A 53,735-nucleotide genomic window follows, 5' to 3' on the forward strand; every position below is an offset into this window, starting at 1 on the left:
TCTTTTTTTACACCTTTTTTTACAAAATGCAAGAAAAAAAGATACCGATTAACATGACGACGTCATGTCTATCAGTACCAAAAAGTGTAGACCCATTAAATAAAGCTATTAAAAAAGTTCTAGGTAAAAACCTAGAACTTTTTTTGTGGTTGATAAGTGAGCTTATACATGTAGTTGAGTTTGGTCACCGACGACGCTAAGTATTTAAAACATACTTATTTTAATAAAATGTTTTTTGAATTAGTTTCTTAGCTACTTTTTTCTTTGCAATTATGAATGCTTTTTTATACAATATTCTTACTGTTCATGTTAGAACCCAAAATACTTTAACTATATATGAAAAGGAATGAAGCGGAATGAAGCAACCAATTATTGAGTTTAAAAATGTTGTTAAGAGTTACGGTGAAACGCAGGTCTTAAAAGGGGTTGATTTAGAAATTGAGGCTGGTAAATTTTATACGTTATTAGGCCCTTCAGGAAGTGGAAAGACCACAATTTTAAGATTAGTTGCCGGATTTTCAAGTGCAACTTCGGGAGATATATTATTTGAAGGAAAACGAATTAATGATGTGCCGGCCAATAAGCGGCGTGTTAATACTGTTTTTCAAAATTATGCGTTGTTTCCTAATATGAATGTATTTGAAAATGTGGCATTTGGAATGAATTTAAAAGGTACTAGTAAGGCGAAAATCAAGACTAAAGTAACGCAACTATTAGCAATGGTTCGGTTAGCTGGTTATGAAAATCGAAATATTGATGAATTATCAGGCGGTCAGCAACAACGAGTAGCGATTGCCCGCGCGTTGGCTAATGATCCAGAAATTTTATTACTTGATGAACCACTGTCAGCTTTGGATTACAAATTACGAAAAGAAATGCAATATGAATTACGTGAATTACAAAAGAATTTAGGAATTACATTTATTTTTGTGACGCACGATCAAGAAGAAGCGTTAGCGATGTCTGATTGGATCTTTGTAATGAATGAAGGCAAAATTTTGCAAAATGGGACACCAGTTGATATTTATGATGAACCAATTAATCGCTTTGTAGCGGAATTTATTGGTGAAAGTAATATTGTTAATGGAGTCATGCTAGAAGACTATCTAGTTTCGTTTGCGGGCAGTACATTTGAAAACGTTGATGCTGGTATGCGCCCTAATGAGCAAGTTGACGTTGTGTTACGGCCGGAAGATCTTGATTTAACAACACCAGAAAATGGCAAGTTAGTGGTTACGATTGATGCCCAATTATTTAGAGGCGATTACTATGAAATAAGTGCTCATGATGATAACGGAAACGAATGGCGAATTCAAGCGACTAATTCAGCACAAATTAATACACGGCAAGGATTGACGTTTGATCCAGAAGATATTCATATTATGCGCTTTAATGAATCAGAAGATGATTTTGATGCACGGCTGGATAATTATGAAGAGGTAGGTGAAATGGATGAATAAAAAATTATTTTATTTTATACCGTATACTTTGTGGTTAGTTTTATTTGTAGGTGCTCCAATTATCTTGATGTTATTACAATCATTTATGTCAATTGATGGGCAAGCAACATTAGCTAATTATCAAATATTTTTTGGTTCAGGCACCTACTTAAGAATGATGTTTAATTCGGTATGGTATGCCTTCTTAATAACGGTAATTACGCTAGTTATTAGTTTTCCAACAGCATTATTTTTGAACACATTACGCCATAAAGATTTATGGTTGTTACTAATTATTTTACCTACGTGGATTAATTTATTATTAAAAACATACGCCTTTATTGGTATTTTAGGTCATAATGGTTCAATTAACAGTTTTTTGCAGTTTATGGGTTTTGCCCCACAACAGTTATTATTTTCAAATGCAAGTTTCTTGCTTGTAGCAGCGTATATTGAAATACCATTCATGATTTTGCCGATTTTTAATGCGTTAGCTGAAATTGACAATTCATTAATTAATGCCAGTTATGATTTAGGTGCATCTAAGTGGCAGACGTTGCGGCATGTTATCTTACCCCTTTCAGCTGATGGAATAAGAGCCGGAATTCAAGCAGTGTTTATCCCATCATTATCATTATTTATGATTACACGTTTAATAGGTGGTAATCGAGTAATTACGTTAGGGACAGCGATTGAGGAACATTTTTTGGTTACACAAAACTGGGGGATGGGTTCGACGATTGGGGTAGTCTTGATTATTGCGATGATTATTACGATGTTCGTAACACGGGAACGTAAGAAAGGTGGAAATAAATATTAATGAATATTAATAAAACACGCTTTTGGCCAACCATCTACTTAATAGTAGTGTTTATCTTATTATATGCTCCAATATTTTATTTAATTTTTTATTCATTTAATGCAGGGAAGTATATGCATGATTTTGCGGGCTTTTCATTGCGACATTATCGGCAGTTATTTAATGATGCGCGGATGATGGAAATTGTTTTTAATACGTTTATTGTTGCATTATTATCATCGCTAATTGCTACAATAATTGGGACTTTGGGAGCGATTGGCATCTATGGTACAAAAAACAGAGTAATGCGCAATGTTATTTTGTCGTTAAATAATGTTTTAATGGTTTCACCGGATGTTATCATTGGTGCCAGCTTTTTGATCTTTTTTACCATGCTAGGAATTGGGTTAGGATTTGGGTCGGTTTTAATGAGTCATATTGCTTTTTCAATTCCAATCGTTGTCTTAATGGTTCTTCCCAAGTTGAATGAAATGAATTATTCGTTATTAGACGCAGCACAGGATTTAGGCGCTAATTCATGGCAAGTTTTAACAAGAGTGGTTTTGCCATACATTACTTCAGGTATTTTTGCGGGCTTTTTTATGGCGTTTACTTATTCGTTAGATGATTTTGCGGTCACTTTTTTTGTTACAGGCAATGGCTTTTCGACGTTATCCGTTGAAATTTATTCACGAGCGCGCCAAGGTGTTAGTTTGGAAATTAATGCGTTATCAACATTAATGTTTTTGATTTCGCTAATATTAGTAGTCGGTTATTTCATGATTGATAGTTATAATAGTGGACGTAAGGCTAAGAAAGGTAAGTTGAGTGCATGAAGAAATTAATTTATGCGGCGTTAGCAATCATATTGGCAACGAGTTTGCTTTGGGTAGGGTCAATACATTTTGAAAGGGCACAAAATGCGGAAACCGGTACTAATGGTAACAAAGTTTTAAATTTATATAATTGGGGAGACTATATTGATCCCGCACTTATTACAAAGTTTGAAAAGCAAACAGGTATTAAGGTTAATTATGAAACCTTTGATAGTAATGAAGCGATGGTTACTAAAATTAAGCAAGGCGGCACTAGTTATGATTTAACAGTACCATCAGATTATATGATTCAAAAAATGAAAAAAGAGAATTTGTTATTACCGATTCATAAAAGTAAGATAACTACGCTAAAATATATTGATAAAAGATTTTTGAATTTGGCATTTGATCGGCATAATAAATACTCAATCCCTTATTTTTGGGGGACGCTAGGAATTGTTTATAATGATAAATATGTTAAACGACATGAAATTAGTCAGTGGAATGATCTGTGGAATAGTAAATATCGCGACAAAATCATGTTGATTGATAGTGCGCGTGATATCTTGGGCTTATCACTAATATCACAGGGCAATTCATTAAATGATAAAAGTAGCGCTGACTTGCAAGCTGCTAAGGGGAAATTAGATGCATTAATGCCAAATGTTAAGGCAATTGTTGCAGATGAAATTAAAATGTATATGGTACAAGAAGAAGCACCGATTGCAGTAACTTATTCAGGTGAAGCAGCAGAAATGATTGCGCAAAATAAACATCTACATTATATAGTCCCAACTAAGGGGTCAAATGAATGGTTTGATAACCTAGTTATTCCAAAAACAGCGAAACATATTGCAGCCGCCTATCAGTTTATTAATTTTATCAACCAACCAGAAAACGCAAAGCAAAATGCTGAATATATCGGTTATGCGACACCAAATGCTAAGGCAAAGCAATTATTACCGAAATCGATTAGAACGGATCAACAGTTCTATCCATCAGCTAAGACGTTATCAAAATTACAAGTCTATCAAGATTTAGGGCAAAAGAAAACGCAAGAGTATAATGATCTATTTTTAGAATTTAAAATGACTAATCGTTAATTTAAAAAAGACATATATAATAGAAGAAATAGTAAAATAGCTAGGATGATTATTACGATGGTGACAATTATCCTAGCTATTTTATTTTACGATTAGTAAATTGAATACTTAATCTGAGTTAACAACATTGAAACCAAGTACAGTTTTAAAGTGGTTTAAGGCCCAAGCATGTCCAGCAGTATCAAATGAGGCTACACCGTTTTCGTAAATAGTTACCTTATAATTAAGATTGTAAGCATCAATTGCAGTATGTAAAACACAAATATCAGTTACCACACCAACTAAATGAATTTCAGTGATTTGGCGCTCACGTAAATAATTATCAAGATTAGTGTTGGTAAAACTACTGTAGCGGTTTTTAGCAAATTGCCAAACATGATTGCTAGTTTGATTGTTTTGAAACCACGGATCTAATTTACCAAAAAGCGTGCGACCCCACGTTTGTGGTAAATTATGGGCGGGGAATAATTTATTTTCTGGATTAAAAGTGTCATTTGGAGAATGTAAGTCAGTAGGCAAAATAACATAGTCATTGTTATTTAAAAATTTGTCAGCTAACGTAACAATGGTGTTTTCTAATGCAATTGCAGGTTCTTTTGCAGATAAGGCACCATTTAAGGCAACAAAGTCATTTGTATAATCGATAATTAATAAAGCTTTGGGCATATAAGGGTTCCTCCGAAATAATAAAGAATTACCAATATTATAACGATAAATAGCGTAAAAAAGAATAAAAAAATTAATTAAAATGCTTGAATTTGTGTGCTAGATAAGGTATTATATTTTAGTACGCCAATGGTATGCGTTATTGCATACTGTCATGTTGTATAATTTTAATCAGCTACGATGTGGAAGATTGCGACACACGCGGCCACGTTGCCATGGTTCAAACCTGTCGGTAACTCCCACGGAGCTAGTCTTATTAGAAAATAGACGAAGGAGGAAACAAAAATGGCAAACAAAAAGATTCGTATTCGCTTGAAAGCTTACGAACACCGGATTCTTGATCAATCTGCTGAAAAGATTGTGGAAACTGCAAAACGGACAGGTGCTGAAATTTCAGGACCAATTCCATTGCCAACAGAACGTACATTGTACACAGTGTTACGTTCACCACACAAACACAAGGATTCACGTGAACAATTCGAAATGCGTACTCACAAGCGTTTAATCGATATTGTTAACCCAACTGCTAAAACTGTTGATGCATTGACTAAGCTTGAATTACCAAGTGGTGTTGATATCGAAATTAAACTTTAATTTCAATAGATTTAGCTTTAAAAAATAATTTTAACAAAAAACATGGAGGTTAGTCATGACTACCAAAGGAATCTTAGGCCGTAAGGTCGGTATGACTCAGGTTTTCACTGAAAATGGCGAACTTATCCCTGTAACTGTTGTTGAAGCAACTTCAAACGTTGTTCTCCAAGTTAAAACTATGGAAAACGATGGCTATGAAGCAATTCAACTTGGTTACCAAGATAAGCGCGCTGTTCTTTCAAACAAACCTGAACAAGGTCACGTAGCGAAAGCAAACACGGCCCCTAAGCGCTTCATTCGTGAAATTCGCGGCGCAGAAGGGGAATTCAATGTTGGAGATGAAATCAAGGTTGATATCTTTGAAGCAGGCGAAGCAGTTGATGTAACTGGAATTACGAAGGGTCATGGTTACCAAGGTAACATTAAAAAGGATGGCCAATCTCGCGGTCCTATGGCTCACGGTTCTCGTTACCACCGTCGTCCTGGTTCACTTGGTGCCATTATCAACCGTGTGTTCAAGGGCAAGCTTTTACCAGGTCGGATGGGTAACAACAAACGAACTGTACAAAACTTGACAATTGTCCGCACTGATGTTGAAAACAACGTTATCTTAATCAAAGGTAATGTCCCAGGTGCTAACAAGTCACTAGTAACTATTAAAAGCTCAGTAAAGAGCAAGTAATTCAGAGAGGAGGAAATAGTTAATGACAAAAGTAGCTTTATTCAAGCAAGACGGTTCAAAAGCTGGTGAAGTTGAATTGAACGAAGCCGTATTCGGTATCGAACCAAACAACAACACTGTTGTCGATGCAGTTCTTATGCAACGTGCTTCACTCCGTCAAGGAACACACGCCGTCAAGAACCGTTCAGCGGTTCGTGGTGGTGGTAAGAAGCCATGGCGTCAAAAGGGTACTGGTCGTGCCCGCCAAGGTTCAATCCGTTCACCACAATGGCGTGGCGGTGGTATTGTCTTCGGACCTACCCCCCGTTCATACGCTTACAAATTGCCAAAGAAGGTTTACCGTTTGGCAATGAAGTCAGTCCTCTCTCAAAAGGTAATGGACGACAAATTGGTTGTTGTTGATGCTTTAAGCTTTGACACACCAAAGACACAAGCATTCAAAGCTGTTTTAAACAACTTGAATGTAAACGAAAAAACACTTGTAGTGCTTGACGATGAAAACGTAAACGCAGCTTTATCAGCTCGTAACCTTACTAACGTAACTGTTATGACTGCTAAAGGTGTTAACGTCTTGGACGTAGTTAACAACGATAAGTTGATCATCGTTCAATCAGCACTCACTCAAGTTGAGGAGGTGCTTGCATAATGGATGCACGCGACATCATTTTACGCCCAGTTATCACAGAAGCATCTATGGCTGGTTTAGATAACAAGCGTTATACGTTTGACGTTGACACTCGCGCCACTAAAACGCAAGTTAAGGCTGCTATCGAAGAAATCTTCGAAGTTAAAGTCGCTAAAATCAACGTAGCAAATGTTAAGGGTAAATTAAAGCGTCAAGGTCGTTTCTCAGGTTACACTAAGAAACGTAAGAAGGCTATCGTTACTCTTTCTGCAGATTCAAAAGAAATTCAATTATTCACTGAAGAATAAAATCTATTATAGGAGGAATCGATAGTGGCTATTATTAAGTACAAACCAACAACCAACGGTCGTCGTAACATGACCACTTCTGACTTTAGCGAAATTACAAAAACTAAACCAGAAAAAAGCTTGTTGGAATCACAATCAAAATCAGGTGGTCGTAATGCTTACGGTCATATGACTGTTCGTCACCGTGGTGGTGGACACAAACGTGCTTACCGTATCATTGACTTCAAACGTATTAAAGATGAAGTTAAAGCTACAGTTAAAGCAATTGAATATGATCCAAACCGTACTGCTAACATCGCTTTAGTTGTTTATGAAGATGGTGTTAAATCATACATCTTGGCCCCAAAAGGTCTTAAAGTTGGAATGACAATCGAATCAGGAGTTGATGCTGATATTAAGGTAGGTAATACTTTACCATTAGCTAACATTCCTGAAGGTACATTGGTACACAATATTGAATTAAAACCAGGTAAGGGTGGCCAATTGGCTCGTTCAGCTGGAACATCAGCTCAATTACTTGGTAAAGAAGGTAAATACGTACTTTTACGTCTTGCTTCAGGTGAAGTTAGAATGGTCCTTGCTACTAACCGTGCCACAATTGGTGAAGTTGGTAATGCAGAACATTCATTGATCAACTGGGGTAAAGCTGGTCGTAACCGTTGGAAGGGTCAACGTCCACACGTTCGTGGATCTGTAATGAACCCTAACGATCACCCACATGGTGGTGGTGAAGGTAAGGCGCCTGTTGGTCGTCCATCACCAATGTCTCCATGGGGTAAGAAAACTGCCGGTAAGAAGACTCGAAATGTTAAGGCTCGCTCAAGCAAGCTTATTGTTCGTGGTCGTAAAGGTAAATAATTAGCACATCATTGGCTAATTGTTAAATAAAAGTAAAAACCAGAAGAGGAGGACATACGATGGCTCGTAGTCTTAAAAAGGGACCATTCGCCGATGCTCATTTATTGAAGAAGATTGAAGCTCAAGTCGATTCTGAGAAAAAATCAGTAATCAAAACTTGGTCACGTCGTTCAACAATTTTCCCAAGCTTTATTGGATTTACCATCGCAGTATACGATGGTCGCAAGCACGTCCCAGTCTTTGTTCAAGAAGACATGGTTGGTCACAAATTAGGTGAATTTGTTCCAACTCGGACATTTAAAGGTCACGCCGGTGACGATAAAAAAACAGGTCGTAAGTAATTAAAGGAGGACAATCAACATGGCTGAACAAATCACATCAGCAAAGGCAACTGCCAAAACTGTACGTGTCGCAGCTCGTAAGGTCCGCCTAGTGCTCGACCTTGTTCGCGGCAAGAGTGTTGCGGAAGCATTTGCAATTTTGAAATTCTCACCACGTGGTGCATCAGAAGATGTCTACAAAGTGTTGAAATCAGCAGTTGCTAATGCAGAAAACAACTTCTCATTAGATCAAGAAGACTTATATGTATCAGAAGCATTCGCAAATGAAGGTGCTACTTTAAAACGGTTCCGTCCACGTGCGAAGGGTTCTGCATCACCAATTAACAAACGTACTAGCCACATCACAATCGTGGTATCAGAAAAGTAGGGAGGTATTAGCACAATGGGTCAAAAGATTAACCCAACCGGTTTCCGTGTCGGTGTTATCCGTGATTGGGATGCTAAGTGGTACGCAAATAACCAAGATTTTGCCAACTACTTACATGAAGATTTGCGGATTCGTAAGTTTATCGAACAAAAGCTCGCTGATGCTTCTGTCTCACGTATTGAAATTGAACGTGCTGCAAAGCGTGTAAACATTTCAATCCACACCGCCAAACCAGGAATGGTTATTGGTAAAGGTGGTTCAGAAGTTGAAACTCTACGTCAAGCTTTAAATAACTTGACTGGTAAGCGAGTACACATTAATATTGTTGAAATCAAGAAGCCAGATTTAGATGCCCACTTAGTTGGACAACAAATCGCTTCTGACTTGGAACGTCGGGTTGCTTTCCGTCGTGCAATGCGTGGTGCAATTCAACGTGCTATGCGTGCCGGCGCTAAGGGAATTAAGACACAAGTTGCAGGTCGTTTAAACGGTGCTGATATTGCTCGTATTGAACAATATACTGAAGGTACTGTGCCATTGCACACTTTACGTGCAGATATTGATTATTCATGGGATGAGGCTGCTACTACATATGGTAAGTTAGGTATCAAGACTTGGATTTACCGTGGTGAAGTTCTCCCTACTAAAAACAAAGGAGGGAAATAAGATGCTTGTACCAAAACGTGTAAAATTCCGTCGTGAACACCGTGGTCACATGCGTGGTGAAGCCAAGGGTGGTAAAACTGTCGCTTTTGGTGACTTCGGATTGCAAGCTACAACTTCAAGTTGGGTTACTAACCGTCAAATTGAAGCAGCTCGTATTGCCATGACTCGTTATATGAAGCGTGGTGGTAAGGTTTGGATCAAGATCTTCCCTCACAAATCATACACATCTAAGGGTGTTGGTGTCCGGATGGGTAACGGTAAAGGTGCTCCTGAAGGATGGGTTGCCCCAGTTAAGCGTGGTAAGGTTATGTTTGAAGTTGGCGGTGTTTCTGAAGAAATCGCTCGCGAAGCCTTACGTCTCGCTTCACACAAGTTGCCAGTTAAAACCAAAGTTTTAACCCGCGAAGTGGAGGGTGAATAGAATGAAAGTAAGTGAAATTAAAGATTTAACCGCTGCAGAATTGGTAGCAAAGGAAAAGAGTTATAAAGAAGAACTTTTTAACTTGCGTTTCCAATTGGCAACAGGCCAACTTGAAAACACTGCCCGTTTAGCTCAAGTTCGTAAGAACATTGCGCGTATTAAGACGGTCCTTCGTCAACAAGAATTGAACAAGTAGAATACGAAAAAGGAGGCCAAAAAACATGAGTGAAGATCGTAACGCACGTAAAGTTTATCAAGGACGCGTGGTTTCAGATAAAATGGATAAAACAATTACTGTTGCCATTGAAACATACAAAAACCACCCAATCTATGGTAAGCGCGTTAAGTACACTAAAAAGTACAAAGCTCACGATGAAAACAACCAAGCAAAGACTGGCGATATCGTAAAGATTATGGAAACTCGTCCATTGTCTGCCACTAAACGCTTCCGCTTAGTTGAAATTGTTGAAGAAGCTGTGATTATCTAAATATATATAATTTATATTTCGTATTCTAATCTTTGTATGGAAGGAGGACACAAGCTGTGATCCAACAAGAAAGTCGTTTACGAGTTGCTGATAACTCAGGTGCACGTGAAATTTTGACTATCAAGGTGCTTGGTGGTTCAGGTCGTAAGTTTGCCAATATTGGTGACATGATCGTTGCAACTGTTAAACAAGCTATTCCTGGTGGTACTGTAAAGAAGGGTGACGTTGTTAAAGCCGTTATTGTTCGTACAGTTTCAGGTGTACACCGTGCAGATGGCTCATACATCAAATTTGATGAAAATGCCGCTGTTATTGTAAAGGAAGACAAGAGCCCAGTAGGTACTCGTATCTTTGGACCTGTTGCCCGTGAATTGCGTGAAAATGACTACATGCGTATCGTTTCTCTCGCACCAGAAGTTCTATAAAAACCATCATTAAAAAAAGGAGGTGCGCTACAAAATGTTTGTTAAGACTGGTGATAAAGTTCGTATTATCGCAGGCAAGGACAAGGGTAAAGAAGGCGTGATTGTAAAGATCAATGCTGATGCAAACCGTGTTGTTGTTGAAGGTATCAACATCGTTAAAAAGCACCAAAAACCAAGCAATGCATACCCACAAGGCGGTATCATTGATGTTGAAGCACCAATTCATGTATCAAACGTAATGTTGCTTGACCCTTCTACTAACGAACCAACTCGTGTTGGCTTTAAGGAAGAAGATGGCAAGAAAGTACGTTTTGCAAAAAAATCTGGTAATGTACTAGATTAATAATAAATTTTTTGAAAGGAGGAAATCATTTTCATGGCTAATCGTTTAAAAGAAAAATATGTTAATGAAGTTCAACCTTCATTAATTGAAAAGTTTAACTATACTTCATCAATGCAAGCTCCTAAGATTGATAAAATCGTTCTTAACATGGGTGTCGGTGATGCAGTATCAAACTCTAAGAACTTGGATGAAGCTGTTGCTGAATTGGAATTGATCTCAGGTCAAAAACCATTAGTAACACGTGCTAAGAAATCAATTGCCGGCTTCCGTTTACGTGAAGGAATGGCTATTGGTGCTAAGGTTACACTACGTGGTGAACGTATGTATGACTTCTTAGACAAGTTAGTTTCAGTTTCACTTCCTCGTGTGCGTGACTTCCGTGGGGTATCAAACAAAGCGTTTGATGGCCGTGGTAACTATACACTTGGGGTACGTGAACAATTGATCTTCCCTGAAATTGATTTCGATAACGTTAATCGGGTACGCGGTTTAGATATCGTTATCGTTACTACAGCAAACACTGATGAAGAATCACGTGAAATGCTTGCTCAATTGGGAATGCCTTTCGCTAAGTAATTGAGGAGATAATAAAATGGCAAAGAAATCAATGGTAGCCAAGAACAAGCGTCCAGCTAAGTTTGCGGTTCAAGAATACACTCGTTGCGAACGTTGCGGACGTCCACACAGTGTTTACCGTAAATTCCGTTTATGCCGTATTTGCCTACGTGACTTAGCTCACAAGGGACAAATTCCTGGTATGAAAAAAGCTTCTTGGTAAAATTAAATTAATTAAAGAAAAGATTATTATATAGAAGGAGGGTAAACTTCGATGTCTATGACTGACCCAATCGCAGATTTTTTGACTCGTATTCGTAACGCCAACATGGTAAAACATGAAGTTGTTGAAGTACCTGCATCAAAGATCAAAAAGGACATTGCCGAAATCTTGAAAAATGAAGGTTTCGTTCGCGACGTTGAATACATTGAAGATGATAAACAAGGTATCATCCGTGTATTTCTTAAGTATGGTGCTGATAAGCAACGCGTTATCACTGGTTTAAAGCGTATTTCAAAACCAGGTTTACGCTCATACGTTAAATCAGATGCTGTTCCTAAAGTTTTAAATGGTTTAGGAATTGCAATCATTTCAACATCAGAAGGTGTTGTAACTGATAAAGATGCTCGTGCCAAGAAAATTGGTGGCGAAGTACTCGCTTACGTTTGGTAATATAAAAAATTTAAAAGAAGGAGGTACCTACTCGTGAGTCGTATTGGTAATAAGACTGTTGCAATCCCAGCAGGGGTTGAAGTTAAGCAAGATGGTTTTAATGTAACTGTTAAAGGACCAAAAGGTGAATTAAGCCGCTCTCTTAACGAAAACATTGCAATGAACGTTGAAGGTAGTGAAGTTTCATTCACTCGTCCATCAGATGATAGTCGGATGAAAGCTCTTCATGGTACTACTCGTGCAATTTTTGCTAACATGATTGAAGGTGTTAACGAAGGTTTCGCTAAGACTTTAAAACTAGTTGGGGTTGGTTACCGTGCCCAAATGCAAGGTACTAAACTCGTATTGAACGTGGGTTACTCACACCCAGTTGAATTCGAAACTCCAGCAGGATTAAAAATTGAAACTCCAGACACAACTACTGTGATTATTTCTGGTATTTCAAAGCAAAATGTCGGTGATTTAGCCGCTGAAATCCGCTCAGTTCGTGCACCTGAACCTTATAAAGGTAAAGGGATCCGTTATGTGGATGAATATGTTCGTCGTAAGGAAGGTAAGACTGGTAAGTAAGCTGTTTAGCTTGTCTTTACTCAGTATATCTTTCGCTAGATTATAGAAGAGGTTACTACAAAATGATATCAAAACCAGATAAGAACAAAACTCGCCAACGTCGCCACGGCCGCGTTCGCGCTAAAATCTCTGGTACTGCTGAACGCCCACGCTTGAACATTTACCGTTCTAACTCAAACATCTACGCGCAAGTAATTGATGACGTAGCGGGTGTGACGTTAGCAAGTGCCTCAACACTTGAAAAAGATGTTACCGGTACAACTAAGTCTGAAAAGGCTCAGTTTGTCGGTGAACAAGTTGCTAAGCGCGCAGTTGCAGCTGGAATTGAAGATGTTGTCTTTGATCGTGGTGGATACTTATACCATGGTCGTGTCCAAGTTTTAGCTGAAGCTGCCCGTGAAAACGGTCTTAAGTTCTAAGGAAAGGAGGAATAAAAAAATGGCATATATTGATCCAAAAACTCTTGGTGAACTCGAAGAAAACGTTGTTGCTATTAATCGTGTTACCAAAGTTGTTAAGGGTGGTCGTCGCCTTCGTTTCGCAGCACTTGTTGTTGTGGGTGATAAAGATGGACACGTTGGCTTTGGTACAGGTAAAGCGCAGGAAGTTCCTGAAGCGATCCGTAAAGCGATTGAAGATGCAAAGCGTAACTTGATGGAAGTTCCTACAGTTGCTACTACTATTCCTCACGAAGCATTAGGAATCTGGGGTGGTGGCCGCATTATGCTTAAACCAGCCGTTGAAGGTTCTGGGGTTGCTGCTGGTGGTGCCGTGCGTGCCGTTATGGAACTTGCCGGTGTTGCCGACGTTACTTCAAAATCTCTTGGTTCAAGCACTCCCGTAAACGTTGTTCGCGCAACTTTCGAAGCCTTGAAGTCACTTAAGAGAGCTGAAGAAGTAGCAGCTTCTCGTGGTGTTTCTTTGGAACACCTTGCTAAATAATTAGGAGGAAAGCGAAATGGCTAAAGATGTAAAAATCACTCTTGTTAAGAGTGCTGCTCACCGTTCTCCTAAACAACGTGCAATTGTTAAAGCACTCGGTTTAAACCGTATTAACAGTTCTGTTGTTAAGCCTAATAATGAAGCAACGCGTGGTGCTGTATTCTTAATTGCGCACTTAGTTTCTGTTGAAGAAGTTAAGTAATAAGAAAATAAAATTAATTGTAAATAACTAAAAATTTAAGGAGGTGCCTACCTAATGAAGTTGAACGAATTAAAACCTGCTGAAGGTTCACGTCAAACACGTAACCGTGTTGGTCGTGGTACTTCTTCTGGTAACGGTAAAACCGCTGGACGTGGTCAAAAGGGTCAAAAAGCTCGTGGCAAAGTTCGTGTAGGTTTTGAAGGGGGCCAAATGCCTCTATACCGTCGTATTCCTAAGCGCGGTTTTACTAACATTAACCGTAAAGAATACGCAATCGTTAACCTTGATGCTTTGAATAAGTTCGAAGACGGTGCAGAGGTAACACCTGCATTATTGGTTGAAGCTGGAATCGTAAAAAACGAAAAAGCTGGAATCAAAGTGCTAGGTAACGGCGAATTGACTAAGAAGTTGACTGTTAAAGCAAACAAGTTCTCTAGTTCAGCCGTTGTAGCTATTGAAGCTGCTGGTGGATCTGTAGAGGTACTCTAATGCTAACAACAATCATTAATGCCTTTAAAGTCAAAGACATCCGGAACAAGATGCTCTTCACACTAGGTATTTTGATTATTTACCGGATTGGTGCCTATATCACCGTTCCGGGTATCAATGCCCATGCGATGCAAAACGTTGCAAATTCGGGCTTGGTTAGCATGTTGAATATTTTCAGTGGTGGTGGCTTAACAAATTACTCATTGTTTGCAATGGGTGTTTCGCCTTATGTTACTGCACAAATCGTGGTTCAATTACTCCAAATGGACATTGTGCCACGCTTTGTGGAATGGTCAAAACAAGGTGAAGTTGGGCGCCGTAAACTCAATCAAGCAACACGATGGTTAACTATCGTGTTTGCGTTTTTCCAATCAATTGGTGTAACGGCTGGATTTAATACATTGAGCTCAATGGGACTTGTCTCAACACCAAATGTTCAAACGTATATTATGATTGCTGTTTTGTTAACTGCTGGTACAATGCTTGCTACTTGGCTTGGTGAAATGATTACTGAGCGAGGCCTTGGAAACGGCGTTTCAATGTTAATTTTTGCTGGGATTATTGCGCGCTTACCTTCTGGTGCATACCAGATTTATAAGGACGAAGTGTTGCAAACAACTAGTTCTGAAAGATGGCAAGGATGGCTATTTATTTTAGTTTTACTTGTTGCAGTGATTGTTGTGGTTATCTTTGTTACTTGGGTTCAACAAGCAATTCGTAAGATACCAATGCAATATACAAGACGTTCAACGGGATCAGGTGATTCAGCTTACTTGCCGTTGAAGGTTAATGTATCTGGTGTTATTCCCGTAATTTTTGCTTCATCATTCATTTCAACCCCACAAACTATTTTGATGTTGTTTCAAAGTAGTCATGGTAATGAAGCATGGTTTAAAACGTTACAAGACGTATTTAGTATGCAAACTGTCACAGGATCAATTCTTTATACGGCATTGATTATCTTATTTACATTCTTTTACGCATTTGTTCAAGTTAATCCTGAAAAACTTTCAGAAAACTTGCAAAAGCAAGGGGCATATATCGTTGGTATCTGGCCTGGTAAAGAAACGCAAAAATGGGTTTCAGGATTGTTAATCAGATTATCTGTGGTCGGTTCACTATTTCTAGGGTTTATTGCATTACTACCACTAGTTGCAACTAATGTTTGGAATTTAAATGAATCAATTGGATTAGGTGGTACTAGTTTATTAATCGTTGTGGGTGTTGCGATTGAATTGATTCGACAATTAGACGGTTTAATGATGAAACGGCAATACGTTGGTTTCATCAGAGAAGGAGAGTAAATCATGGCATTGAATTTAGTTCTTATGGGTTTACCTGGTGCAGGTAAAGGTACGCAAGCGGATAAGATTATTGAAGAATTTAAAATTCCTCATATCTCAACAGGTGATATCTTCCGTGAAGCAATGGCAAATGAAACTGAAATGGGAATCGCTGCAAAGCAATTCATCGATAAGGGTGAATTAGTTCCTGATGATGTGACAGTTGGGATTGTGAAAGACCGCCTTGCACAACCAGACACAAAAGATGGGTTCATGTTAGATGGTTTTCCACGAACGCTTGTCCAAGCACAAGCATTAGATAAAATGTTAGCGGAGTTAGATAAACCACTATCAGCAGTTATCAACTTTGATGTTGATGCTAAGTTGTTAGTTGATCGTTTACTTGCTCGTGGACGAGCTGATGATACACTTGAAACGATTAATAATCGGCTAGATGTTAATATTAAAATGAATACTCCGTTGATTGATTTTTATGCAAGTAAGAACTTACTACATACAGTCGATGGAGCACGTGATATTGAGGTAGTTTATCAGGATACACGTGAAATTTTAAAATCATTGTAATTTTGGCTCGCTCAAAATCTGGTTGTAAGGATATCATTTGTTGTCGTCGATAATTTATGATAAAATTGCTAAGGTTAAGCTTAAAAACTAGGTTATTATTAAATAATTTGATTAAGATCGACCAAAGGAGGATAAGTGCGTGGCCAGTGATGTAATTGAAATCGAAGGTGTCGTTAGAGAAACTTTGCCTAATGCCATGTTTAAAGTTGAACTTGAAAATGGGCATGTTATTCTAGCGCACGTTTCTGGTAAAATTCGGAAGAACTTCATTCGAATTTTACCTGGAGACAAGGTGACTGTTGAAATGTCACCATATGACCTCACCAAAGGTCGTATTACCTATCGCTTCAAATAATCAGTTAACCGAATAGGAGGAATAGATTAATGAAGGTACGTCCATCAGTTAAGCCAATGTGCGAACACTGCAAAGTGATCAAACGTAACGGCCGTGTTATGGTAATTTGCGCAGCAAACCCGAAACATAAACAACGTCAAGGTAAGTAATTATCTGACTATTAGTATATAAAGTATTGTAAACTTTTTTGGAGGTGAAAATTTATGGCCCGTATTGCAGGTATTGACTTGCCACGTGACAAGCGTATTGTTATTGGCTTGACTTACATTTACGGAATCGGTAACACAACTGCTAAGAAAATCTTGGCTGAAGCCAACGTTTCAGAAGAAGTTCGTGTACGCGATTTGACTGCAGATCAAGAAGATGCTATCCGTGCAGTTGTTGATAGTGTTAAGGTTGAAGGTGACTTACGTCGTGAAGTTGCATTAAACATTAAGAAGTTGCAAGAAATTGCATCTTACCGCGGTATTCGTCACCGCAAAGGTCTTCCAGTTCGTGGACAACACACTAAGAATAACGCCCGTACTCGGAAGGGACCAGCTAAAGCAATTGCTGGTAAGAAGAAGTAATTAATTTAAAAGATAAGGAGGATTAAATCTCATGGCAGGTCGTATTAACCGCAAACGTCGTGTTAAGAAGAATATTGAAGCCGGTGTTGCTCATATTCATGCTACATTTAACAACACGATTGTTATGATTACTGATGTTCAAGGGAATGCTGTTGCTTGGTCTTCAGCTGGTTCACTTGGATTTAAAGGTAGCCGTAAGTCAACACCTTTTGCTGCTCAAATGGCATCAGAAGCTGCTGCTAAAGGCGCAATGGAACACGGTATGAAAACTGTTGAAGTAACTGTTAAGGGACCTGGTTCAGGTCGTGAAGCAGCTATCCGTGCTCTTGCAGCTGCTGGTCTTGAAGTAACAGCAATTAAAGATGTTACACCAGTTCCTCACAATGGATCTCGTCCACCAAAGCGTCGTCGTGTCTAGTCGAGGAAGTTCTCATTTTGAGAATTAGCTCAATTCTCTCGAGAAATCGAATCAATTATACAGCGTACGCGTTTTGAAAGGGGTTACTAAAAGCATGATCGAATTTGAAAAGCCTAACATTTACAAGATTGAAGAAAATGACAAATATGGTAAATTTGTTGTTGAACCGCTCGAACGTGGTTACGGTACTACACTAGGTAACTCACTTCGACGTATCTTGTTGTCATCATTGCCTGGTGCTGCAGTCAACTCAGTTCAGATTGACGGTGTTTTGCATGAATTCACAACCGTTGAAGGTGTTGTGGAGGATGTTACGCAAATCATTCTTAATTTGAAGAAAGTTTCATTGCGGATCGATAGCGATGAAGACAAAACATTAGAAGTCAACGTGCAAGGACCAGCAACTATTACAGCTGCTGATATTCTTGGAGACGCTGATGTTTCTATTTTGAATCCAGATTTATATATTGCAACAGTTGCCGATGGTGCTAGTTTGCATATGACTCTGACTGCTAACCGTGGTCGTGGTTACTTGTCAGCCGATGACAGTAAAGCACTTCGCGATGATTTACCAATTGGTGTGTTAGCAATTGATTCAATTTATACCCCAATCGAACGAGTGAACTATCAAGTTGAAAACACTCGTGTTGGTCAACGTGATGACTATGATAAATTAACACTGGATGTTTGGACAGATGGTTCAATCACTCCTAGTGAAGCCATTAGCTTGGCAGCTAAAATCTTAACAGAACACTTAGCAATGTTTGTTGAAATGACAGATACAGCTAAGAATGCTGAGATTATGGTTGAAAAGGAAGAAACGCACAAAGAAAAAATGTTAGAAATGACGATTGAAGAACTTGATTTATCAGTTCGCTCATACAATTGTTTGAAACGTGCTGGAATCAACACGGTTCAAGAATTGACTGATAAATCTGATGCTGACATGATGAAGGTGCGCAACTTAGGTCGTAAATCATTAGAAGAAATTCAACACAAGCTTTCAGAATTAGGTTTAGGATTCCGGAAGGAAGACTAGTAAATTTAAGTAAAAGGAGGGTATCCATTCATGAGTTACCGTAAATTAGGTCGTACTAGCTCACAACGTAAAGCTCTTTTACGTGATTTGACTACTAACTTGCTTGTTAATGGTCGTATTGTAACTACTGAAGCAAAAGCTAAGGAAGTTCGTAAGACTGCTGACAAGATGATTACACTTGGTAAGCATGGTGATTTGGCTTCTCGTCGTAAAGCTGCTGCATTCGTTCGTAATGTTGTTGCTGATGTGAAAGAAGACGGCGATAACATCAAGGTTCAAACTGCTTTGCAAAAGTTATTTGATGAATTGGCACCACGTTACGCTGAACGTAATGGTGGTTACACTCGAATTCTTAAGACAGTACAACGTCGTGGTGATGCTGCGCAAATGGTTGTCTTGGAACTCGTTGATTAATCAATAACTCCATATAATTAATCTACTTGTAGATCAAATCAATCTCCATGATGGATAGTATAAAGCGTTATGATGGTGGATGGGCATTTCCGTCCGTCTAAGTCTAGCTTGAATGGCAATGATTTTTAAAAATCATAGTCGCGCTACCATCATGTGAGATTTTTTTGTACATAAATTTATTTTTAGATATACCTATAACTATCAATTGGGTAGGAGAGACGGATGAATGATTTAATTGCGTTACGTATGATTCAACTATTATTAATATGTGGTTTGGTTGGATTTGCAATAATGTTACTTGTTGCCAGTAAAAAAAGAAATATTAATTTATTTAATAAATTTGGAACAGGGGCATTAATTGGTTTTTTAACTGACCTCGGTGATACCCTAGGTGTGGGTTCATTTGCAACTACAACTGCATTATTTAAAGTAACTAAACTTTCTAATGATGATCGGCTTTTACCAGGAACATTAAATGCAGTACATGCAATTCCGGTTATGTGTGAAGCTTTATTGTTTATTACAGCAGTTAAAATTGAATTGACAACACTAATACCAATGACACTGGCGGCGGCACTAGGGGCATTTATGGGGCCCATGATAACTAGAAAATGGAATGTCAAGTTTATTAGACTCGCTTTAGCACTGGCCCTAATAATTGCAGCTTTTATTGTTATTTTAAAAATTTTTTTATTAGGACAAATTGCTTCAGCAGCAGAAACAACACACGGTTTACATGGTTTACTCTTACCATTGGGACTAATTTTTAATTTTATCTTGGGTAATTTAATGACTTTAGGGCTCGGAAATTATGCACCAGAATTAATATTTTTTACTTTGGTCGGGGTTAATCCCAGTATTGCTTTTCCGGTTATGATGCTTGATGCTGCGATGATTATGACTATCTCAGGTGTTCAATTTGTTAAGATGGGTCGCGTAAACTGGAATGGGTTTGCGGGAATTATACTAGGTGGTATTTTAGGAGTTATTGTGGCAGTAACGTTAGTTAAACAGTTACCATTAATCGTTTTAAATGTATTGATCATCTTAATAGCAATTTCAACCGCAATTAGTCTATTAAGAACCAATTATCGTGAATTAAAAGTAGCTGAATAAAACACATATTTATTAAAATAAAAATTAGTATAATTAAAAAGCCGCAAGTTGACACGTGCGGCTTTTTGACATTGCAAAGTTAATGTTTGCTAGCATATTAATGATGGGTAATTCGACTTAATTGTTCGAGGTTATTGCTAATTGTTTGATAGTTACTAGCTTTATTATCAATAGTATTAATCAACGTTTGTAAACTAGCATGTTCATCTTTAGAACGTTTGACAAGGCGATCAATATGATTACTAATTTCATCAAGGGTACTGCTATTAACACTTTGAATTGTGAGTACTTCTTTCATTTTGGTACCGACAACAGTTTCAGCCGTAGAAATTTCAGATAAATCATTTTTTGATTTTTCAACCATACTAGTTGTCTGATCAATAGTACTTGTACTTTGAGCGACTTGATTTTCTAGGACCATAACTAAATTATTTAAGTTATCCATTGAATTTAAAATTTCTTTTGAAAAAAATTTGGTATCTTCAGATAAACTAGTAGTTTCTTTAGCCACTACAGCAAAACCACGACCCGCTTCGCCAGCTTTGCTAGCTTCAATTGAAGCATTGAGCGCCAATAGAGAGGTATTTTCAGCTATTTCATTGATGGTGGTTACTTTGTTAGCTATTTGATTAAATTCGAGCCGTAGCGCACTCATAGTATCAGAAAAATTTTTTAGTGTCGTTGTAAGTTCATTTATACTTTGAGTGGTATTCGCAAATGTTGAAGTAGAATCAACAATATGATGATTTGTAACTTGTAATTGTTTAGCCATCTGCTCAATTTCAATAGCTAAGTTTTCATTTTGGGTACTAAGATCAGTTATATTCGTTGATATGTTTTCAATGCCAGTGACTGTATCAAGATTACCAGTATTAAGCTCTTTTAAGCCATAGGTCATAGTACCTTCTTGCTTAAGTAAACTATTAAAATGTTTTTTAACTTGCATACTAAGGCGATAAACTGCACTATGGGTTGCTTTATTTATTTTAGCTTGATTTTCAACAGTAGAAGCTTCGAGGTCAATTGTTGGTTGTGTTACAATAGGTGTATTTTTTTTGATAATGTTAAACATAAGTAGGTCCTTTTTTGATTGTTATTCCACTACTAAAAGTGTCATTGTCTGGTTTAAGTGTAAGTTAAAAAGTTGTTCACCATAACTTACAAAACCTGTCTGATGGGGGCTAATTTGATTAAGATTATTAATTATTAACGGCCATTGATTAGTTTGATTTAGATAAGTATCGCGCAAAATACAGTGAATTGAAAAAATAAAGCTTGGTTGTTTTTTGACGGTTGTTTGAGTAGTTTGAATAATTTCTTTGAGGGCGGATAATTCAAGAATATCAACAAAAGTATTTGGGACAATCTGTGAATAAAAAGTAATCGACATATCTTTATTGATGTTACGTGGTGAGGCGATATAAAAATTGCCATTAATGTTTTTACCAAGCGGATTTGATAAAAATAAGTTGGCTAATTCTTGAACAGAAACATTGAGTTGGCGTGCATATTCAATAGCTGCAGGTTGATTGTTAAATGTATAAACAGTACGGCTAATCATATCGGCATGAGTTACTAATAATTGTTTATTCGTCGGTTGGTATAGATTTTCTTTGATAAGCTTAGTCGGTCTTTGAATATTTAAAAAAATTGCAAGGTTATCAACCTTAGTTTGGCCAAAAAAAATGGTTGTTTCACCAGCTTGAGCATCAGCAGCGCTACCACCAATAATTTTAAAAGCATCATCAATAAAATATAGAGAGTTTAAAAATATTTCTTCAGTTTGTTTAGTGCCATCACATAATAAAAATAAACACGCATTTTTATTTTTTTTGACTTGCTGATAAGCATCTTCTAGTTGTTGGGCCTGTAACATTGGCAAACTGGAAACAGGGATGACTTGCGCGAGCATAAGCGAGATACTAAAGCCACTTAAGCCAGTAGTAGTGCGACCACTGGCAGAAATGTTAGCATCACTAGATGTAATAATTAGATTATCTGGAAAATTGGAAACTGCATCCAAAAACGTAGCATGTTTGGCAAATAGTAAGACAAGCTGATCTGGATGTTTTTGACAAAATAAAATTGCATCATGGATAGATGCAAAAAATAAATTATTCATATGAAATTCCTCTATATGTAGTAAGAATTAATACCTTCTTGTAGAAGTTATCGGTTAATTTTAAAAAAATTAAATATCAAATATGATATTTATTCATTAAGTTAATGATAAAAATGACACCTTACTGCTCAGAATTGTATTTTGTTCTTTTTTTGAAGAAATGCATATTTTATGTTAAAAAAACAACTACTTCAAATCATGAAGTAGTTGTTTTTTAATTTAAGCTGTTATTTAGTTTAACGGAACTAGCTTATTTTATTCCCACTCAATTGTTGCAGGTGGCTTACTAGTAATGTCGTACACTACGCGGTTAATATGATCAACCTCATTGACAATCCGAATTGAAATATCTTCTAAGACTTCCCATGGAATCTTAGCAAAAGAAGCAGTCATGCCGTCAATAGATGTTACCGCACGAATTGCAAGCGTGTAGTCATAAGTTCGGCCATCTCCCATAACACCAACTGAACGGACCCCAGTTAATACAGTGAAATATTGCCAAATATCTTCTTCAAGCCCATGATTAGCAATTTCTGCGCGTAAAATTGCATCTGTTTCGCGGACAATGTGTAACTTATCTTCAGTGATATCACCTAAAATTCGAATTCCCAAACCAGGCCCTGGGAAAGGTTGGCGCCAAACCAAATTATGTGGAATACCTAGTTTTTCACCAATTGCCCGGACTTCATCCTTGAAGAGAGTGTTCATGGGTTCAATAAGTTTAAATGTCATTTCAGCTGGTAAACCACCAACGTTATGATGAGATTTAATTGTTTGCGCTGTATCAGTACCAGATTCGATAACGTCAGTATAGAGTGTTCCTTGCGCTAAGAAGTCAACATCCTTTAATTTAAAAGCTTCATCATTGAAGACTTCAATAAATTCTTTACCAATAATTTTACGTTTCGTTTCAGGATCAGTAACCCCAGCTAATTTATCAAGGAAGCGCTTTTGGGCATCAACCTTAATGATGTTTAAGCCAAAACCAGTGCCTAAACTCGCCATTACTTGCTCAGCTTCATCTTTCCGTAAAAGGCCATGATCAACAAAGATACAAGTTAATTGATCACCAATTGCTTTTTGAAGTAAAACACCGACAACTGAGGAGTCAACGCCACCAGAAAGGCCAAGTAACACTTTACGATCGCCAACGGTTTCTTTGATTTTAGCAATACTATCAATAATAAAGTCATCCATTGACCAATTAGCAGTGGCTTTAGCAATGTTAAAGACAAAGTTTTTCAAAATGTCATTACCATATTCCGAATGGCGCACTTCTGGGTGGAATTGAATACCAAAGAAGTTCTTATCTAAATTTTGAATGGCGGCAAAGGGGGTATTTTTAGAAACCGCAACAGCTTCAAAGCCATTGGGGAGTTGGGTTACTTTATCACCGTGACTCATTAGGACTACTTGGTTAACCGGCGTATTTGTAAAAAGCGGTGAAGTTTTTAGTTTAACATCAATATCCGTAATGCCATATTCTTGATCTGCGGCCCCCAGTACTTCACCACCGGGCAGTTCATTGGCCATTAATTGCATTCCATAGCAAATACCAAGAATGGGTAAGCCTAAGTCCCAAATGGCTGGATCAACTTTAAAAGCATCATCAGCATAAACTGAATTGGGACCACCAGAGAAGATAATTCCTTTTGGATTAATTTCTTTAATCTCATTAGCGGTAAGTTTATGCGATTTGAGTTCTGAAAAGACACCAAATTCGCGAATACGACGAGTAATTAATTGATTGTATTGACTACCAAAGTCAAGCACAAGAATTTTATCGAACTCTTTGTTCGTCATGGGAAACTCCTTAATAATTATTTTGAGTAGTTAGGGGCAGATTTAGTAATTTGAACATCATGAGGGTGTGATTCAATCAGACCTGCTACAGTAATTTGAACAAATTCAGCTTTGTTGATTAATGCAACAGGAGTCCCAGCTCCAGTATAACCCATTCCAGAACGTAAACCACCTAACATTTGAAAAATAACATCAGCCGCAGAGCCAGTATACGTAGTATGTTCTTCATAGCCAGCAAGAACATGTTCTGTCCCAGTAGCAATAACATCACCTTGACGTGCTTCATCAGTCCCAGCTAACATTGAATCAAGCATGACCGCATTAGCACCAGCAGACAATGCTTTAACGATATCACCAGAATATTTAATGGCACCATGGGCAATAACTGTTTTAGCAGTTTTGGCAGCTCGTTTAGCAATATCGGCAATTAATAATAGGTTTGAAGCAGCACCATCATTACTGGTAACTGTCACAATATCAACACCGACATTAAACAGTTCCTCAGCGAGGGTAGCTGATTCAATCTCACTAGCAATGATTGGTAAATCAGGATATGTTGTTTTAATTGTTTTAGCAATTGATACAGTTAAGCCTTTTAGGGCAATTGTATCAACATCTACAGCGCGTAAAGTGGCAATATCAGTGATAGTTGAAGTACTTACAATTAATTCAGCACCAACTACGAGATGACCATGTTGATCAGTAACGGCATTTGGAGTTGCTTCTTTAGCAATTTCAAATGATTTAACTAAACTGATTTCTTTTGCTTGTTGATCGACTGATAAGGCACTAGTAATGATTCCAAGTCCGCCTTGTTGTGCCATGACCCCCGCTAATGATGCATCCGTAACAGCACTAGCAGCAATAATTGGAATGTTTAAGGTAAGACTATCAGCAAGTTTAGTTTTGAGGCTCACGCTATTTGGTAAGACATCTGAGGCTGCTGGTTGTAATAGTACATTTTCAAAACCAATTGTTGAGATATTGTCATTAAAAGGGTGCGTAATCTTAATATCAGTAGTATCGTCAATAAGCTGATTTAAGGTTAGTTTATTAAGGTTTTGCATATTGTCTTTTAAGCCAGTCATCATATTAGCGATAACACTTGTAGCAGCCCCTTTATAAGCAGTTCGACCTTCAATTCCTTCAGGAACTAATTTATTGGCCTCATTAACGCCACCTTGGAAATAACGATCTGAGGAACCACGTTGCATTGCACCAATTGATCCCATGCCACGATAGGTTTTGTATTTTTGGCCATCTTCACCAGTAAAGACTTGGCCAGGCGCTTCATCGGTACCAGCCAACATAGAGCCAACCATAATTGCATTACCACCAGCCATTATTGCCTTAGTAATATCATCAGCATTCTTTAGGCCACCATCAGCAATGATTGTCTTACCAAATTCTTTGGCAATTTTAGCAGCATCATTAATGGCAGTATATTGTGGAACACCCACACCAGCCACAACACGAGTTGTACAAATTGAACCTGGGCCAATACCTACTTTTACGATATCAACACCAGCATCGAATAAAGCACGGGCCCCACTAGCAGTAGCAACGTTACCGGCAATTAAGGTATTATTGGGAAAATCAGCGCGAATTTCGGCAATTTTGCGGAGAACACCAGCTGAGTGTCCATGCGCTGTATCAATTACTAAAGCATCTGCTCCTGCTTGGAAGAGAGCAGTTGCCCGATCAAAAGTATCAGAGGTAACCCCCACTGCGGCCGCAACTAAAAGGTGACCAGTAGCATCAACTGCAGCAAGTGGGTTTGTTTTCTTATCAACTGGGACAGCTTTGACTTTAGCAACCTCTGCAGCTTGATCAGCAATACTCATATTTTTATGAATAACACCAAGACCACCTTGATTAGCTAAAGTTGTCGCCATGTTAGCTTCGGTAACAGTATCCATACTGGCACTAAGAACCGGAATGTTTAAATGAAGATTTGGTGCAAGAGTAGTCTTTAAATCAACGCTTGTTGGCTTATTGGTAGGTGCCACCTTATTAAGCACAACATCATCAAAGGTATAACCTTTTTTAGCGAATTTTGTGTCCCAATTTGACATGAAATTTTAACCTCTTTTCAAAATTTATTGTTCTTAATTTACCAGTGAATTCCTTAAAAGTCAAACAAATATCGATTTTTATTAGAAAAATACGAACTATAAATTCATTGAAGATAATTTATATTTAAGATTGCTATGTAAAAATAGCTAAAATATTGGTTTAAAAAGAGGTAATACTTTAAAAAAGAGCATATTTTAAGTTAAAATACTATGATAGGCTTTTAAAATTGAATGTAATAATGAATATAGAGAAGAGGAAAAGTAAAATGACGATGGGAACTAAAATTTTAGCCGCCCAACATTATGTACCAAACACCGTAGTTACTAATAATCAACTAGCTGAGGTAATGGAGACAAATGATGAATGGATTGTTGCCCATACGGGAATTAAGACGCGTCATTTTTCAATGAATGGTGAAAATACATCAGACCTAGCAACAAAGGCAGCTCAAAAGACGTTAGCGCAGGCTAACTATGCGGCTAAGGACGTTGATTTAATTATCATTAGTACCATTACCCCAGATGCCCAAACACCAGCTACAGCAGCAATCGTTCAAGCCAAATTGGGGGCTACTAATGCATGGGCGTATGATATTAGTACTGCCTGTGCGGGGTTTGTCTTCGCTCTAAGTACAGCAGATAAATTTATTAAATCAGGTATGTATAAAAGTGCGTTGGTCATTAGTGCTGAAGTTAATACTAAAATGATGGATTTTACTGACCGCACAGCTGCCGTTTTTTTTGGAGATGGGGCAGGGGCAGCATTATTAGTTGCTGATGAGCAAGTAAACAACATTTATGCCGAAAGTTTGCATACTATGGGTGATGGCGAAACAATTCATTCTGGGCGAACTTATCCAATAACTGAAATTAAGACTAGTAATTATCCCAAAACAGATGCCTTTTTCCAAGAAGGCCGAAGTGTATTTGAATTTGCTACCACTACGGTACCTACCCATATTCAAGAATTTTTAACGAACGCTAAATTAAAAGCAGAGGATATTGATTACTTTATAACTCATCAGGCCAATTTACGAATTATTGAAAAAATTGCTATTGAGTTAGAGCAGCCGATGACAAAATTTTGTCATAATGTTGAATATTACGGAAATACTTCGTCAGCAGGAATAGCAATGGCATTTGCCGAATTATGGAACCAAAATGTTGATTTGAAGGGCAAAAAATTGGTACTAACGGGCTTTGGTGCCGGTCTTAGCTATGGGAGTATTTTACTTGAATTTTAAGTGAAGGATTAAATAATGGATACGCAAGAACAAAGATTGACGGCTTGGCAACGCATTGATTTAGTAAGTGATAAATTTGAACCATTTACGTTTAATCAACATGATCATGATAATTTAAAATTTCCCAATTACAAAGATAAGTTAACTAAGGCGCAAGAACAAACTGGTTTGGATGAAGCAATTGTGGTTGGCAAAGCATGGATTGATAAATACGTAGTTGTTTTGGCAGTAATGGATAGTCACTTTATGATGGGCACGCTTAATACTGGCCTAGGGCAACGCTTAAGATTTGCAATGCAAGAAGCACGATTACAGCAATTACCGTTTATTTTATTTACGGCTAGTGGTGGTGCACGAATGCAAGAGGGAATATATGCTTTATTACAAATGAATAGTCTTTTATATGAATTTGAAAAGTTGAATGCGGCCGAAATTTTAACTATTAATATCTTGACTGACCCAACAATGGGGGGAACTTCTGCGAGTATTGCTTTTAAAAGTGATTATGTTTTTGGTGAAGCCGGGGCAACAATTGGTTTTGTTGGCCGACGAGTGATTGAACAGGCAATTCGCGAGCCATTACCTAGTGATTTTCAAAAAGCGCATCATTTATTAACACAAGGATTAATTGATGATGTGATTGAGCGTAATCAATTAAGAAGAAAACTAGTACAAGTATTAAAGTTGCATGATTTGGGAGTTAATAATGGATTTAAAAGCAAAAATTAAAATTGTTCGGGCAAATAATCGGATTGATAGTCAAACGGTTATTAAGACATTGTTTACGGATTTTTTGGAAATACATGGTGATCGCATATTGGGGGATGATCCTAGCTTAACTGCAGGGGTAGCATTGTTTGGAAATACACCAGTAACCGTATTAGCGGTCAATCGTGGACATACGATTAAAGAACGAATACAGATGAATTTTGGTGCGGTACGTGTTACGGGATATCGCAAGGCCTTACGAGCACTGAATCAGGCTGAAAAATTTAAGCGACCAGTAATTACTTTTATTAATATGCCTGGCGCTGATGTTTCATTGGCATCAGAAGACCATGGGCAAAGTTTAGCATTAGCGAACATGATAGGAAAAATGGGACAGTTAACGGTTCCAAATATTGCGGTAATTATTGGTGAAGGTTATAGTGGTGGAGCACTTGCATTAGCCAATAGCAATAAAATTGTTATGTTTGAGCATGCCTTATTCAGTGTAGCAAGTCCAGAAGTGGTGGGAGCAATTTTAAAAAAAGTTAATGATAGTGTGTCTTTAAATGAAGTATTGCCAATGACTGCACAAAAATTAAGTGCATTGGGTTTAGTCGACGAGGTTATTGCTGAAAATAATGATTTATTAATTAATTTAGAAAGTAGCTTAACAAGATTATTAGCAGAACTAAATTCGTTATCAGCAGTGGAGTTGCAAGCTAAGCGTGAAGCAAAATATCAAAACTTTTTAGCAACTTGGGAATAATATAGCTAAGTAAAGAGGTAAGGAAATGGCAAGTGAATTGATAATTATGCGGCATGGACAGAGTGTTGCTAATCGGGATAATATTTTTACAGGTTGGTCGGATGTAGCATTAACCGAATTAGGTATTAAGCAAGCAATGGCAGCGGGGCAAAAGATAAAAACTTGTCAAATTAAATTTAGCCAGGTCCATACATCATATTTAAAACGGGCGATTCAAACAACAAATATTGTCATGGAACAAATCGATCAACTGTGGGTACCACTAAATAAGTCGTGGCGCTTAAACGAACGCCATTATGGAGCATTACGAGGGTTAAATAAGGAAATAGCAAAAAAAGATTATGGTGCTGAACAAGTCCAAAAATGGCGCCGTAGTTATACAGCAATTCCACCATTATTAGCGAAACTGGCCACGCTACGTCAGTATCCAGCTGGAATCGAGCCCCGTGGTGAAAGCTTGGCGATGGCATATCAGAGACTATTACCGTATTGGCAAGATCAAATTGCCCCCCAATTGTTGCAAGGGAAGCCACAACTAGTGGTTGCTCATGGAAGTACGTTGCGGGCACTAATTAAATATTTGGATCAAGTGAGCGATGAAGATATTAAAAGTATTGAGGTCGGCAATGGGGAACCAATTTATTATCAGTTTGATGAGCACTTGAATGTGATTAAAAAGGTGTTTCTTTAGGTAAAAGTGCATAAAAACAGACCAAAAACAAGGCTATTGTTAAAGTAACTGTGTTTTTGGTCTATTATCTGCAGAACACTTCTGTTTAAAGAACACGTGAAAATTAGCTTGGCTAGTTTTTACACTTTACGCTTTAACAACTGAGCCGTTAGTTTAAGTAGTGTTTGCTTTGCTGGATGCGCTGGTAATTTTTGAATATCGTTTAAGGCAGCGCGCGTATAATCATCGGCTAATTTTTTAGCTTTTGGGACTCCATACTGACGAACAAGCTTATCAATTATTAGGGCTTCATCGTTGGTAATGGCTGTTTGCTTTTTTAAAACCGGAATAATATCACTAGCATGACTATTCATAGCATAAATTAAAGGGGCAGAGTAAACCCCTTGTTTCAGATCTTCTAAGGTTGGTTTACCAATTTGTTGACTACTTTCATCATAATCTAAAATATCATCTAAGATTTGAAAAGCCATACCAATGTTATGACCAATATCTTGGGCCAATTTAATGAAGGCCTGAGATGCACCTTCATCATTAGCACCAATCGTAGCTGCTAAAATAAATAATTCAGCTGTTTTACCCTCTATTTGTTGCAAATAAGTTGTAATGTCCATATCATAATTATAGCGAGAAGCTTTTTGTTGTAACTCACCACGTAGAATATTGTTTAAATAACCAATATTGTTCTTTACGTTATCAAGATCGTTATGATAGTGACTTAAAAGTTGGAAGACAATAACAAATAAGTAGTCACCCGCATAAACGGCAGTATCCTTACCAAATTGATGTTGTAGTGATACTTGATGACGGCGTGTTTGTGCATTATCAATGATGTCGTCATGAATTAATGATGCTGTATGAAGGGTTTCAATTGCAGCAGCTAAACCAATCATTTTTTCACGATTGTCAGTGTAAAATGATGACATTAATAATGTATAAGCAGGACGGAGCATCTTGCCACCATTTTCAACCATACCTATAATGGCTTTTTTGACATCTGAGTCTTCTAAGTTAATACTGTCTTCAATTAATGAAATAACGGAACCTAGTTCATGTTTAATAGCAGGATACCGGTTCCATAAGGTGTGGAGCTTTGTTTTAGCCATAAAAAATCCCTTTCCAACTTTAAGAAGTTATTGGCAGTAACTTCTTTAAAAAAATTTGTGTATAATATATGCTTAGTATTAATAGATTAGTAACCTAACTTTTACGTAGATGCTAAAAATTATTCTAACAAAAAGCTTCCCTAACATCATACCAAAAAATTAGTAAACTACTCAAAAAATATCAACTACTTTAATATTTTAATGTTAAAGCGGGCTAATTGATAGAATAAATATTAGTAAATTGAGGATCAGCAATGAGTAACATAATCGAAGTTAAAAATTTAACTTTTAAATATCCACAAAGTAACCGGCAGGCTTTGAATGATATTTCATTCGATGTAAAACAAGGTGCATGGGTGGCAATCATTGGCCATAATGGTTCAGGAAAATCAACATTAGCTAAATTGCTGAATTATTTATTGATAGCTAATGAAGGCACTATTAAAGTGGCTGATATGCTTGTAAATGAAGTAAATATGTGGCAAATCAGAGAAAAAATAGGAATGGTATTTCAAAATCCTGAAAATCAATTTGTAGGGGCAACTGTTGAAGACGATGTGGCCTTTGGTATGGAAAATCGGAATATTAAACGAGAGGAAATGCAGGTAAGAGTACAGCAAGCATTAATGGCAGTTAACATGCAAACATTTGCTCAACATGAACCTAGTAGCTTATCAGGTGGACAAAAACAACGGGTGGCAATTGCTGGGGTGTTAGCGATTGAACCACAAGTATTAATTTTAGATGAAGCTACATCAATGTTAGATCCGCAAGGCCGTCAAGAAATTATTGAATTAGTCCAAAAATTAAAAAAAGAACGTGGGGATGATTTAACGGTTATTTCAATTACCCATGACATTGATGAAGCAGCATTAGCAGATAAAATTATCATTATTAATGACGGCCAATTAATCGAAACTGGTCAACCAACGGAAATTTTTGCCCATGGTGATAGGTTACTTAATCTAGGTTTGGATGTGCCCTTCGCCCAACAGGTCAAAGGGGCGTTACAAAAAGCGGGCATAAAGACGCCAACACATTATTTGGATGAGAAAGGATTACTTGATTGGCTATGGGAATTAAATTCGAATCAGTAAGTTTTACATATCAGCCGCAAACCCCATTTGCATATCAAGCATTAGAAAATGTTAGTTTAGAAATACCAACCAATTCTTACACGGCTTTAATTGGCCATACTGGATCGGGAAAATCAACGATTTTACAACTATTAGACGGGTTATTAATTCCAACAGAAGGTCTTATTACCGTTAATGATTGTAGAATTACACCCCAAACCAAGCAAAAAACACTAGCTACAGTTCGTTCACAAGTGGGGATGGTTTTTCAATTTCCTGAAAATCAATTATTTGAACAAACGGTTTTGGCAGATGTCATGTTTGGCCCGCTTAATTTTGGTAAAAGTAAGGAAGCAGCTAGCAGATTAGCTAAAGAGGCGTTGCGACTAGTGGGATTGCCAGATGACTTATGGCAACAATCACCATTTGAATTATCTGGGGGACAAATGCGGCGAGTGGCAATTGCTGGGGTCTTAGCCTTGGAACCTAAAATTTTGGTATTAGATGAGCCGACAGCAGGCTTAGATCCTAAGGGCCGGTTGGAAATTATGCAGATGTTTGCACAGTTATACCAAGCAAAAAAACTAACCGTAATTTTAGTGACACATCAAATGGAAGATGTATTGCGGTATGCTAATAACGTTATTGTAATGGATACTGGAAAAGTGGTTAAAACGACAACACCATTAACATTATTTGCGGATGAAAAATGGTTAAAGCAGCACCAATTAGCCACACCTAAAGTAATCCAATTTGTACAAAAAATGAAGCAAAATGGTATTGAGCTAACTGCACTACCAACTAATGTTACGGAATTAGCCGATTTATTAATGCAAAAAATAAAAATTGAAGGAGACCGACAAAATGATGAATAAGTTAATTGTTGGTCGCTTCGTCCCCAAAGACTCATTTGTTCATCGTATGGATGCACGCGCCAAGGTATTATTAAGTATTGCCTACATATTTATTATTTTTGAAGTAACTAACTGGCTAGGGTACCTTATAATGGGGTTATTTACAATTGCAGTGACAAGCTTAACTAAAGTTAGCTTAAAAACTTATATTCAGGGGATTAAACCATTAATTTGGTTAATCACGTTTACGGTTTTTATTCAAATGTTTTTTGCCCCCAGTGGCCATGTTTTATGGAACTATTGGATTTTTAAAGTTACTGATATAGGATTGCTGAATGCTGTATATGTCTTAGTTAGATTTATTTTAATCATTATGATGTCAACCGTGTTAACGCTAACCACGTCACCACTAGCAATAGCCGATGCTTTAGAGTATTTAATGAAGCCCCTATTAAAAATAAAGTTTCCGGTATATGAGGTTTCATTAATGTTATCAATTGCTTTACGCTTTGTCCCCACATTGATGGATGAAACAGAACGAATCATGAATGCCCAGCGGGCCCGTGGTGTTGATTTTGCTAATGGTGGCATTATTAAACGTGTCAAAGCTTTAGTTCCAATTTTAATTCCATTGTTTACTAATGCGATGAAACGAGCCATTGAATTAGGAGATGCGATGGAGGCTAGAGGATATCAAATTGATAAACCCCGTAGTCGTTATCGTATATTGGTGTGGCATCGGCGAGATACAATGGCTTGCTTAGTATTTGGTTTACTATTAATTATTTTAATAATAATTAAGCATTTTATATGAGTTACAGAATAATTGTAATTTTTTTAAATTATTAATCGAGGATTTAGTTACTATGCAACGTTATAAAGTTACAATTTCATATGATGGTACTGATTTTGCTGGATTTCAACGACAGCCAAAGCAACGAACTGTTGAATCAGTACTAACCTTAGCCGTAAATAAAATGGCTAAAAACCCAACACCAGCATTAAAAGTCCACGGTTCTGGACGAACAGATTCAGGAGTTCATGCGTATGGCCAAGTCGTACATTTTGATTTACCGTTTGATATTCCAGCTCAAGGAGTTCGACGAGGCTTAAATGCACTATTACCACTTGATATCGTTGTAACAGAGGTCGAACAGGTGACTGCCGACTTTCATGCACGTTTTAGTAATGTGGGTAAAGAATACGTCTATAAAATTTCGCGAAGTGATTTTGTTGATCCTTTTAAAAGACGCTACATGTATAATTTTAAATATGCACTAGATTTAGAATTAATCCGGGAGGCCATGCCGGACTTAGTTGGTATTCATGATTTTTCCAGCTTTGTTGCTTCCGGTACACAAGCGACTAATTTTGTCCGTGAAATCTTTGATGTGCAGCTAATTGAACATGCTACAACCAATGAGATAGAATTTGTATTTCAAGGTAAAGGCTTTTTATATAATCAGGTGCGTATCATGACGGCTGTCTTATTAGAAATCGGTACCAAAAAGCGCCCAGTGCACGATATTTTAAGACTGTACACCGTTAAGGATCGCCAAGCAGCACCATTAACTGCACCAGCGCATGGATTATATCTAGCTAAAGTTTTTTACTAAGGCTAATCAGGGTAAAAGTAAAGTTTTTCATTGACTTATTGGTCAATTAACAGTATAGTTAAGGACGGTATTGTTTACCATCCACATTAAAAAGTCCCGGTAAGATTGATTAATTGATTGTAAACAAACAAAAACGGAGGAATTTTCCATGCGCACTACATTTATGGCAAAACCAGGCGAAATTGAACGCAAGTGGTACATTGTTGACGCTACTGACGTTCCATTGGGACGTTTAGCATCAGTCGTTGCTTCAGTTTTACGTGGTAAAAACAAGCCTACATTCACACCTAACGTTGATACAGGTGACAACGTGATCGTTATCAACGCTGCTGACGTTAAGTTGACTGGTAAAAAGGCTACTGACAAGATTTACTATCACCACTCAAATCACCCAGGTGGTTTGAAGTCACGTCAAGCAGGTGAATTACGTTCAAACAACCCAGAACGTTTGATTGAATTATCAGTTAAGGGTATGTTACCAAAGGGTTCTTTGGGTCGTAAACAAGGTATGAAGCTTCACGTTTTTGCTGATGCTAACCACAAGCATGAAGCACAACAACCAGAAGTTTTAGATATTACTAACTTAATCTAAGGAGGAGAGTGGAAATGGCTACAGTTCAATACAGCGGCACAGGTCGTCGTAAAAACTCTGTTGCTCGTGTACGTTTAGTACCCGGTAACGGTAAGGTTACTATGAATGGTAAAGATATTACTGAATACGTTCCATTCGCTAACTTACGTGAAGTAGTTATGCAACCATTTGCAGTAACTGAAACTTCAGGTAACTATGACGTTCTTGTTAACGTTAATGGTGGTGGCTTCTCAGGTCAAGCTGGAGCAACTCGTCACGGAATCGCCCGTGCATTGCTTACAGTTGATCCAGACTTCCGCGGTCCATTGAAGAGTGCAGGTCTATTGACTCGTGATGCACGTATCAAGGAACGTAAGAAGCCCGGTCTTAAAAAGGCTCGTAAAGCTTCACAATTCTCAAAACGTTAATATACAGCTTGTATGGCAATGTTTCAAACGTTTCACAATGCATATTGTGGAACGTTTTTTTGTTTTAGTGAAGATATTTTTTACTTAATTTTAACAAGTGAGGTAGTAGAAATTTAACTTTAAATTCTATAAAATGAATATTAGCGCAATAAAGGAGAATGAAAATGCAACGAAAAGTATTAATGGACTTAATTGAAATTAAGTCAGCAATTGCGAGTGTGTTACCATTTATAATCGGGGTGCTATACACGAGCTATCATCACATTACCCTTGATTGGGTCAATATTGGCCTCTTTTTTTTAGCTGCAGTTGCCTTTCATTTAGCAACTAATGTTTGGGATAATTTGCAAGATTATTTAAATGCGAAACACGCAACTTTTAAGGCGGGCGTTAATGATGTTATCGGGCGTGAATCACTTACTAAACAACAAGTTGAAAAAGTTTTGCTTACGTTAATGATAATTGCTACTGGTTTAGGTTTGTTTGTTTGGGTAAGAGTTGGCGGAATAGTATGGCCAATTTTAGCTATTTTAAGCTATGGTGTTGGGTTCCTATATTCAGGAGGCCCTAAGCCAATTTCAAGAACGCCCTTAGGTGAGACTTTTTCAGGTTTAACAATGGGCTTTGTGATTGTGTTAATGGTTGTGCTAGTTAATAATGTCAAGTTAACTGGTAGTTTAATATGGACAGTATTTATTACCGCCGCAATGGGTATTTTTAGTATTGCTAATATTATGCTTGCTAATAATATTGGTGATTATCAAGAAGATTTAAAAGAAGATCGCCGTACCCTAGTTTACTACTTGGGCCAAACTAAGGCTTTGTATCTTTATTTAATTTTATACACATGTGGATATCTCAGTGTTGGTTATGGTGTGCTTGTCCACATTCTACCCTGGTCAACCTTGCTAAGCTTGATTGGTATTTTACCAATTGTGAACCATTTTAAGTATTTTTGGCAAGACCGCACTAAAAAAGGTTCATTTATTTTAACCATAAAAAATACAGTTATCATAATGGGACTGTATATTATTGGTCTTTTAATGGCAATTATTTTTAGTTTTTAAGCATGATACTTGAAAATTAAAGGTAAAGATTGCATACTTAATAAGTTACTTGGGAACTTGAATAAATAACTATTATTGATTTCACCAGCCAGGAAATCGAAAATAGGGTAATTAAAATATTAAGGGAGTAAGCTTTTAATGACACAAAATAGTTTAGATTTCTGGCAAAATGTGGTTGCCAAGGCACACGACAAAGAAGGAAATAAGCGACCATTTTTTAGTTTAGCGCCTATGGAGGCTGTGACAGACACAGTTTTTCGGCGGGTGGTGGCAAAAGCCGCCGCACCAGATGTATATTATTCAGAATTTACACATGCACGGTCGGTGACCCATCCACAAGCCAAATTTTCAGTTCAAGGTCGCTTATATGTTGACCCTAGTGAAACCATGCCAGTTGCGCAACTTTGGGGTGATAAGCCAACCGATTTTATTGAACCGGTAAAGGCTGTCGCTGAGATGGGTTATCAAGCAATTGATTTAAACATGGGTTGCCCAGATGGTACGGTTATTAAAAATGGTGGTGGGAGTGACTTAATTCGCCATTTTGATCGCGCAAAGGGAATTATTGCAGCTGCTAAAATGAGTGGTCTACCAGTGAGTGTCAAAACGCGTTTAGGATTTGCTAAAGTTGATGAGATGAATGAATGGCTACCGTTTTTATTAAAACAGGATATCCGGGTTTTAACGGTACATTTACGTAGTCGGCAAGAGATGAGTCGGGTTCCAGCCCACTATGAAAAGATTGATGAAATTGTAAAAATGCGTGATGAGCTTGCACCACATACGTTAATTCAAATTAATGGCGACATTAATTCTGTGGCTGAAGGTTTAGCTTTGGTAGCAGAACATCCTGGTGTTGACGGTGTTATGATAGGACGTGGCGTATTTGCGAATCCGTTCTGTTTTGAGCATGAACCACAAGAACACACTTTAATGGAAACTTTTGATTTATTACGATATCAACTAGACTTATTTGATGAATTTTTCGAAAAATTTGGGACACGAAAATTTATCGCGTTACGACGTTTCTTTAAAATTTATGTACGAGGCTTAAAAAATGCCCATGAGTTACGTGAAAAATTAATGACTGCTATGACAACTGATGAGGTTCGTGCAATTATCAATGAAATTGAGGCAACTCAAGGACGTGATGTTTTAGATCCCCGTTTTCAAACTTTAGGTAATTAAAATTACATAGGGTAATACAACTCCCGGTTAAAGTATGCGAAAAGGACTGAATTTTTATAAACTCAGTCCTTTTCGTATATTTTTAATATATGGCTAATACGAACTGTGCGTCTCTCTTTTTATAATCGCGCTGTTCTATCTAAGCAAATCAGAAAACAGCCACAGTTTTTCCACACAAATGGGAAATGAAATTAGGTATAATAGATTTATCCACAAGAAAATAATAAAAGTAGGTGAAAAACTTGTGTCTAATAAAGAAAAATTGACGATAAATGATATTGCACGTTTAGCAGGTGTATCTAAAAGTACGGTTTCACGCTATTTAAACAATGGGCCAATTAGTTCATTTAAAAAAGCAAAAATTGCTGAAGTTATTGAAAAAACAGATTATCAACCGAATGTATTTGCGCAAAGTATTCGGCAAAATCAATCAGCATTAGTAGGAGTTTTAGTGCCACGACTAAATTCAACTGTGATGACAGATTTATTAAAGGGTATCGATCAATATGATGAGCGAACCCAACTGCTAATTGTGAATACTTATCAAAAGGATCAACGAGTTATCAGTGCACTTAAAACAATGGCACAGCAAAATGTTAGTGGAATTATATATTCGGCAGCGCGACTATCAAGTGAATTAAAGGCAACATTAGATGAAGTACCGATGCCAGTAGTTATTTATGGTCAAGATAGCCCAACATATTCGCATGTTGTTATGGATGATTATGAAGCAGGTTTTAAAATGGGACAGTTTGTTGGAAGTAAAACGCCCAAAAATACATTATTGTTGACAATCAATCCGCAAGTTGATGAAGCAGTTGGTAAATTACGCTATGAAGGGTTTAAATTAGGCTTTACACAGGCAAATAATCACCAAGTTTTAACAGAAGAAACAACGACATTTGCACAAGCAGATGCCAAAGAAGCGACATTAGTTGCATTTAAAAAGAAACAATATGATTTCATCGTAGCCATTACTGATACGATTGCTGCGGGCGCTTTAAGCGCTTTACATGAGCTTAATTTGCGAGTACCTGATGATGTTCAAGTTGTGGGTTTTGGTGGTACTAGCCTAGCTAATTTAGTGACACCAGCTTTAACGACAATTAAGTTTCCATATCAAGAAGCTGGTGCAATGGTTATGAATCTTTTACAAAAGGTTATCCACAAAGAATTAAGCGCTGTGCATGAAATTAAATTAAAGAGTGAATTACATCTTGGTGAAAGTACCAAGCAATTAGACAGCTAAGATACCATACAAAATTAGTTATTTAAAAAGTGAAAGTTGTACCAGATATGACAGGTCAACTTTTATTTTTTTAATGCTAATTATTTTGAATAAATTAAAAAAAAGATTGACAAAATATATTGTAAGCGTTTACAATATATTTTGTTAAGTTGTGAAACCGGTTCCAAAAAAACTTTTCGACATAGGGGAGAAACTAATGAGTACACAGAGATTAGATTTTAAAATCGATAATGAAAAGCTTTTTGAAGCTTTTCATTTAGCACCACAATTTGGTTTGTTAAACGATCCAAATGGGTTAATTTATTTTAAAGGCTACTATCACGTTTTTTATCAGTGGAATCCCAAAGCATTAGATCATAAATATAAAGTGTGGGGACACTTCATAAGTAAAGATTTAAAAAATTGGCATCGCGAACCAATTGCTTTGAGCCCATCAGCAGAATATGATAGTGCTGGAATTTATTCTGGAACAGCTTTTATCCATGATGAGTATCTCTATGTTGTCTATACTGGTAATATTCGAGATAGTAATGGCGAAAGTTGTGCCAGTCACCAAAATATTGCGCGTTCAGCAGATGGTCTTAAGTTTGAAAAATTAGGCGAAATGTTTCCACACCCTAAAGGATACACGCGGCATGTTCGTGATCCTAAGGTTTGGCGCGCCGCTAATGGACAATGGCAGTTAATCCTAGGAGCTCAAAAGGCCGATACGCTAACTGGGGACATTATTTTATATCAGTCAAATGATTTAAAAAATTGGCAGTTTAGAGGATCGATTCTAGGATCACAATTACCTAACTATCGAGGGTATATGCTTGAATGTCCAGACTTAATTGATTTTGGCAAACAACAAGTATTAATGTTTTCGTTACAAGGACATGCGGCCGAAGGAGAGCGTTTCAAAAATATTCATAACACTGGGTATGTTGTTGGTAATTTTGATCACCAAAATGGTGTGTTTAACGTTAATACTAATTATCAAGAATTTGACTATGGTTTTGAATATTATGCACCGCAAACAATGAATTTAGCTAACAATAAACATTTAATATGGGGTTGGATGGGAATTATGCCGGCAGCGGTTGAAGAAAGTTTGCCAACTAAAAAAGACAATTGGATGCATATATTATCACAACCACGTGAATTAGTTTTAGAACAAAATCATTTATACCAATTACCAATTATTGAAACTAAGGAATTATTTAAGCAAAAACAAAGTGACCAAGTTATGACTTGGGAGGCAAAATTAGTACCACAATATGTAAAGCTAACTAATGTAGTTGATTTTGAATTAAAAATTACTGAAAATTTAGTACTTGAATTAAGCAATAATAAATTAACGCTATTAAGAATTAGTTGGCACAATGGAATGAAAGAAGTACGAACAGTAGAAGCAGTAATTAATACATTAGAAATTTTTATTGATAATAGTACCGTCGAAATATTTGTTAATAACGGGCAGTATGCTTTCTCCGCTAGATTCTTTGGCGATGTTAAAATAATTAATTTAAAAGCACGCCAGCCAATTACAATTGAACAAAATTTTTAGTAATGAATGATTTATCAAAAAAGAACCTTTATTAAGGAGATAATATTATGGACTATAAAGCTGTTGCGGGTCGTGTTAATGCGGCCTTAGGAAAAGACAATGTTGCTACAGCAGCACACTGTGCAACTAGACTAAGACTTATTATTAAGGATAAAGATAAAATTGACATGGCAGCGCTAGATAATGATCCTGATTTAAAAGGGACATTTGAATCAGCCGGTCAATTTCAAATTATTGTAGGTCCTGGTGATGTGAATGGTGTTTATGATGAATATGTAAAAATAGCCAATGTATCAACTGCAACACCAGATGAGTTAAAGAAACTAGCAGCCGAAGCGGGAACTAAAAATAATCCAGTGATGGCCGTAGTTAAAGTATTATCAGATATTTTCGTACCATTAATTCCAGCTTTGACAGCTGGTGGTTTATTGATGGCTTTGAATAATATTTTAACTGGGGCTGGTTTATTTGGAAAAGAATCGTTAGTACAAATGTATCCCCGGATTACCGGTATTTCAGAAATGGTTAACTTAATGGCAAGTGCTCCCTTTGCTTTCTTACCAATTTTGATTGGGTTTACGGCGACTAAGCGGTTCGGTGGTAATGAAATTTTAGGAGCAGCTGCCGGAATGATGCTAGTTATGCCTGCACTTATTAATGGTTACAGCGTTGCTGAAGCAGTAGCAAGTGGTAAAATGCCACAATGGGATATTTTTGGTTTGCACATTGCGCAAGCGGGCTATCAAGGTCAAGTATTACCTGTAATTGGTGTAGCACTTATTTTAGCAACTTTGGAAAAATTCTTCCATAAGCACTTAAAAGGCGCAGTTGACTTTACCTTTACACCAATGTTTGCATTAATTATCACTGGTTTTTTAACATTTGCAGTTGTTGGACCAGTTTTAAGAACCGTTTCAAATGGGTTAACTGATGGATTAGTATGGTTATATACAAGCCTTGGGGCTGCTGGGATGGGAATCTTTGGTTTATTCTATTCAGCAATTGTTGTAACTGGTTTACACCAAAGTTTCCCAGCTATTGAAACCCAATTGTTAGCTGATATTAAGCGAACTGGTGGTGATTTCATTTTCCCAATTGCGACTTCTGCCAACGTGGCACAAGGAGCGGCTACGTTTGCAATTTACTTCCTGTCGAAGGGCAATGAAAAGATGCGGGCCTTATCTTCATCAGCTGGAGCTTCAGCAATGTTAGGAATTACTGAGCCAGCAATGTTTGGGGTTAACTTAAAATACAAATTCCCATTCTTTATTGCTTTAGGTGCTGCTGGGGTTTCATCAGCAATCATGGGATTATTCCATGTCTTATCTTCTTCACTTGGACCAGCAGGATTAATTGGATTTATTGCAATTCCAGCGCATTCATGGATTGGTTTTTTCATCGCAGTAATTGTCAGTTTTGTAATTTCCTTTAGTGCGACTTATGTATATGGGAAACGGGTATTTGCTAAAGAAACTACAAGCACAGCAAATAGTGCAACAAAAACGAATCAGGTGGCTTATGAATTAACAGCTAATGATCAAGTTGTGGCAGCCCCGGTGACTGGAACCATTGTTGAGCTTAGCAAGGTTCCTGATCCTGTATTTGCAAGTGGAGCCATGGGCACGGGCGTAGCAATCGAACCAAATAAGGAAACAATTATTTCACCAGTATCAGGGACTATCTCAGTTGCGTACCCAACTCATCATGCCTATGGTTTAACTACTGATGAAGGGATTGAAGTGTTGATTCATATTGGAATTGATACTGTCAACTTAGAAGGTAAAGGATTTACTTCAAATGTTAAACAAGGTGATCGTGTTAATATCGGTGATCAATTAGGAACAGTGGACATTGCTAGTGTGAAGGCTGCTGGCTTGCAAGCAACTACTATGATTATTGTTACTGGTAAACCAGAAGGTACGGAAGTTAAAAATGTGTTAACACCTAACTCATATATTGAACAAGGTGATGATTTATTGGCTATTCATTAACATAAGCAAAGCTTTATTTACTAGAAGGTATGTGCTACTAAAAGATCGATATTAGTATATACAAAAGAAGGGTTGGATTTGTAAAAATGCAACCCTTCTTTTGTATATTATTAAGTCACTAACCATCTTTGAAATATATTTTTAAGGTATAAATACGTGTAAATATTTGTTGATAATTAATTAGAATAAATTCTTTGTATATTCATTTAAAAAAACTACTAATTTAATTTAGATAAATTTAATAATAACTCTTTTAATTATAAGTAAATATCGGTAAAATTAAACATTGTATTTTATGAAAGAGAGTTAAAGTTATCATGAAAAATAAAACTAGGCAATCTCGTTTTTTGTTAAAAAAAGACGTATCTGCTGATTTAGCCCAAAAGCCAGTTTTACCTAGAACCCTTTCAGCATTTGGGTTAAGTTCAATGGGTGTTGGAGCGATTGTAGGAGCAGGAATATTTATTACACCTGGCATAATTGCTGGAAAATATGCCGGACCTGCAGTCGTTTTATCATTTTTATTAGCCGCAATTGTATGCTCATTGGCAGCGCTGTGTTATGCTGAATTTGCTTCGACAATCCCTTTAGCTGGGAGTGCATATACATATGCTTATGCGGTTTTTGGTGAATTAATAGCCTGGGTACTAGGTTGGTCGTTAGTTTCAGAATATTTATTTGCGGTTGCATCAGTTGCGAGTTCTTGGTCAGCGTATTTTCAAAATCTATTAGCTGGTATGGGAATTAAATTACCATTGTTTTTACAACACGCTAATAGTAAAGGAATTGATCTGATTGCAATATTAGTAATTTTAGCTATTTCGGCACTATTGTTAGTAGGTGTAAGTGAATCAACTAGGATTAACGCGGGAATGGTTATTATAAAAATTACAGTTATCTTATTATTTATTGGAGTTGGCTTATTTTTTATTAAAACTAATCACTATTTACCGTTTATTCCTGAAGCATTTACGGATAGTGCGGGCGTGCAACATTATGGGGTAGGTGGCGTAATTGCTGGTGCAGCCACAGCTTTTTATGCTTATATTGGATTTGATGCCGTTTCAACTGCTTCAGAAGAGGTTAAAAATCCAAAACGTGATATGCCAATTGGGATTATTGCATCATTGGGGATAGCATCAATACTATATATGGCCTTATCAGCTGTTTTAGTGGGAATTGTTAATTACCAAGACTTAGCGAAGCCTGAACATCAAGGTGATCCAGTCGCTTTTGCGTTAACTGTAATTAATCAAAATTGGGTTGCAGCAATTGTGTCTTTAGGTGCGGTAATTGGGATGACAACGGTGTTATTAGTAATGTCTTTTGGTGGTAATCGTTTATTATTTGCCATTTCACGAGATGGGCTATTACCAACTAGTTTTCAAAAGATATCTGTAAAAAAACAAGTCCCTGTAAGGAGTACCCTAATTTTTGGGAGCAGTGCAGCGCTGATTGCTGGGGTAGTCCCATTACAAACCATTGCTGAATTGGTCAATATTGGGACTTTATTTGCCTTTGCTGTGGTTTCATTAGGGATACTATTTTTACGTAATAATGAAGAGTTTACACAGTTAAGTCGTCAAGGGTTCAAGGTACCAGGATATCCATTCGTTCCAATTTTATCATTTATCTTATGTGGTATTTTGATGCTCCAACTTGAGAAAGTTACTTGGTTTGTTTTTATAATTTGGCAAGTACTTGGTTTAGGGCTTTATATAGGCTATGGCTATCATCACTCAATTGTTCGGAAAAAACAGCGGGTTTTGGATTAAATAAAGGTAAACTAAGCTTAGCACATTAATTATGATGTAAATAAAAATTCCGGGTGGAAGATTAACCACCTGGAATTTTTACGCTTAAACCTAAATAAACTTGTAGATATTAATATCCTTTTTTCAAATCAACAACATTACGGACAAACGTTTTGTCCGTAAAATAGCTTGTCAGATTACTTAAAATTATTTTACTAAGTCGTTGATCATAGTCATAAGATAGCCCAGTACTGTGACTAGTAATTAGTATTTCCGGAATTTGCCAGAGTTTATCATCAATTGGAAGTGGTTCAAGTTCAGTCACATCCAAGGCAACATATTTGATTTTATGTTGTGCAATTGCTTTAAGGAGAGCGTCACTGTCCACTGAAGCACCGCGACCAACGTTGATAAATAAGAAAAGATCAGTTATTTTAGCAAAAAATTTTGGGTCATAAAAATGATGTGTTTCTGTGGTGCCAGGTAAGATATTAATAATAATGTTAGCCTTTTTAAGGGCTTGAGGATAATTTTCAAGAGAAAAAACTTCGTTAAAGCCCTTTATGGGGTTACCATGGTGATTAACACCTAAGGTTTTAACCCCGAATACTTGTAGATTTTGGGCTAGTTCTTGACCGATACGGCCGGTACCAAAAATAAGTATGGTAAAGTCACTAAGGACAAAGTGATTACCATTCGCTTGCCACTCGTGGTTGTTTGTGTTTTTGACATGTTGATTAAGCCCTCTTGTAAAGTAAAGTAGGTCAGCCATTACTGATTGTGCAATTGGTTGAGCATGGACACCACTAGCATTGGTAACGGTGATATTACGTTTATTTAAGGTACTAATTGGTAAATAGTCAACTCCTGCTGAGCGCGTTTGAATCCATTTTAATTGGCTATTGGGGGCATTCAAAATTTTCTCACTCAAGTGCTTGTCCCAACCTAACATGATAGTAACAGTCGCATAATTGAGTGGTGATAAATCTTTTGCCAATGTTAGCTTAAGATTATGGGAGTTAATAAAATTTATAACTGGTTTATCAAGTTCAACAAAAGAAACAATATGTTCGTTCATAAGATATCCCTCACATTAGTATATAAGTTATAATAGGTACTAATTAATTATAGCTATTTTTTGAATAATAACAGTTAATAATGCTTTTTGATAATAAATCTTAAGGGAGTCAACAGATGACAAGTAAAAATACAAAAATACAAAAATTAGTAATAGCAGCAGTATTTATGGCAATTATATTAATTCAAGTGATATTTAATTTAGGGTATATTCCACTAGGGGCTTTTTTTGTGGGAGCAGCGGTCACAATCATCCAGTTTACTGTGGCAATTGGCACCATCCTGTTGGGGGTGCGGTTTGGCATAGTTTTAGGAGCATTTTGGGGTGTTTTACGATTATGGCAAGCTTGGACGACCCCTGGATCACTAGGCTCATTAATGTTTATGAATCCAATTACTTCAGTGGGAGCTAGTGTGTTGATTGCTATAAGCGTGGGTTTATTTATTAAAGTAGTCAAGTTTGATATTAATCAACCTCAATCGTGGGTCTTAGCTATTGCAGGGATAATAGCCGCAATAACTAATACGGCGGTTGTAACATTATCAACCTGGATTGGTTTCAGTATAATGCATTTAAATTGGCAAAAAATTGTTAATCTAGGGCATAATCAAGATTTCTTACCATGGTTTTTAACAACAATCGTTGGTTTTAATGGTATTTTTGAAGTGATTGCCGGTTTTATTTTAGTGCCATTAGTTACCATACCACTTTTAAAAATTAGACATTAAATAATTAGTATGTAAGGTTGTTATTAAAAAAACTGGAATAAACCGATTTCAAAATGGTTTTATCCCAGTTTTTTTAATGAAAATTATCAATTTAAGTTAATAATGTTTTGCGACGAAATGGTTTTGATATGAGGCTGTTGCTCACGATTTTTATTAGCATCAAGATCAAAATGTAATAAGATACAGGTTATTAGTAATAATAAACAAGTACCATATAGTGCTTTTAACTGCAAGATGTTACCTAAAAAATGTGCAACATATGCTCCAATAAAGAAAGCAAATAAAATAAAAAAGAAACGCAAAGTAACAACTAATTTATCATGATTGCGAGTAACAAGATACTGAATTAAATTTGAACCAAACGTTTTAACATTTCCAGTGCTCATCAATGTAGCATATGGTGTCCCATGTACAACTGTAAACGAATCGGCTTGAAGGGCAGAGAAAAATGCTAGACCGCCAATGACCAGTAAAGTAGGTAAATACGGAGCAAAAATAGCAATAATTAACATTCCGATTAATTCGAATAGAACACTCCATTCTTGCCAAATTATCGGTGTATTATGTGCTAATTTTTGGCGCACAAAAAAATTACTACCCGCACCTAAAGCAAAAGCCCCCAAGGGTACTAAGTAACTGAGTCCATGGCGATAATTGCCATTACTGAGATTAATACCTAACATAATTAAATTACCAGACTGTAAACTAGCAAAATGACCGCCAAGTAAAGAATAGCAAAGTGAATCAATGTAACCGCCAATCATTGATAAAATAATGGCAACACGCAATGTATCGTGAATATGAATACCTTTAGTTTTGGGCATAATAATAATCCTTCCTACGCAATAAAGTAATAATTTTACGCTAATTTTTTAAACTTGAAAAGAGTAACAACCATAAAAAAATATTTTATGTTTAAAGAAAGCTTAGTTATAGTACTCTGAGTGATATAATAGAAGGGAATTTATTTTATAAAATAAAGAGGAAAATGATATGGGATTTCAGCACCCGGATGATAGTTTAATGTTACATACCGATGCTTACCAAATTAATATGGTGCAAACCTATTGGCAAGAAGGTATTCAAAACCGTAAAGCGATCTTTGAAGTTTTTTTTCGCAAGAATCCATTTGAGAATGGCTATGCGATTTTTGCCGGCTTAGAGCGAATGATCAACTATTTAAAAAATTTACATTTTAGTGATTCAGATATTGCTTACTTGCGTGAAACAAAGGCGTATAGTGAAGGTTTTTTGGCTTATTTAAAAAATTGGCATTTTGCTGCTACTGTTCGGTCAGCGCGTGAGGGTGAAGTGATATTTGCCAATGAACCTATCGTACAAATTGAGGGCTCACTGGCTGATGCCCAATTAGTTGAAACGGCGTTATTGAATATTATTAATTACCAAACATTGATTGCAACCAAAGCAGCCCGCATACGTTCAGTTGTGGGTGATGATGGCTTACTAGAATTTGGGACACGACGGGCCCAAGAACTTGATGCGGCTTTATGGGGCACTCGAGCTGCCTACTTGGGTGGCTTTGATGCGACTAGTAATGTACGCGCAGGTAAACTATTTGATATTCCAATCTCTGGGACGCATGCCCATTCACTAGTCCAAACATATCGTAATGATTATGATGCATTTATGGCATATGCTAAAACGCATAAAGATGTCGTTTTTTTAGTTGATACGTATGATACTTTAAAATCGGGAGTCCCAAATGCAATTAAAGTCGCAAAAGAATTAGGCGACAAAATTAATTTTATTGGTGTGCGTATTGATTCAGGTGATATGGCGTATATTTCGAAAAAAGTCCGGGCCCAATTAGATGCAGCTGGTTTTGTTAAGGCAAAGATTTATGCTTCGAATGATTTAGACGAAAAAACTATTATGAATCTTAAAATGCAGCATGCGAAAATTGATATGTGGGGCATTGGGACGAAGTTAATAACTGCCTATGACCAACCCGCATTGGGAGCTGTGTATAAATTAGTATCAATTGAAGATGAAAATGGACAAATGCTTGATACCATCAAACTTTCTAACAATGCGGAAAAGGTTTCCACTCCTGGGAAAAAGCAAGTATGGCGAATTACTAGAAATAGTGATGGCAAATCACAAGGTGACTATGTGGCATTATGGGATGAGCAACCACAAAAAGCAAAAAGTCTGCATATGTTTCATCCCAATTATACGTATATTTCAAAGGATGTAACGGATTTCACCGCTAAGCCATTATTAATTGATATTTTTAAAGATGGGCACCTAATCTATAAGCAACCAAGTTTAAGGACTATTAAAGAATATTCAGCAGTAAGCTTAGAAAGTCTTTGGGAAGAGTATCGTCGTGATTTAAATCCACAGGATTATCCAGTTGACTTATCACAAAAAGCATACGACAATAAAATGAATTTAATTCATAAAGTCAGAGAAAATGTTGCAAAACTAACAAAAGATTAAGACGGCGGGAGAAGATAAGATGACTACTTTACAAAAAGAAATAATTAAAACATTAAGAGTAGAACCAATAATTGAACCACAGGTTGAAATTAAGAGGAGTATTAATTTTTTAAAAGATTATCTAAAGGCTAATCCATTTCTTAGAACATTAGTTTTAGGAATAAGTGGGGGACAAGATTCAACGTTAGCCGGTAAGTTAGCGCAAATGGCTATTAGTGAATTACGTGACGAAACGGGTGATAAATCATATCAGTTTATCGCTGTTCGATTACCATATGGTGAACAAGATGATGAGAGTGATGCAATGGATGCCATTGCTTATCAACAAGCTGATCAAATGATTCGGGTAAATATTAAGCCAGCAACAGATGCAATGGTTGCTGCTTTAGAAGCAAATGATGGGTTAAAAATTTCTGATTACAATAAAGGTAATATTAAGGCGCGCCAACGGATGCTTGCTCAATATGCCATTGCGGGTGCGCATAAAGGTGCGGTAATCGGAACGGATCATGCTGCTGAAGCAGTTACGGGTTTTTATACAAAATTTGGCGATGGTGCAGCTGATATTACACCCTTATACCGCTTGAATAAACGGCAAGGTCGTCAGATGTTAGAACTACTTGATGCCCCCAAACATTTATACACAAAAACACCTACCGCTGATCTAGAAGAAGATCGTCCCGCTTTACCTGACGAAGTGGCACTGGGGGTCACATACGATGATATTGATGACTATTTAGAAGGTAAAATTGTTAGTGATCAAGCAGCGCAAACAATTGAAACTTGGTATTTAAAAACTGAACATAAACGTGAATTACCAGTGACTATTTTTGATAAGTGGTATCAAAAATAATTGGTTAATTTAATATTTAATAATTTTAGAGATATTAAATATTATTAATTGTAGTAGTCCTAACTTATCTGTTACAATAAAACATAGGTTATATATATGGGGGAGTAACTTGCACTCGTTGCGAGTTTGTCGTCAACAAGAAGAAATTCCGGCAAAACTCTTAAAAAGTGAGACTCATGTATGTTAGCATTATTTGCGCATACTGAGATTTTATGTAAAAAAACTATTAAATTAGTACGCGCAAACTATCGTTACTACACTAGCGATAGTAGCGCGTTTTTTGTTACTATCACGAAATTTAAGGGAGAAATTATGGAAAAGAAAGCATATCAAAAAACTTCGGAAGAAGTTATTCAAGAATTAGCTTCGAATGCCCAGCAAGGCCTAAGCAATGCTGAAGTACAAGCACGTTTGACTAAATATGGGGCTAACGTTATTGAAGAAGCTAAGCAAACCACACTGCTACAAAAATTCATTAATCAATTTAAAGATTTAATGATTGGAGTATTATTAGTTGCCGCGGTGATTGCAGCAGCAACTGGTGAAATTGTTGATGCGATTATTATATTAATGGTGGTCGTTTTAAACGCTATTTTTGGAGTGTTTCAAGAGGCTAAAGCAGAAGAAGCGATTAATGCCCTAAAAGAGATGGCAGCACCTAATGCCAATGTTATTCGAGAAGGTAACATTAAAAGTGTTAAAGCGGATGAATTAGTTCCTGGTGATGTAATTTTAATGGAAGCTGGTGATATTGTACCAGCTGATTTAAGATTAATTGAAACTGCATCATTAAAAATTGAAGAAGCTGCTTTAACCGGGGAATCTGTACCGGTTGATAAAATAGCTGAAAATTTAACTGATGAGAACTTACCACTTGGTGATCGCAAAAATTTAGGTTATATGAATAGTAACGTAACTTATGGTCGTGGTCGAGGAATTGTCATTGGTACAGGAATGCAAACTGAAGTTGGCCGGATTGCTAACATGCTAGAAAATGCTGAAAAAAGTGAAACACCGTTGCAAACTAATTTACGTCAATTAGGTAAAGCTCTTACGATTTTAATCTTAATTATTGCTGTCGTAGTATTTGCAATTGGAATGTTAGGGCGTGATGAATCATGGGTCGATATGTTATTAACCGCAATTTCATTAGCTGTTGCAGCTATTCCGGAAGGCTTACCTGCAATTGTGACAATAACATTGGCTTTGGGAACAACACGCATGGCTAAAAAGCATGCTTTAATGCGAAAATTACCAGCAGTAGAAACATTAGGCTCAACAGAAATAATCGGATCTGATAAAACAGGTACATTGACACAAAATAAAATGACCGTTGAAAAGTTTTATGTTGATCAAAAATTATATAATTCAAGTGACGATTTAAATCAAAGTGGCCAATTATTAGCTGATATTTTAGCATTAAATAATGATACTAAGGAAATTGATAATGAATTAGTTGGTGATCCAACTGAAACGGCATTAATACAATTTAACCGGGATAAAGGCCGTAATCTAGTACAGTTATTTAGCGCTAAACCTAGAATTGATGAAATTCCGTTTGACTCTGAACGAAAATTAATGACAACTGTGCATCAAGTCGAACATGAAGATAATTTGATTACTGTTAAAGGTGCACCTGATCAATTATTAGAACGTGTAGCTAAAGTTTTAATTGATGGTGAGGAAGTTGTATTAACATCAGCGATTAAAGAACAAATTTTAGCAACAAACCATGATATGGCAACGCAAGCACTCCGAGTGTTGGCGTTTGCTTATCGTAAAATGGCTCAAATGCCTGCTAGCTTAACTAGTGAAGATGTTGAAAATGATTTAGTTTTTGTTGGATTGATTGGAATGATTGATCCAGAGCGGCCAGAAGTGGCTGGGGCAATTGCTGAAGCTAAGACAGCTGGTATTAAAACGTTAATGATAACTGGTGATCATCGAGATACAGCATCAGCAATTGCTAAGCGTTTAGGCATTTTAGATGATAATCAAAAAGATGCAGTGATTACAGGTGCACAGCTAGATGAACTTAGTGATGAAGTCTTTAATCAAAAAGTTGATCAATATTCCGTATATGCGCGGGTAGCACCAGAACATAAGGTTAGAATTGTTAAAGCTTGGCAGTCACGTGGTAAGGTAGTAGCGATGACGGGGGATGGCGTCAATGATGCACCAGCACTAAAAACGGCTGATATCGGGGTTGCCATGGGTATTACTGGAACTGAAGTTTCAAAAGGCGCCTCAGATATGGTTTTGGCTGATGATAATTTTGCAACAATTGTTGATGCAGTGCATGAAGGGCGGAAAGTCTTTACGAATATTCAAAAAGCTATTCAATATTTATTATCTGCTAATTTAGGTGAAGTTTTAACTTTATTTATAATGACCCTTATGGGTTGGAGTATTTTGGCCCCAGTCCATATTTTATGGATTAACTTGATTACAGATACTTTTCCAGCAATTGCATTAGGGGTAGAACCTGGTGAACCGGGCATTATGAATCGTAAACCACGTGGTCGTAAATCAACCTTCCTTTCACATGGTGTTAAATCAGCAATTATCTACCAAGGTATTTTAGAAGGGGTGCTAACTTTAGGTGTGTACTGGATTGGTATTAATTATCCCGTCCACGCAAATGATGCGGCTTTAGCTCATGCAGATGCATTGACGATGGCCTTTGTTACTTTAGGGTTAATTCAGCTTTTCCATGCTTTTTCTACTAAATCAGTTTATCAATCAATCTTTACGGTTGGTGCATTTAAGAATAAGGCATTCAACTGGGCGATCTTACTTGCTGCTGTATTACTAGGAATTACTATTTTTGTACCGGGTTTAAACGGTCTCTTCCACGTAACCCCACTTGATTGGCATCAATGGTTAACGGTTCTAGGTGCGGGTGTATTGATGGTCACAATTGTAGAAATTGTAAAATTAGTTCAACGGAGAATGTTTAACAAGATTTAAGCTTAATAGGATTAAATGATATAATAAGGCTAATTAGCTGATTAAATAAAAAGGAGAAATTAAATGGTACGCAAAACGATGGTTGGTATGCAAAAGTTTGCCTCAAATTTACAAGATGTAATTCAGTCAACGGAGGATACAGGGAACCATGTTGCAGATTTTTATGAAAAATTAGAAGAGGCATTAGCTGATGATCAATTAGCCATGATGCCGAAAACTGAATTTCAAGAAATTATTGCTGAATTTAATGATGCTACCGAGGTGTATGAAGCGAATACTGTTAAATTGCAGGAAGTTAATGCGCCAGTCAAATTAATGGGTCTATATGCTAATTTTAAAAAACATTATGCAGAATATGCAGTTGCATGTCGGGCAATGGTTAATGCAATAGACGTTGAGAAACAATTTGTTGACCAACAAAAATTTAATGCAGCTGGTGATGAGCAAGAAAATCAAATGGATAAAATTTCGGTTACAATGCAAAAAATGATGGCTAAACTCTAAAATTAATACTAATTAAACTAAAAGGATACTAACAAAGGTAAAAATGTTAGTATCCTTTTTCTGTAAAGATAAAAATAAATTTGCATTAAATGATTATATATTGGTAAAAATTTAAAGTTTTTATTTATACATCAAGTACAAACATGTAATAAAAATGTAAAGATAGATCAAATAGGTTGCAATGAAATGATGTTATGATGTCCGTATTATTAATTTATGAATCTAATTGGAGAATAAAAAACAGATGAAAAAAATTATCCAAATAGTATTAGCAGTAAGTATAATTATGGTAACTTTGATAACTTTTAATGATGTCCAAGCCGACAGCGGAAATGATCATTTGATCTCATCAAGTAAGTCAGTAAAAAAATATGCTTATGTCAAACATAGTGGCAACATTTATGATGTAGACAATGAAGATGTTTTAACAAAATCTGGTATTAAGACTAAAAGTTATGGATCAGTCAGGTTAAAGGTTACGAAAAAAGCAACGGCCATCATTAGTGGCCATACGAGAAAAGTTTATTATGTAAGTAATGGTAGCATTGCAGGTTGGGTAAGAAAAACTAATTTGACTTTTGTAAAAAAAGGCGACGTTAATGGTGCTCAAATTATTGCGTATGCGAAAAAATTTAAGGGTACACCTTATGTTTGGGGCGGAACAACACCGAATGGCTTTGATTGTTCTGGTTTTACTCAATATGTTTACCGAAAGGTTACTGGTAAAAACATAGGGCGTACCGCAGCCAACCAAGCCCTATCACGTGGTGCCAAACAAATTGCTGTAGCAAAAGCTAAACCTGGTGATTTACTAATTTGGGGTAATGGATCAAGTGCCTATCATGTAGGAATTTCAACTGGTTATCATAAATGGATTAATGCTTTTAAGCCGGGCCGTCGTTTGGGGAATGCTTCATATGCAACGTTTAGTAATCATCCGAGTTATGCAGTTCATATTAATTTAGACAAACTTACTAACTATTAAAATATTTCATCTGGGTTAAAGCGGCTCTTTGTCAAATGGTACTGATAGACTAAATAATTAAATTAATTTATTAAGCAACTAATTCGTAATTTGAATTAGTTGTTTTTTTGTAATTTATCGCAAAATATGAATTTTTAAAGCTAATTAAA

General features: G+C 36.8%; 64 protein-coding genes and 1 pseudogene. 56 read left to right on the forward strand and 9 right to left on the reverse strand.

Annotated features, from left to right (window positions below):
- Positions 1-356: 356 nt before the first annotated feature.
- The 4 genes from JOC59_RS05125 to JOC59_RS05140 are packed head-to-tail and all read left to right on the forward strand — an operon-like array spanning position 357 to position 4,156.
- Complete coding sequence (locus tag JOC59_RS05125; RefSeq protein WP_205143728.1) at positions 357-1,460, forward strand: ABC transporter ATP-binding protein; 1,104 nt, start codon at positions 357-359, stop codon at positions 1,458-1,460.
- Complete coding sequence (locus tag JOC59_RS05130) at positions 1,453-2,259, forward strand: ABC transporter permease (RefSeq protein ID WP_205143729.1); 807 nt, start codon at positions 1,453-1,455, stop codon at positions 2,257-2,259. The genes JOC59_RS05125 and JOC59_RS05130 overlap by 8 nt, the downstream gene beginning before the upstream one ends.
- The gene (locus tag JOC59_RS05135; RefSeq protein ID WP_205143730.1) at positions 2,259-3,074 is read left to right on the forward strand and encodes an ABC transporter permease; all 816 of its coding nucleotides are present in this window, start codon (positions 2,259-2,261) and stop codon (positions 3,072-3,074) included. The genes JOC59_RS05130 and JOC59_RS05135 overlap by 1 nt, the downstream gene beginning before the upstream one ends.
- On the forward strand, positions 3,071-4,156 hold the full coding sequence (locus tag JOC59_RS05140; RefSeq protein ID WP_205143731.1) for an ABC transporter substrate-binding protein: 1,086 nt from the start codon (positions 3,071-3,073) through the stop codon (positions 4,154-4,156). The genes JOC59_RS05135 and JOC59_RS05140 overlap by 4 nt, the downstream gene beginning before the upstream one ends.
- Before the next feature lie 108 nt (positions 4,157-4,264).
- Here the strand turns inward: JOC59_RS05140 and JOC59_RS05145 are convergent, their stop codons facing one another.
- Positions 4,265-4,822, reverse strand: coding sequence for a cysteine hydrolase family protein (locus tag JOC59_RS05145; RefSeq protein WP_205143732.1), 558 nt, complete (start codon positions 4,820-4,822; stop codon positions 4,265-4,267).
- 285 nt (positions 4,823-5,107) lie between these two features.
- Between JOC59_RS05145 and rpsJ the strand changes: the two genes are divergently transcribed.
- The 30 genes from rpsJ (at position 5,108) to JOC59_RS05295 (ending at position 20,150) form a co-directional block, all read left to right on the forward strand.
- Positions 5,108-5,416: a 30S ribosomal protein S10 gene (rpsJ, locus tag JOC59_RS05150; protein ID WP_133363110.1), complete on the forward strand. Its 309-nt coding sequence runs from the start codon at positions 5,108-5,110 to the stop codon at positions 5,414-5,416.
- A 55-nt stretch (positions 5,417-5,471) separates the two neighbouring features.
- The gene (gene rplC / locus JOC59_RS05155; protein ID WP_205143733.1) at positions 5,472-6,098 is read left to right on the forward strand and encodes a 50S ribosomal protein L3; all 627 of its coding nucleotides are present in this window, start codon (positions 5,472-5,474) and stop codon (positions 6,096-6,098) included.
- Between the two features lie 22 nt (positions 6,099-6,120).
- Complete coding sequence (rplD, locus tag JOC59_RS05160; RefSeq protein WP_205143734.1) at positions 6,121-6,744, forward strand: 50S ribosomal protein L4; 624 nt, start codon at positions 6,121-6,123, stop codon at positions 6,742-6,744.
- A complete protein-coding gene (gene rplW, locus JOC59_RS05165) occupies positions 6,744-7,031 on the forward strand; it encodes a 50S ribosomal protein L23 (protein WP_205143735.1) in 288 nt (95 codons plus the stop codon). The genes rplD and rplW overlap by 1 nt, the downstream gene beginning before the upstream one ends.
- A gap of 24 nt (positions 7,032-7,055) precedes the next feature.
- Positions 7,056-7,889 (forward strand): 50S ribosomal protein L2, encoded by an 834-nt coding sequence (gene rplB, locus JOC59_RS05170; RefSeq protein ID WP_205143736.1) that lies wholly within the window; start codon positions 7,056-7,058, stop codon positions 7,887-7,889.
- Positions 7,890-7,948: 59 nt separating this feature from the next.
- Complete coding sequence (rpsS, locus tag JOC59_RS05175; protein ID WP_205143737.1) at positions 7,949-8,230, forward strand: 30S ribosomal protein S19; 282 nt, start codon at positions 7,949-7,951, stop codon at positions 8,228-8,230.
- 19 nt (positions 8,231-8,249) lie between these two features.
- Complete coding sequence (rplV, locus tag JOC59_RS05180) at positions 8,250-8,597, forward strand: 50S ribosomal protein L22 (RefSeq protein WP_205143738.1); 348 nt, start codon at positions 8,250-8,252, stop codon at positions 8,595-8,597.
- A 15-nt stretch (positions 8,598-8,612) separates the two neighbouring features.
- Positions 8,613-9,263, forward strand: a complete 651-nt coding sequence (gene rpsC, locus JOC59_RS05185; RefSeq protein ID WP_205143739.1) for a 30S ribosomal protein S3 — start codon at positions 8,613-8,615, stop codon at positions 9,261-9,263.
- Between the two features lies 1 nt (position 9,264).
- Positions 9,265-9,684, forward strand: coding sequence for a 50S ribosomal protein L16 (gene rplP / locus JOC59_RS05190; RefSeq protein ID WP_205143740.1), 420 nt, complete (start codon positions 9,265-9,267; stop codon positions 9,682-9,684).
- Between the two features lies 1 nt (position 9,685).
- A complete protein-coding gene (gene rpmC / locus JOC59_RS05195) occupies positions 9,686-9,880 on the forward strand; it encodes a 50S ribosomal protein L29 (RefSeq protein ID WP_205143741.1) in 195 nt (64 codons plus the stop codon).
- Between the two features lie 25 nt (positions 9,881-9,905).
- The gene (gene rpsQ, locus JOC59_RS05200; RefSeq protein ID WP_205143742.1) at positions 9,906-10,172 is read left to right on the forward strand and encodes a 30S ribosomal protein S17; all 267 of its coding nucleotides are present in this window, start codon (positions 9,906-9,908) and stop codon (positions 10,170-10,172) included.
- Positions 10,173-10,228: 56 nt separating this feature from the next.
- Positions 10,229-10,597 (forward strand): 50S ribosomal protein L14, encoded by a 369-nt coding sequence (gene rplN, locus JOC59_RS05205; protein ID WP_205143743.1) that lies wholly within the window; start codon positions 10,229-10,231, stop codon positions 10,595-10,597.
- 34 nt (positions 10,598-10,631) lie between these two features.
- Positions 10,632-10,940, forward strand: coding sequence for a 50S ribosomal protein L24 (gene rplX / locus JOC59_RS05210; protein WP_205143788.1), 309 nt, complete (start codon positions 10,632-10,634; stop codon positions 10,938-10,940).
- A 33-nt stretch (positions 10,941-10,973) separates the two neighbouring features.
- Positions 10,974-11,516, forward strand: a complete 543-nt coding sequence (rplE, locus tag JOC59_RS05215; protein WP_205143744.1) for a 50S ribosomal protein L5 — start codon at positions 10,974-10,976, stop codon at positions 11,514-11,516.
- A gap of 16 nt (positions 11,517-11,532) precedes the next feature.
- Positions 11,533-11,718 carry a type Z 30S ribosomal protein S14 gene (locus JOC59_RS05220; protein ID WP_205143745.1) on the forward strand — a complete coding sequence of 62 codons (186 nt, stop codon included), beginning with the start codon at positions 11,533-11,535 and terminating at the stop codon, positions 11,716-11,718.
- Between the two features lie 51 nt (positions 11,719-11,769).
- Entirely contained in the window at positions 11,770-12,168 is a 399-nt protein-coding gene (gene rpsH, locus JOC59_RS05225; RefSeq protein WP_205143746.1) for a 30S ribosomal protein S8, read from the forward strand.
- A gap of 33 nt (positions 12,169-12,201) precedes the next feature.
- Positions 12,202-12,738: a 50S ribosomal protein L6 gene (gene rplF / locus JOC59_RS05230; RefSeq protein ID WP_205143747.1), complete on the forward strand. Its 537-nt coding sequence runs from the start codon at positions 12,202-12,204 to the stop codon at positions 12,736-12,738.
- Positions 12,739-12,800: 62 nt separating this feature from the next.
- A complete protein-coding gene (gene rplR, locus JOC59_RS05235) occupies positions 12,801-13,157 on the forward strand; it encodes a 50S ribosomal protein L18 (protein WP_205143748.1) in 357 nt (118 codons plus the stop codon).
- 19 nt (positions 13,158-13,176) lie between these two features.
- Positions 13,177-13,680 (forward strand): 30S ribosomal protein S5, encoded by a 504-nt coding sequence (gene rpsE / locus JOC59_RS05240; protein ID WP_205143749.1) that lies wholly within the window; start codon positions 13,177-13,179, stop codon positions 13,678-13,680.
- 16 nt (positions 13,681-13,696) lie between these two features.
- Positions 13,697-13,882 carry a 50S ribosomal protein L30 gene (gene rpmD, locus JOC59_RS05245; protein ID WP_205143750.1) on the forward strand — a complete coding sequence of 62 codons (186 nt, stop codon included), beginning with the start codon at positions 13,697-13,699 and terminating at the stop codon, positions 13,880-13,882.
- A gap of 54 nt (positions 13,883-13,936) precedes the next feature.
- Positions 13,937-14,371 (forward strand): 50S ribosomal protein L15, encoded by a 435-nt coding sequence (rplO, locus tag JOC59_RS05250; RefSeq protein ID WP_205143751.1) that lies wholly within the window; start codon positions 13,937-13,939, stop codon positions 14,369-14,371.
- Positions 14,371-15,675, forward strand: coding sequence for a preprotein translocase subunit SecY (secY, locus tag JOC59_RS05255; RefSeq protein WP_205143752.1), 1,305 nt, complete (start codon positions 14,371-14,373; stop codon positions 15,673-15,675). Before rplO ends, secY begins: the two co-directional genes overlap by 1 nt.
- Before the next feature lie 3 nt (positions 15,676-15,678).
- The gene (locus JOC59_RS05260) at positions 15,679-16,239 is read left to right on the forward strand and encodes an adenylate kinase (protein ID WP_205143753.1); all 561 of its coding nucleotides are present in this window, start codon (positions 15,679-15,681) and stop codon (positions 16,237-16,239) included.
- Between the two features lie 139 nt (positions 16,240-16,378).
- Positions 16,379-16,594 carry a translation initiation factor IF-1 gene (gene infA / locus JOC59_RS05265; protein ID WP_133363087.1) on the forward strand — a complete coding sequence of 72 codons (216 nt, stop codon included), beginning with the start codon at positions 16,379-16,381 and terminating at the stop codon, positions 16,592-16,594.
- A gap of 29 nt (positions 16,595-16,623) precedes the next feature.
- Positions 16,624-16,743: a 50S ribosomal protein L36 gene (gene rpmJ, locus JOC59_RS05270; RefSeq protein WP_205143754.1), complete on the forward strand. Its 120-nt coding sequence runs from the start codon at positions 16,624-16,626 to the stop codon at positions 16,741-16,743.
- Positions 16,744-16,797: 54 nt separating this feature from the next.
- Complete coding sequence (gene rpsM, locus JOC59_RS05275; RefSeq protein ID WP_205143755.1) at positions 16,798-17,163, forward strand: 30S ribosomal protein S13; 366 nt, start codon at positions 16,798-16,800, stop codon at positions 17,161-17,163.
- 31 nt (positions 17,164-17,194) lie between these two features.
- Complete coding sequence (gene rpsK, locus JOC59_RS05280; protein ID WP_205143756.1) at positions 17,195-17,581, forward strand: 30S ribosomal protein S11; 387 nt, start codon at positions 17,195-17,197, stop codon at positions 17,579-17,581.
- A 94-nt stretch (positions 17,582-17,675) separates the two neighbouring features.
- Positions 17,676-18,620 carry a DNA-directed RNA polymerase subunit alpha gene (locus JOC59_RS05285; protein ID WP_205143757.1) on the forward strand — a complete coding sequence of 315 codons (945 nt, stop codon included), beginning with the start codon at positions 17,676-17,678 and terminating at the stop codon, positions 18,618-18,620.
- Between the two features lie 30 nt (positions 18,621-18,650).
- Complete coding sequence (gene rplQ, locus JOC59_RS05290; protein ID WP_205143758.1) at positions 18,651-19,034, forward strand: 50S ribosomal protein L17; 384 nt, start codon at positions 18,651-18,653, stop codon at positions 19,032-19,034.
- Positions 19,035-19,256: 222 nt separating this feature from the next.
- A complete protein-coding gene (locus JOC59_RS05295; RefSeq protein WP_205143759.1) occupies positions 19,257-20,150 on the forward strand; it encodes a sodium:solute symporter in 894 nt (297 codons plus the stop codon).
- 97 nt (positions 20,151-20,247) lie between these two features.
- On the opposite strand, the gene JOC59_RS05300 is transcribed toward JOC59_RS05295, so the two are convergent.
- The 5 genes and pseudogenes from JOC59_RS05300 to guaB form a co-directional block, all read right to left on the reverse strand.
- Positions 20,248-21,222, reverse strand: a complete 975-nt coding sequence (locus JOC59_RS05300) for a methyl-accepting chemotaxis protein (RefSeq protein WP_205143760.1) — start codon at positions 21,220-21,222, stop codon at positions 20,248-20,250.
- 21 nt (positions 21,223-21,243) lie between these two features.
- A complete protein-coding gene (locus tag JOC59_RS05305; protein WP_205143761.1) occupies positions 21,244-22,272 on the reverse strand; it encodes an FIST signal transduction protein in 1,029 nt (342 codons plus the stop codon).
- Between the two features lie 255 nt (positions 22,273-22,527).
- Positions 22,528-24,075, reverse strand: a complete 1,548-nt coding sequence (gene guaA, locus JOC59_RS05310; protein ID WP_205143762.1) for a glutamine-hydrolyzing GMP synthase — start codon at positions 24,073-24,075, stop codon at positions 22,528-22,530.
- Positions 24,076-24,092: 17 nt separating this feature from the next.
- Positions 24,093-25,082, reverse strand: a complete 990-nt coding sequence (locus JOC59_RS05315; RefSeq protein ID WP_420875267.1) for an IMP dehydrogenase — start codon at positions 25,080-25,082, stop codon at positions 24,093-24,095.
- Between the two features lie 51 nt (positions 25,083-25,133).
- Positions 25,134-26,150: pseudogene (gene guaB, locus JOC59_RS05320) on the reverse strand (IMP dehydrogenase); the annotation flags it as partial.
- Positions 26,151-26,416: 266 nt separating this feature from the next.
- Here guaB and JOC59_RS05325 point away from each other — a divergent pair.
- Genes JOC59_RS05325 through JOC59_RS05340 form a run of 4 tightly spaced genes read left to right on the forward strand, consistent with a single transcriptional unit; the run spans position 26,417 to position 29,559 of the window.
- A complete protein-coding gene (locus JOC59_RS05325) occupies positions 26,417-27,394 on the forward strand; it encodes a beta-ketoacyl-ACP synthase III (RefSeq protein WP_205143763.1) in 978 nt (325 codons plus the stop codon).
- A gap of 15 nt (positions 27,395-27,409) precedes the next feature.
- Positions 27,410-28,123: an acetyl-CoA carboxylase carboxyltransferase subunit beta gene (locus tag JOC59_RS05330; protein ID WP_205143764.1), complete on the forward strand. Its 714-nt coding sequence runs from the start codon at positions 27,410-27,412 to the stop codon at positions 28,121-28,123.
- On the forward strand, positions 28,101-28,868 hold the full coding sequence (accA, locus tag JOC59_RS05335) for a carboxyltransferase subunit alpha (RefSeq protein ID WP_205143765.1): 768 nt from the start codon (positions 28,101-28,103) through the stop codon (positions 28,866-28,868). The genes JOC59_RS05330 and accA overlap by 23 nt, the downstream gene beginning before the upstream one ends.
- A gap of 25 nt (positions 28,869-28,893) precedes the next feature.
- Positions 28,894-29,559, forward strand: a complete 666-nt coding sequence (locus JOC59_RS05340) for a 2,3-bisphosphoglycerate-dependent phosphoglycerate mutase (protein WP_205143766.1) — start codon at positions 28,894-28,896, stop codon at positions 29,557-29,559.
- Positions 29,560-29,678: 119 nt separating this feature from the next.
- On the opposite strand, the gene JOC59_RS05345 is transcribed toward JOC59_RS05340, so the two are convergent.
- Entirely contained in the window at positions 29,679-30,662 is a 984-nt protein-coding gene (locus tag JOC59_RS05345) for a polyprenyl synthetase family protein (protein ID WP_205143767.1), read from the reverse strand.
- Positions 30,663-30,916: 254 nt separating this feature from the next.
- Between JOC59_RS05345 and JOC59_RS05350 the strand changes: the two genes are divergently transcribed.
- The 12 genes from JOC59_RS05350 (at position 30,917) to JOC59_RS05405 (ending at position 44,026) form a co-directional block, all read left to right on the forward strand.
- Complete coding sequence (locus tag JOC59_RS05350; protein WP_205143768.1) at positions 30,917-31,759, forward strand: energy-coupling factor ABC transporter ATP-binding protein; 843 nt, start codon at positions 30,917-30,919, stop codon at positions 31,757-31,759.
- On the forward strand, positions 31,735-32,613 hold the full coding sequence (locus JOC59_RS05355; RefSeq protein ID WP_205143769.1) for an energy-coupling factor transporter ATPase: 879 nt from the start codon (positions 31,735-31,737) through the stop codon (positions 32,611-32,613). Before JOC59_RS05350 ends, JOC59_RS05355 begins: the two co-directional genes overlap by 25 nt.
- A complete protein-coding gene (locus tag JOC59_RS05360) occupies positions 32,603-33,406 on the forward strand; it encodes an energy-coupling factor transporter transmembrane component T family protein (protein WP_205143770.1) in 804 nt (267 codons plus the stop codon). Before JOC59_RS05355 ends, JOC59_RS05360 begins: the two co-directional genes overlap by 11 nt.
- Positions 33,407-33,458: 52 nt before the next feature.
- Positions 33,459-34,208 carry a tRNA pseudouridine(38-40) synthase TruA gene (truA, locus tag JOC59_RS05365; protein ID WP_205143771.1) on the forward strand — a complete coding sequence of 250 codons (750 nt, stop codon included), beginning with the start codon at positions 33,459-33,461 and terminating at the stop codon, positions 34,206-34,208.
- Between the two features lie 148 nt (positions 34,209-34,356).
- Positions 34,357-34,800 carry a 50S ribosomal protein L13 gene (gene rplM / locus JOC59_RS05370; protein WP_205143772.1) on the forward strand — a complete coding sequence of 148 codons (444 nt, stop codon included), beginning with the start codon at positions 34,357-34,359 and terminating at the stop codon, positions 34,798-34,800.
- Positions 34,801-34,814: 14 nt separating this feature from the next.
- Positions 34,815-35,207 carry a 30S ribosomal protein S9 gene (gene rpsI / locus JOC59_RS05375; RefSeq protein ID WP_205143773.1) on the forward strand — a complete coding sequence of 131 codons (393 nt, stop codon included), beginning with the start codon at positions 34,815-34,817 and terminating at the stop codon, positions 35,205-35,207.
- Positions 35,208-35,371: 164 nt separating this feature from the next.
- Positions 35,372-36,274: a UbiA family prenyltransferase gene (locus tag JOC59_RS05380; RefSeq protein ID WP_205143774.1), complete on the forward strand. Its 903-nt coding sequence runs from the start codon at positions 35,372-35,374 to the stop codon at positions 36,272-36,274.
- A gap of 138 nt (positions 36,275-36,412) precedes the next feature.
- On the forward strand, positions 36,413-37,462 hold the full coding sequence (locus tag JOC59_RS05385; protein WP_205143775.1) for a tRNA dihydrouridine synthase: 1,050 nt from the start codon (positions 36,413-36,415) through the stop codon (positions 37,460-37,462).
- A 244-nt stretch (positions 37,463-37,706) separates the two neighbouring features.
- On the forward strand, positions 37,707-38,711 hold the full coding sequence (locus tag JOC59_RS05390) for a substrate-binding domain-containing protein (protein WP_205143776.1): 1,005 nt from the start codon (positions 37,707-37,709) through the stop codon (positions 38,709-38,711).
- A gap of 196 nt (positions 38,712-38,907) precedes the next feature.
- Positions 38,908-40,260 (forward strand): glycoside hydrolase family 32 protein, encoded by a 1,353-nt coding sequence (locus JOC59_RS05395; protein ID WP_205143777.1) that lies wholly within the window; start codon positions 38,908-38,910, stop codon positions 40,258-40,260.
- A gap of 47 nt (positions 40,261-40,307) precedes the next feature.
- Positions 40,308-42,251: a sucrose-specific PTS transporter subunit IIBC gene (locus JOC59_RS05400; RefSeq protein ID WP_205143778.1), complete on the forward strand. Its 1,944-nt coding sequence runs from the start codon at positions 40,308-40,310 to the stop codon at positions 42,249-42,251.
- Between the two features lie 317 nt (positions 42,252-42,568).
- Positions 42,569-44,026 carry an amino acid permease gene (locus JOC59_RS05405; RefSeq protein ID WP_205143779.1) on the forward strand — a complete coding sequence of 486 codons (1,458 nt, stop codon included), beginning with the start codon at positions 42,569-42,571 and terminating at the stop codon, positions 44,024-44,026.
- 109 nt (positions 44,027-44,135) lie between these two features.
- On the opposite strand, the gene JOC59_RS05410 is transcribed toward JOC59_RS05405, so the two are convergent.
- Complete coding sequence (locus JOC59_RS05410) at positions 44,136-45,083, reverse strand: NAD(P)-dependent oxidoreductase (protein WP_205143780.1); 948 nt, start codon at positions 45,081-45,083, stop codon at positions 44,136-44,138.
- 116 nt (positions 45,084-45,199) lie between these two features.
- Here JOC59_RS05410 and JOC59_RS05415 point away from each other — a divergent pair, with 116 nt between their 5' ends.
- The gene (locus JOC59_RS05415) at positions 45,200-45,811 is read left to right on the forward strand and encodes an ECF transporter S component (protein WP_205143781.1); all 612 of its coding nucleotides are present in this window, start codon (positions 45,200-45,202) and stop codon (positions 45,809-45,811) included.
- An 86-nt stretch (positions 45,812-45,897) separates the two neighbouring features.
- Here the strand turns inward: JOC59_RS05415 and JOC59_RS05420 are convergent, their stop codons facing one another.
- Complete coding sequence (locus JOC59_RS05420) at positions 45,898-46,635, reverse strand: YoaK family protein (RefSeq protein WP_205143782.1); 738 nt, start codon at positions 46,633-46,635, stop codon at positions 45,898-45,900.
- Positions 46,636-46,804: 169 nt separating this feature from the next.
- Here JOC59_RS05420 and JOC59_RS05425 point away from each other — a divergent pair, with 169 nt between their 5' ends.
- From JOC59_RS05425 to JOC59_RS05445, 5 genes are all read left to right on the forward strand, one after another.
- Positions 46,805-48,274, forward strand: a complete 1,470-nt coding sequence (locus JOC59_RS05425; RefSeq protein ID WP_205143783.1) for a nicotinate phosphoribosyltransferase — start codon at positions 46,805-46,807, stop codon at positions 48,272-48,274.
- 19 nt (positions 48,275-48,293) lie between these two features.
- Complete coding sequence (nadE, locus tag JOC59_RS05430) at positions 48,294-49,127, forward strand: ammonia-dependent NAD(+) synthetase (RefSeq protein WP_205143784.1); 834 nt, start codon at positions 48,294-48,296, stop codon at positions 49,125-49,127.
- Positions 49,128-49,439: 312 nt separating this feature from the next.
- Entirely contained in the window at positions 49,440-52,097 is a 2,658-nt protein-coding gene (locus JOC59_RS05435; protein WP_205143785.1) for a cation-translocating P-type ATPase, read from the forward strand.
- Positions 52,098-52,160: 63 nt separating this feature from the next.
- The gene (locus tag JOC59_RS05440; protein WP_205143786.1) at positions 52,161-52,601 is read left to right on the forward strand and encodes a hypothetical protein; all 441 of its coding nucleotides are present in this window, start codon (positions 52,161-52,163) and stop codon (positions 52,599-52,601) included.
- Between the two features lie 244 nt (positions 52,602-52,845).
- Positions 52,846-53,586 carry a C40 family peptidase gene (locus JOC59_RS05445; RefSeq protein WP_205143787.1) on the forward strand — a complete coding sequence of 247 codons (741 nt, stop codon included), beginning with the start codon at positions 52,846-52,848 and terminating at the stop codon, positions 53,584-53,586.
- Positions 53,587-53,735 lie beyond the last annotated feature (149 nt).

Source organism: Periweissella beninensis (genome assembly GCF_016908275.1).
GTDB classification, from domain to species: Bacteria; Bacillota; Bacilli; order Lactobacillales; family Lactobacillaceae; genus Periweissella; species Periweissella beninensis.

Coding starts and splice junctions, on each gene's coding strand:
- JOC59_RS05125 (WP_205143728.1), top strand. CDS start 357: ATGAAGCAACCAATTATTGAGTTTAAAAATGTTGTTAAGAGTTACGGT.
- JOC59_RS05130 (WP_205143729.1), top strand. CDS start 1,453: ATGAATAAAAAATTATTTTATTTTATACCGTATACTTTGTGGTTAGTT.
- JOC59_RS05135 (WP_205143730.1), top strand. CDS start 2,259: ATGAATATTAATAAAACACGCTTTTGGCCAACCATCTACTTAATAGTA.
- JOC59_RS05140 (WP_205143731.1), top strand. CDS start 3,071: ATGAAGAAATTAATTTATGCGGCGTTAGCAATCATATTGGCAACGAGT.
- JOC59_RS05145 (WP_205143732.1), bottom strand. CDS start 4,822: ATGCCCAAAGCTTTATTAATTATCGATTATACAAATGACTTTGTTGCC.
- rpsJ (WP_133363110.1), top strand. CDS start 5,108: ATGGCAAACAAAAAGATTCGTATTCGCTTGAAAGCTTACGAACACCGG.
- rplC (WP_205143733.1), top strand. CDS start 5,472: ATGACTACCAAAGGAATCTTAGGCCGTAAGGTCGGTATGACTCAGGTT.
- rplD (WP_205143734.1), top strand. CDS start 6,121: ATGACAAAAGTAGCTTTATTCAAGCAAGACGGTTCAAAAGCTGGTGAA.
- rplW (WP_205143735.1), top strand. CDS start 6,744: ATGGATGCACGCGACATCATTTTACGCCCAGTTATCACAGAAGCATCT.
- rpsS (WP_205143737.1), top strand. CDS start 7,949: ATGGCTCGTAGTCTTAAAAAGGGACCATTCGCCGATGCTCATTTATTG.
- rplV (WP_205143738.1), top strand. CDS start 8,250: ATGGCTGAACAAATCACATCAGCAAAGGCAACTGCCAAAACTGTACGT.
- rpsC (WP_205143739.1), top strand. CDS start 8,613: ATGGGTCAAAAGATTAACCCAACCGGTTTCCGTGTCGGTGTTATCCGT.
- rplP (WP_205143740.1), top strand. CDS start 9,265: ATGCTTGTACCAAAACGTGTAAAATTCCGTCGTGAACACCGTGGTCAC.
- rpmC (WP_205143741.1), top strand. CDS start 9,686: ATGAAAGTAAGTGAAATTAAAGATTTAACCGCTGCAGAATTGGTAGCA.
- rpsQ (WP_205143742.1), top strand. CDS start 9,906: ATGAGTGAAGATCGTAACGCACGTAAAGTTTATCAAGGACGCGTGGTT.
- rplX (WP_205143788.1), top strand. CDS start 10,632: ATGTTTGTTAAGACTGGTGATAAAGTTCGTATTATCGCAGGCAAGGAC.
- rplE (WP_205143744.1), top strand. CDS start 10,974: ATGGCTAATCGTTTAAAAGAAAAATATGTTAATGAAGTTCAACCTTCA.
- JOC59_RS05220 (WP_205143745.1), top strand. CDS start 11,533: ATGGCAAAGAAATCAATGGTAGCCAAGAACAAGCGTCCAGCTAAGTTT.
- rpsH (WP_205143746.1), top strand. CDS start 11,770: ATGTCTATGACTGACCCAATCGCAGATTTTTTGACTCGTATTCGTAAC.
- rplR (WP_205143748.1), top strand. CDS start 12,801: ATGATATCAAAACCAGATAAGAACAAAACTCGCCAACGTCGCCACGGC.
- rpsE (WP_205143749.1), top strand. CDS start 13,177: ATGGCATATATTGATCCAAAAACTCTTGGTGAACTCGAAGAAAACGTT.
- rpmD (WP_205143750.1), top strand. CDS start 13,697: ATGGCTAAAGATGTAAAAATCACTCTTGTTAAGAGTGCTGCTCACCGT.
- rplO (WP_205143751.1), top strand. CDS start 13,937: ATGAAGTTGAACGAATTAAAACCTGCTGAAGGTTCACGTCAAACACGT.
- secY (WP_205143752.1), top strand. CDS start 14,371: ATGCTAACAACAATCATTAATGCCTTTAAAGTCAAAGACATCCGGAAC.
- JOC59_RS05260 (WP_205143753.1), top strand. CDS start 15,679: ATGGCATTGAATTTAGTTCTTATGGGTTTACCTGGTGCAGGTAAAGGT.
- rpmJ (WP_205143754.1), top strand. CDS start 16,624: ATGAAGGTACGTCCATCAGTTAAGCCAATGTGCGAACACTGCAAAGTG.
- rpsM (WP_205143755.1), top strand. CDS start 16,798: ATGGCCCGTATTGCAGGTATTGACTTGCCACGTGACAAGCGTATTGTT.
- rpsK (WP_205143756.1), top strand. CDS start 17,195: ATGGCAGGTCGTATTAACCGCAAACGTCGTGTTAAGAAGAATATTGAA.
- JOC59_RS05285 (WP_205143757.1), top strand. CDS start 17,676: ATGATCGAATTTGAAAAGCCTAACATTTACAAGATTGAAGAAAATGAC.
- rplQ (WP_205143758.1), top strand. CDS start 18,651: ATGAGTTACCGTAAATTAGGTCGTACTAGCTCACAACGTAAAGCTCTT.
- JOC59_RS05295 (WP_205143759.1), top strand. CDS start 19,257: ATGAATGATTTAATTGCGTTACGTATGATTCAACTATTATTAATATGT.
- JOC59_RS05300 (WP_205143760.1), bottom strand. CDS start 21,222: ATGTTTAACATTATCAAAAAAAATACACCTATTGTAACACAACCAACA.
- JOC59_RS05305 (WP_205143761.1), bottom strand. CDS start 22,272: ATGAATAATTTATTTTTTGCATCTATCCATGATGCAATTTTATTTTGT.
- guaA (WP_205143762.1), bottom strand. CDS start 24,075: ATGACGAACAAAGAGTTCGATAAAATTCTTGTGCTTGACTTTGGTAGT.
- JOC59_RS05325 (WP_205143763.1), top strand. CDS start 26,417: ATGACGATGGGAACTAAAATTTTAGCCGCCCAACATTATGTACCAAAC.
- JOC59_RS05330 (WP_205143764.1), top strand. CDS start 27,410: ATGGATACGCAAGAACAAAGATTGACGGCTTGGCAACGCATTGATTTA.
- accA (WP_205143765.1), top strand. CDS start 28,101: ATGGATTTAAAAGCAAAAATTAAAATTGTTCGGGCAAATAATCGGATT.
- JOC59_RS05340 (WP_205143766.1), top strand. CDS start 28,894: ATGGCAAGTGAATTGATAATTATGCGGCATGGACAGAGTGTTGCTAAT.
- JOC59_RS05345 (WP_205143767.1), bottom strand. CDS start 30,662: ATGGCTAAAACAAAGCTCCACACCTTATGGAACCGGTATCCTGCTATT.
- JOC59_RS05350 (WP_205143768.1), top strand. CDS start 30,917: ATGAGTAACATAATCGAAGTTAAAAATTTAACTTTTAAATATCCACAA.
- JOC59_RS05355 (WP_205143769.1), top strand. CDS start 31,735: ATGGGAATTAAATTCGAATCAGTAAGTTTTACATATCAGCCGCAAACC.
- JOC59_RS05360 (WP_205143770.1), top strand. CDS start 32,603: ATGATGAATAAGTTAATTGTTGGTCGCTTCGTCCCCAAAGACTCATTT.
- truA (WP_205143771.1), top strand. CDS start 33,459: ATGCAACGTTATAAAGTTACAATTTCATATGATGGTACTGATTTTGCT.
- rplM (WP_205143772.1), top strand. CDS start 34,357: ATGCGCACTACATTTATGGCAAAACCAGGCGAAATTGAACGCAAGTGG.
- rpsI (WP_205143773.1), top strand. CDS start 34,815: ATGGCTACAGTTCAATACAGCGGCACAGGTCGTCGTAAAAACTCTGTT.
- JOC59_RS05380 (WP_205143774.1), top strand. CDS start 35,372: ATGCAACGAAAAGTATTAATGGACTTAATTGAAATTAAGTCAGCAATT.
- JOC59_RS05385 (WP_205143775.1), top strand. CDS start 36,413: ATGACACAAAATAGTTTAGATTTCTGGCAAAATGTGGTTGCCAAGGCA.
- JOC59_RS05395 (WP_205143777.1), top strand. CDS start 38,908: ATGAGTACACAGAGATTAGATTTTAAAATCGATAATGAAAAGCTTTTT.
- JOC59_RS05400 (WP_205143778.1), top strand. CDS start 40,308: ATGGACTATAAAGCTGTTGCGGGTCGTGTTAATGCGGCCTTAGGAAAA.
- JOC59_RS05405 (WP_205143779.1), top strand. CDS start 42,569: ATGAAAAATAAAACTAGGCAATCTCGTTTTTTGTTAAAAAAAGACGTA.
- JOC59_RS05410 (WP_205143780.1), bottom strand. CDS start 45,083: ATGAACGAACATATTGTTTCTTTTGTTGAACTTGATAAACCAGTTATA.
- JOC59_RS05415 (WP_205143781.1), top strand. CDS start 45,200: ATGACAAGTAAAAATACAAAAATACAAAAATTAGTAATAGCAGCAGTA.
- JOC59_RS05420 (WP_205143782.1), bottom strand. CDS start 46,635: ATGCCCAAAACTAAAGGTATTCATATTCACGATACATTGCGTGTTGCC.
- JOC59_RS05425 (WP_205143783.1), top strand. CDS start 46,805: ATGGGATTTCAGCACCCGGATGATAGTTTAATGTTACATACCGATGCT.
- nadE (WP_205143784.1), top strand. CDS start 48,294: ATGACTACTTTACAAAAAGAAATAATTAAAACATTAAGAGTAGAACCA.
- JOC59_RS05435 (WP_205143785.1), top strand. CDS start 49,440: ATGGAAAAGAAAGCATATCAAAAAACTTCGGAAGAAGTTATTCAAGAA.
- JOC59_RS05440 (WP_205143786.1), top strand. CDS start 52,161: ATGGTACGCAAAACGATGGTTGGTATGCAAAAGTTTGCCTCAAATTTA.
- JOC59_RS05445 (WP_205143787.1), top strand. CDS start 52,846: ATGAAAAAAATTATCCAAATAGTATTAGCAGTAAGTATAATTATGGTA.